Origin of the sequence: Paraburkholderia sp. Tr-20389, from assembly GCF_017104565.1 — a bacterium.
Lineage (GTDB): Bacteria > Pseudomonadota > Gammaproteobacteria > Burkholderiales > Burkholderiaceae > Paraburkholderia.
Genome location: NZ_JAAGPD010000067.1, coordinates 1 through 56,589 on the forward strand (window position 1 = coordinate 1; position 56,589 = coordinate 56,589).

At 64.2% G+C, this 56,589-nt stretch carries 51 protein-coding genes and 1 pseudogene; 37 read left to right on the top strand and 15 right to left on the bottom strand.

The window, feature by feature from the left end; all coding sequences use genetic code 11:
• Positions 1 to 82: 82 nt before the first annotated feature.
• A complete protein-coding gene (locus G3N95_RS37235; RefSeq protein WP_205975079.1) occupies positions 83 to 574 on the bottom strand; it encodes an LEA type 2 family protein in 492 nt (163 codons plus the stop codon).
• A 175-nt stretch (positions 575 to 749) separates the two neighbouring features.
• On the opposite strand from G3N95_RS37235, the gene G3N95_RS37240 reads away from it, so the two are divergent.
• Positions 750 to 1,373 carry a TRIC cation channel family protein gene (locus tag G3N95_RS37240; protein ID WP_205975080.1) on the top strand — a complete coding sequence of 208 codons (624 nt, stop codon included), beginning with the start codon at positions 750 to 752 and terminating at the stop codon, positions 1,371 to 1,373.
• 48 nt (positions 1,374 to 1,421) lie between these two features.
• Here G3N95_RS37240 and G3N95_RS37245 read toward each other — a convergent pair whose 3' ends face one another.
• Positions 1,422 to 1,715: a GYD domain-containing protein gene (locus tag G3N95_RS37245; protein WP_205975081.1), complete on the bottom strand. Its 294-nt coding sequence runs from the start codon at positions 1,713 to 1,715 to the stop codon at positions 1,422 to 1,424.
• A gap of 449 nt (positions 1,716 to 2,164) precedes the next feature.
• Between G3N95_RS37245 and G3N95_RS37250 the strand changes: the two genes are divergently transcribed.
• From G3N95_RS37250 to G3N95_RS37265, 4 genes are all read left to right on the top strand, one after another.
• The gene (locus G3N95_RS37250; RefSeq protein ID WP_205975082.1) at positions 2,165 to 2,638 is read left to right on the top strand and encodes a PaaI family thioesterase; all 474 of its coding nucleotides are present in this window, start codon (positions 2,165 to 2,167) and stop codon (positions 2,636 to 2,638) included.
• A 60-nt stretch (positions 2,639 to 2,698) separates the two neighbouring features.
• Positions 2,699 to 3,697, top strand: coding sequence for an NADP-dependent oxidoreductase (locus G3N95_RS37255; RefSeq protein WP_205975083.1), 999 nt, complete (start codon positions 2,699 to 2,701; stop codon positions 3,695 to 3,697).
• 70 nt (positions 3,698 to 3,767) lie between these two features.
• Positions 3,768 to 4,637, top strand: coding sequence for an SDR family oxidoreductase (locus G3N95_RS37260; protein WP_205975084.1), 870 nt, complete (start codon positions 3,768 to 3,770; stop codon positions 4,635 to 4,637).
• 86 nt (positions 4,638 to 4,723) lie between these two features.
• The gene (locus G3N95_RS37265; protein ID WP_205975123.1) at positions 4,724 to 5,683 is read left to right on the top strand and encodes an alpha/beta hydrolase; all 960 of its coding nucleotides are present in this window, start codon (positions 4,724 to 4,726) and stop codon (positions 5,681 to 5,683) included.
• 12 nt (positions 5,684 to 5,695) lie between these two features.
• On the opposite strand, the gene G3N95_RS37270 is transcribed toward G3N95_RS37265, so the two are convergent.
• Both G3N95_RS37270 and G3N95_RS37275 read right to left on the bottom strand, forming a co-directional pair.
• Positions 5,696 to 6,517, bottom strand: coding sequence for an NRDE family protein (locus G3N95_RS37270; RefSeq protein WP_205975085.1), 822 nt, complete (start codon positions 6,515 to 6,517; stop codon positions 5,696 to 5,698).
• Between the two features lie 103 nt (positions 6,518 to 6,620).
• Positions 6,621 to 7,670 (bottom strand): folate-binding protein YgfZ, encoded by a 1,050-nt coding sequence (locus tag G3N95_RS37275; RefSeq protein WP_205975086.1) that lies wholly within the window; start codon positions 7,668 to 7,670, stop codon positions 6,621 to 6,623.
• A gap of 77 nt (positions 7,671 to 7,747) precedes the next feature.
• On the opposite strand from G3N95_RS37275, the gene mltG reads away from it, so the two are divergent.
• The 9 genes from mltG (at position 7,748) to G3N95_RS37320 (ending at position 16,992) form a co-directional block, all read left to right on the top strand.
• Positions 7,748 to 8,758 (top strand): endolytic transglycosylase MltG, encoded by a 1,011-nt coding sequence (mltG, locus tag G3N95_RS37280; protein ID WP_205975087.1) that lies wholly within the window; start codon positions 7,748 to 7,750, stop codon positions 8,756 to 8,758.
• Entirely contained in the window at positions 8,758 to 9,378 is a 621-nt protein-coding gene (tmk, locus tag G3N95_RS37285) for a dTMP kinase (protein WP_205975124.1), read from the top strand. Before mltG ends, tmk begins: the two co-directional genes overlap by 1 nt.
• 93 nt (positions 9,379 to 9,471) lie before the next feature.
• Entirely contained in the window at positions 9,472 to 10,521 is a 1,050-nt protein-coding gene (locus G3N95_RS37290; RefSeq protein ID WP_205975088.1) for a DNA polymerase III subunit delta', read from the top strand.
• A gap of 72 nt (positions 10,522 to 10,593) precedes the next feature.
• Positions 10,594 to 11,385 carry a TatD family hydrolase gene (locus G3N95_RS37295; protein ID WP_205975089.1) on the top strand — a complete coding sequence of 264 codons (792 nt, stop codon included), beginning with the start codon at positions 10,594 to 10,596 and terminating at the stop codon, positions 11,383 to 11,385.
• A gap of 51 nt (positions 11,386 to 11,436) precedes the next feature.
• Positions 11,437 to 12,210, top strand: a complete 774-nt coding sequence (locus G3N95_RS37300; RefSeq protein ID WP_241019168.1) for an ankyrin repeat domain-containing protein — start codon at positions 11,437 to 11,439, stop codon at positions 12,208 to 12,210.
• 118 nt (positions 12,211 to 12,328) lie between these two features.
• The gene (locus G3N95_RS37305) at positions 12,329 to 12,685 is read left to right on the top strand and encodes a Rap1a/Tai family immunity protein (RefSeq protein ID WP_205975090.1); all 357 of its coding nucleotides are present in this window, start codon (positions 12,329 to 12,331) and stop codon (positions 12,683 to 12,685) included.
• 252 nt (positions 12,686 to 12,937) lie between these two features.
• Complete coding sequence (otsA, locus tag G3N95_RS37310; protein ID WP_205975091.1) at positions 12,938 to 14,377, top strand: alpha,alpha-trehalose-phosphate synthase (UDP-forming); 1,440 nt, start codon at positions 12,938 to 12,940, stop codon at positions 14,375 to 14,377.
• 82 nt (positions 14,378 to 14,459) lie between these two features.
• Entirely contained in the window at positions 14,460 to 15,623 is a 1,164-nt protein-coding gene (locus G3N95_RS37315; RefSeq protein WP_205975092.1) for an AAA family ATPase, read from the top strand.
• A 298-nt stretch (positions 15,624 to 15,921) separates the two neighbouring features.
• Positions 15,922 to 16,992, top strand: coding sequence for a glycosyltransferase family 4 protein (locus G3N95_RS37320; RefSeq protein WP_205975093.1), 1,071 nt, complete (start codon positions 15,922 to 15,924; stop codon positions 16,990 to 16,992).
• Between the two features lie 203 nt (positions 16,993 to 17,195).
• On the opposite strand, the gene G3N95_RS37325 is transcribed toward G3N95_RS37320, so the two are convergent.
• From G3N95_RS37325 to G3N95_RS37335, 3 genes are all read right to left on the bottom strand, one after another.
• A complete protein-coding gene (locus G3N95_RS37325; RefSeq protein WP_205975094.1) occupies positions 17,196 to 17,783 on the bottom strand; it encodes a YSC84-related protein in 588 nt (195 codons plus the stop codon).
• Positions 17,784 to 18,179: 396 nt separating this feature from the next.
• On the bottom strand, positions 18,180 to 18,626 hold the full coding sequence (locus tag G3N95_RS37330) for a hypothetical protein (protein WP_205975095.1): 447 nt from the start codon (positions 18,624 to 18,626) through the stop codon (positions 18,180 to 18,182).
• Positions 18,627 to 18,913: 287 nt separating this feature from the next.
• Complete coding sequence (locus G3N95_RS37335) at positions 18,914 to 19,210, bottom strand: PsiF family protein (protein WP_205975096.1); 297 nt, start codon at positions 19,208 to 19,210, stop codon at positions 18,914 to 18,916.
• Between the two features lie 289 nt (positions 19,211 to 19,499).
• Between G3N95_RS37335 and G3N95_RS37340 the strand changes: the two genes are divergently transcribed.
• From G3N95_RS37340 to G3N95_RS41075, 3 genes and pseudogenes are all read left to right on the top strand, one after another.
• Positions 19,500 to 19,796, top strand: coding sequence for a YciI-like protein (locus G3N95_RS37340; protein WP_205975097.1), 297 nt, complete (start codon positions 19,500 to 19,502; stop codon positions 19,794 to 19,796).
• Positions 19,797 to 20,344: 548 nt separating this feature from the next.
• Positions 20,345 to 20,563 (top strand): annotated as a pseudogene (locus G3N95_RS40790) (transposase); the annotation flags it as partial.
• A 516-nt stretch (positions 20,564 to 21,079) separates the two neighbouring features.
• Complete coding sequence (locus G3N95_RS41075; RefSeq protein WP_346778441.1) at positions 21,080 to 21,550, top strand: DUF6566 family protein; 471 nt, start codon at positions 21,080 to 21,082, stop codon at positions 21,548 to 21,550.
• Positions 21,551 to 21,781: 231 nt separating this feature from the next.
• Here the strand turns inward: G3N95_RS41075 and G3N95_RS37350 are convergent, their stop codons facing one another.
• Positions 21,782 to 23,299, bottom strand: coding sequence for a mannose-1-phosphate guanylyltransferase/mannose-6-phosphate isomerase (locus tag G3N95_RS37350; RefSeq protein ID WP_205975099.1), 1,518 nt, complete (start codon positions 23,297 to 23,299; stop codon positions 21,782 to 21,784).
• Between the two features lie 138 nt (positions 23,300 to 23,437).
• Positions 23,438 to 23,734 carry a hypothetical protein gene (locus tag G3N95_RS37355; protein WP_205975100.1) on the bottom strand — a complete coding sequence of 99 codons (297 nt, stop codon included), beginning with the start codon at positions 23,732 to 23,734 and terminating at the stop codon, positions 23,438 to 23,440.
• A 152-nt stretch (positions 23,735 to 23,886) separates the two neighbouring features.
• Between G3N95_RS37355 and G3N95_RS37360 the strand changes: the two genes are divergently transcribed.
• From G3N95_RS37360 to G3N95_RS37415, 12 genes are all read left to right on the top strand, one after another.
• The gene (locus G3N95_RS37360) at positions 23,887 to 25,284 is read left to right on the top strand and encodes an undecaprenyl-phosphate glucose phosphotransferase (RefSeq protein WP_205975101.1); all 1,398 of its coding nucleotides are present in this window, start codon (positions 23,887 to 23,889) and stop codon (positions 25,282 to 25,284) included.
• 81 nt (positions 25,285 to 25,365) lie between these two features.
• Positions 25,366 to 26,787 carry a UDP-glucose/GDP-mannose dehydrogenase family protein gene (locus G3N95_RS37365; protein ID WP_205975102.1) on the top strand — a complete coding sequence of 474 codons (1,422 nt, stop codon included), beginning with the start codon at positions 25,366 to 25,368 and terminating at the stop codon, positions 26,785 to 26,787.
• Between the two features lie 37 nt (positions 26,788 to 26,824).
• Positions 26,825 to 27,286, top strand: a complete 462-nt coding sequence (locus G3N95_RS37370) for a low molecular weight phosphotyrosine protein phosphatase (RefSeq protein WP_205975103.1) — start codon at positions 26,825 to 26,827, stop codon at positions 27,284 to 27,286.
• Positions 27,280 to 28,461 (top strand): polysaccharide biosynthesis/export family protein, encoded by a 1,182-nt coding sequence (locus G3N95_RS37375; RefSeq protein ID WP_205975104.1) that lies wholly within the window; start codon positions 27,280 to 27,282, stop codon positions 28,459 to 28,461. The genes G3N95_RS37370 and G3N95_RS37375 overlap by 7 nt, the downstream gene beginning before the upstream one ends.
• Positions 28,462 to 28,652: 191 nt before the next feature.
• Positions 28,653 to 30,842, top strand: a complete 2,190-nt coding sequence (locus G3N95_RS37380) for a polysaccharide biosynthesis tyrosine autokinase (protein ID WP_205975126.1) — start codon at positions 28,653 to 28,655, stop codon at positions 30,840 to 30,842.
• Positions 30,843 to 30,909: 67 nt separating this feature from the next.
• Positions 30,910 to 31,860, top strand: a complete 951-nt coding sequence (locus G3N95_RS37385; RefSeq protein WP_205975105.1) for a glycosyltransferase family 2 protein — start codon at positions 30,910 to 30,912, stop codon at positions 31,858 to 31,860.
• The gene (locus G3N95_RS37390; protein WP_205975106.1) at positions 31,857 to 33,017 is read left to right on the top strand and encodes a glycosyltransferase; all 1,161 of its coding nucleotides are present in this window, start codon (positions 31,857 to 31,859) and stop codon (positions 33,015 to 33,017) included. The genes G3N95_RS37385 and G3N95_RS37390 overlap by 4 nt, the downstream gene beginning before the upstream one ends.
• Positions 33,018 to 33,020: 3 nt before the next feature.
• Complete coding sequence (locus G3N95_RS37395; RefSeq protein WP_205975107.1) at positions 33,021 to 34,481, top strand: glucose-6-phosphate isomerase; 1,461 nt, start codon at positions 33,021 to 33,023, stop codon at positions 34,479 to 34,481.
• Entirely contained in the window at positions 34,482 to 35,717 is a 1,236-nt protein-coding gene (locus tag G3N95_RS37400; protein ID WP_205975108.1) for a glycosyltransferase family 4 protein, read from the top strand. It abuts the gene before it with no gap.
• A 50-nt stretch (positions 35,718 to 35,767) separates the two neighbouring features.
• Positions 35,768 to 36,928 (top strand): glycosyltransferase family 4 protein, encoded by a 1,161-nt coding sequence (locus tag G3N95_RS37405; protein WP_205975109.1) that lies wholly within the window; start codon positions 35,768 to 35,770, stop codon positions 36,926 to 36,928.
• A 284-nt stretch (positions 36,929 to 37,212) separates the two neighbouring features.
• Positions 37,213 to 37,506: a helix-turn-helix transcriptional regulator gene (locus tag G3N95_RS37410; protein WP_241019169.1), complete on the top strand. Its 294-nt coding sequence runs from the start codon at positions 37,213 to 37,215 to the stop codon at positions 37,504 to 37,506.
• Positions 37,506 to 38,876, top strand: coding sequence for a HipA domain-containing protein (locus tag G3N95_RS37415; RefSeq protein WP_205975110.1), 1,371 nt, complete (start codon positions 37,506 to 37,508; stop codon positions 38,874 to 38,876). The genes G3N95_RS37410 and G3N95_RS37415 overlap by 1 nt, the downstream gene beginning before the upstream one ends.
• A 53-nt stretch (positions 38,877 to 38,929) precedes the next feature.
• Here G3N95_RS37415 and gmd read toward each other — a convergent pair whose 3' ends face one another.
• Genes gmd through G3N95_RS37430 form a run of 3 tightly spaced genes read right to left on the bottom strand, consistent with a single transcriptional unit; the run spans position 38,930 to position 41,861 of the window.
• Positions 38,930 to 39,973, bottom strand: a complete 1,044-nt coding sequence (gene gmd, locus G3N95_RS37420) for a GDP-mannose 4,6-dehydratase (protein ID WP_205975111.1) — start codon at positions 39,971 to 39,973, stop codon at positions 38,930 to 38,932.
• Positions 39,970 to 40,764 carry an SGNH/GDSL hydrolase family protein gene (locus G3N95_RS37425; RefSeq protein WP_241019170.1) on the bottom strand — a complete coding sequence of 265 codons (795 nt, stop codon included), beginning with the start codon at positions 40,762 to 40,764 and terminating at the stop codon, positions 39,970 to 39,972. The genes gmd and G3N95_RS37425 overlap by 4 nt, the downstream gene beginning before the upstream one ends.
• Complete coding sequence (locus G3N95_RS37430; protein ID WP_205975112.1) at positions 40,761 to 41,861, bottom strand: acyltransferase; 1,101 nt, start codon at positions 41,859 to 41,861, stop codon at positions 40,761 to 40,763. The genes G3N95_RS37425 and G3N95_RS37430 overlap by 4 nt, the downstream gene beginning before the upstream one ends.
• 548 nt (positions 41,862 to 42,409) lie before the next feature.
• Between G3N95_RS37430 and G3N95_RS37435 the strand changes: the two genes are divergently transcribed.
• The 3 genes from G3N95_RS37435 (at position 42,410) to G3N95_RS37445 (ending at position 48,604) form a co-directional block, all read left to right on the top strand.
• A complete protein-coding gene (locus G3N95_RS37435; RefSeq protein WP_241019171.1) occupies positions 42,410 to 44,572 on the top strand; it encodes a hypothetical protein in 2,163 nt (720 codons plus the stop codon).
• A gap of 70 nt (positions 44,573 to 44,642) precedes the next feature.
• Complete coding sequence (locus tag G3N95_RS37440; RefSeq protein WP_205975114.1) at positions 44,643 to 46,121, top strand: oligosaccharide flippase family protein; 1,479 nt, start codon at positions 44,643 to 44,645, stop codon at positions 46,119 to 46,121.
• Complete coding sequence (locus tag G3N95_RS37445; protein ID WP_205975115.1) at positions 46,118 to 48,604, top strand: glycosyltransferase family 4 protein; 2,487 nt, start codon at positions 46,118 to 46,120, stop codon at positions 48,602 to 48,604. Before G3N95_RS37440 ends, G3N95_RS37445 begins: the two co-directional genes overlap by 4 nt.
• Positions 48,605 to 48,695: 91 nt before the next feature.
• Here the strand turns inward: G3N95_RS37445 and G3N95_RS37450 are convergent, their stop codons facing one another.
• Complete coding sequence (locus tag G3N95_RS37450) at positions 48,696 to 49,886, bottom strand: acyltransferase (protein WP_205975116.1); 1,191 nt, start codon at positions 49,884 to 49,886, stop codon at positions 48,696 to 48,698.
• A 246-nt stretch (positions 49,887 to 50,132) separates the two neighbouring features.
• On the opposite strand from G3N95_RS37450, the gene G3N95_RS37455 reads away from it, so the two are divergent.
• A complete protein-coding gene (locus G3N95_RS37455) occupies positions 50,133 to 50,276 on the top strand; it encodes a hypothetical protein (RefSeq protein ID WP_205975117.1) in 144 nt (47 codons plus the stop codon).
• Positions 50,277 to 50,532: 256 nt separating this feature from the next.
• On the top strand, positions 50,533 to 51,426 hold the full coding sequence (gene galU / locus G3N95_RS37460) for a UTP--glucose-1-phosphate uridylyltransferase GalU (RefSeq protein ID WP_041763754.1): 894 nt from the start codon (positions 50,533 to 50,535) through the stop codon (positions 51,424 to 51,426).
• A 76-nt stretch (positions 51,427 to 51,502) separates the two neighbouring features.
• Here galU and G3N95_RS37465 read toward each other — a convergent pair whose 3' ends face one another.
• Complete coding sequence (locus G3N95_RS37465; protein WP_205975118.1) at positions 51,503 to 52,171, bottom strand: phosphoribosyltransferase; 669 nt, start codon at positions 52,169 to 52,171, stop codon at positions 51,503 to 51,505.
• 28 nt (positions 52,172 to 52,199) lie between these two features.
• Positions 52,200 to 52,970 (bottom strand): IclR family transcriptional regulator C-terminal domain-containing protein, encoded by a 771-nt coding sequence (locus G3N95_RS37470; RefSeq protein ID WP_205975119.1) that lies wholly within the window; start codon positions 52,968 to 52,970, stop codon positions 52,200 to 52,202.
• Positions 52,971 to 53,360: 390 nt separating this feature from the next.
• Between G3N95_RS37470 and G3N95_RS37475 the strand changes: the two genes are divergently transcribed.
• From G3N95_RS37475 to G3N95_RS37485, 3 genes are all read left to right on the top strand, one after another.
• Positions 53,361 to 54,206: a 3-keto-5-aminohexanoate cleavage protein gene (locus G3N95_RS37475; protein WP_205975120.1), complete on the top strand. Its 846-nt coding sequence runs from the start codon at positions 53,361 to 53,363 to the stop codon at positions 54,204 to 54,206.
• 37 nt (positions 54,207 to 54,243) lie between these two features.
• The gene (locus G3N95_RS37480) at positions 54,244 to 56,133 is read left to right on the top strand and encodes a sugar phosphate isomerase/epimerase and 4-hydroxyphenylpyruvate domain-containing protein (RefSeq protein ID WP_205975121.1); all 1,890 of its coding nucleotides are present in this window, start codon (positions 54,244 to 54,246) and stop codon (positions 56,131 to 56,133) included.
• 215 nt (positions 56,134 to 56,348) lie between these two features.
• Positions 56,349 to 56,589 (top strand): porin (locus G3N95_RS37485; RefSeq protein ID WP_205975122.1); only part of this gene is annotated, 241 nt, incomplete at its 3' end.

A 56,589-nucleotide genomic window follows, 5' to 3' on the forward strand; every position in this document is an offset into this window, starting at 1 on the left:
TCGGAGCCGCAAGGACAAGGCAACGCGAATCACTGACTGATGGGGTACGCCTCGTCGCGCAACCGGCCGCGCGCGTCAGTCGCTACAGTCCGCCGACGTCGCCCATCGGCAGCGACAGGGTGCCCTGATCGATGAAGCGCGTGCCCCCCGTGATCCCGCCCGCGAGCCGGCCGCGCAGCACATACGGCAGCTGGCCCGATTGCGCGCTGTCGGCGAATGCGAAAGCCTGGCGCACGACCGTGAAGGCGGGGACCGTCAGCGGCACGCCGATCACCGTCTCGCCGAAGCGCGGCACGGTGCCGATCTGGTCGCTGACGCCGGTCGCAAACTGCTTGCCGTTCAAATCGAGTTCGACGGATACGCCGCTGAAGTCGATGGGCGCTTCGTTCGGATTCTGCACGCGCAGCTTCAGATTGAAGCGCATCTCCATGCCTTGACCGGCGAGCGGCTCGATGCCCGCGACGCTCACCCGCAGCGGATCATGACCGAACATCCCCGCGCAGCCGCCCAGCGACGTGAGCGCAACGAGAAGAAAGAACAAGCGGACGATAAGTGAGGCGCGGCTGGCTTTCATGATCGTGTCCCTACGGGAAAAGAAGCGCGATTCGGTTGCGTCGTATGAATTCTAGCGGCGCGGCGCGAAGAAGCGGGCGCTTGCTCGGGCGTGAAAGCGGGGTGCGTCGCTTTGTCCATCTACGCGGCGATGAATGAGACAATCGCGGCGCCCTCGACCGCGCGTAACGCTCCGCATGAAACCCAGAATCGAAACAGTCGTCCTTGCCGCCGATCTCGCCGGCACGTTCATCTTCGCGATCGAGGGCGCCGTCGCCGCGATGCACAGCGGGCTGGACCTGCTCGGCGTGATGGTGATCGCGTTCGTCGCGGCGCTCGGCGGCGGCGTGACGCGTGACCTGCTGATCGGCGCGACGCCGCCCAACGCGATACGCGACTGGCGCTATCCCGCGCTGACCTTCGTCGCCGGGCTGCTGACCTTCATCTTCCATCGCGAGGCGCAAGGCTTTCCCGCGTTCTGGCTGATGGTGCTCGACGCCGCCGGCCTGTCGCTGTTCGCGGTGGCGGGCGTCGAAAAGGCGATGCTGTACCGGATCCGGCCGTTCGTCGCGGCCTTGATGGGCACGGTGACGGGCGTCGGCGGCGGGGTCATCAGGGACGTGCTGCTCACACGCATTCCGTCCGTGCTCGTCAGCGATATCTATGCGACGGCTGCGTTCGCCGGCGCGGTCGTGGTGCTGGTGGGACGCCGCTTCGGCCTGTCCCCGGCGATCGCGGGACTGGCGGGCGGCGTCGCGTGCTTCGTGCTGCGCGTGGTCGCGGCGACGCATGGATGGCATCTGCCGCGCGCGCAGGCCTGAGCGCGGCGCCCGAGAAACCATCGCAGGCTGCGCGCGCAACATTGCCGGCTACTTCAATCCGCCGACGATCCGCTCCATCTCGTCTTCGCCAAAGGCGCGCATCGTCGAGGTCCGCACATTGCCCTGCGCCGCGACCGCGAGGCCGAGACGCGTCGTGGTTTCGTCGTCGGGCGAGTCGATCGAGATCACGAGGTCGTACGCGCCGAGCGTCCAGTTCACCGTGCCGACCGTCACGCCCATTGCCTTGCTGGTTTCGCGAAACGCGCGCGCCCGGTTGACGGTGTCCCTGGCGGTGCGCACGCCCTGATCGGTCCAGTTGACCAGCATGATGTAGGTAGCCATGTTGTCCTCCAGAAGTGAAGTCCAGATGTGCCGCGCGTGAAGCGCCGACTCTCGATCGGGAGACGAACGCATTCACGGCGCGGGCCGTGTTCCGTGCGTGCATAAAGAGGCAAAGAGAAGGAAGACAAGGCGGCCGTGCAGAGGGAGGCAATGCGCTCGATCGGGGAATGGCCGCGGGTTGATGACGCCCGGTTTCGCGTTGCGCATGATGGCGTATGCCGCGCACGGTCGGGCTGATGCCTGAAGGTACTGCGTCAAAAGTATAGGCGACGGTGCGTGCGTTTTCCGGCGCGATCGTCGCGAGAACGTGTGCGTTCATCCTATGCCGTGCAGCCCGGTCCATCCGTTTGCGCAGTGCGCGTATCATCTGGCGATGCGCTTTTTCATGTGTACTCTGCATGCGTTCCGTACGGATCGCGATGCATGATCGACAACGAACCTACCTGCATATGACCGATTCACCTGGCAACAAGCTGAAGATAGAAAGTCCGTTCATCGACCATCTCGGTGTAGAACTGATGTCGGCGGCGGATGGCGCGAGCGAAGTCGTGCTGGTGCTGCGCCCCGAGCATCTGAACACGTGGGCCGTCTCGCACGGCGGCATCACCATGACGCTCGCCGACGCCGCGCTCGCGATGGCCGCGCGCAGTCTCGCCGCCGACGGCGTCGGCGTCGTCACGGTGGAAATGAAAGTGAACTTCATGCAGCCGGGCACGGGGGAATTGCGCGCGACAGCCCGCGTGCTGCACCGCTCGACGACCATGGCCTATTGCGAAGGCGAGATCCGCGACAGCGCAGGCCACTTCGTCGCGAAGGCGCTCGGCACGTTCAAGTACATGCGGCGTCTTGCTGTCGGCCGCGAGGTTCGGCAGCAGCGTCTGCACAGCGATCCGTCGGCGAAACCGGGGCCGAGCGACGCGTAAGCGGCCGCCGTCCCCGCCGTCCCATTCGCGCTATTCCGTATCTTCCGGAGACACACCGTCATGAGCCAACTCAATCGCCAGATCCTGCTTGCATCGCGTCCGCAGGGCGCAGCATCCGTCGACAACTTCAAGCTCGTCGAAACGCCGCTCGCGCCGCTCGCGGATGGCGAGGTGCGGGTGCGCAATCACTACCTGTCGCTGGATCCCTACATGCGCGGCCGCATGAGCGACGCGAAGTCGTACGCGGCGCCGCAGCCGCTGAACGAAGTGATGATCGGCGGCACCGCGGGCGAGGTGGTCGAGTCGAAGAACGCGGCGTTCAAGACTGGCGACAAGGTGGTCGGCATGTTCGGCTGGCAGGAGTTCGGCACGTCCGACGGCAAGGGCCTGCAAAAAGTCGACGACACGCACGTGCCGCTGTCCGCTTATCTCGGTCCTGTCGGCATGCCTGGCGTCACGGCCTGGTACGGTCTGAACAAGATCATCGCGCCGAAGGCGGGCGAGACGGTCGTCGTCAGCGCGGCGAGCGGCGCCGTCGGCAGCGTGGTCGGGCAACTGGCGAAGCAGGCGGGCGCGCGTGCCGTCGGCATCGCGGGCGGCGCTGAGAAATGCCGCTATGTCATCGAGACACTGGGCTTCGATGCATGTGTCGACTACAAGGCAGGCAATCTCTATCAGGATCTCAAGGCGGCAACGCCGGACGGCATCGACGGCTGTTTCGAGAACGTCGGCGGCGAAGGGCTCGATGCAACGCTCGCGCGAATGAACGCGCATGGCCGCATCGCGCTGTGCGGCTTCATCTCCGGTTACGACGGCGCACCCATGCCGCTCAAGCATCCCGCGCTGATGCTTACACAGCGCCTGCTCGTGCAGGGTTTCATCGTCAGCGAGCATATGGACGTGTGGCCTGGCGCGCTCAAGGAACTTGGCACGCTCGTCGCGCAAAAGAAGTTGCACTATCGCGAGACCATTGCGCAAGGTCTGGAGCACGCGCCCGAAGCGTTCCTCGGCATGCTCAAGGGGCGCAATTTCGGCAAGCAGCTGGTCAAGCTGATCTGAACCGACGCGTGGCTGGCCGGCGCAAGCAATAGATCAACAATAGATCAACGTTAGATCAACGAGGAAACGCATGTTCGAATTCGACGGCAAGATCGCCGTGATAACAGGCGCGGCGAGCGGATTCGGCCGTGCATTCGCGGAGAAGGGCGCGTCGCTCGGCATGAGGCTCGTGCTGGCGGATGTCGACGAGGGCGCGCTCGCGCAAACCGTCGATGCGTTGCGCGCAGCGGGTGCAGCCGTGATCGGCGTACGCACGGATGTGTCGGATGGCGCGCAGGTTCAGGCGCTCGCCGACGCGGCGCTCGCAGCCTTCGGCAAGGTTCATCTGCTGTTCAACAATGCGGGCGTGGGCGCCGGCGGCTTCCTGTGGGAAAGCTCGGCGAACGACTGGGCTTGGGTGTTCGGCGTCAACGTGATGGGCGTCGCAAACGGTGTGCGTGTCTTCACGCCCATCATGCTCGGACAGAACGAGCCGGCGCATATCGTCAACACGGCATCGGTGGCGGGACTACTGTCGCCGCCGTCGATGGGCATCTACAACGCGTCGAAGCACGCCGTCGTGTCGCTGACGGAGACGCTGTATCACGATCTGCGCAATGCGGGCGGCGAGGTCGGCTGTTCGCTGCTGTGCCCCGCGTTCGTGCCGACGGGTATCGCGGACGCCGAACGCGCGCGCCCCGACGCGTTGCGCAACAACGCGGACCCCACGCGCTCGCAGCTCGCCGCCGACAAGCAGCTGCAGCGTGCTGTGCGGTCCGGCAAGCTGAGCGCAAGGGACGTCGCGGCGTTGACGTTCGACGCGATCGCCGAACGGCGCTTCTATATCCTTACGCATCCCGCCATTCTCGCGACGGTGCGGTTGCGGCACGAGGACATCGAAGAGCAGCGCAATCCAACGGATCCCTTGTCGCTGAAGCCCGAAGTCAAGGAACCCCGCTAGCACCCAAGCGGGCGCGTGAGCCTGTGTTCGTGGCATCATTTCGCGCTCAATTCAACCGTCAGGCGCCTGCGCGCCATGGTCCGATCATGCCGTTGAACCCGAAGATCGAGCAGGTGCTCGAGATGATTGCGCGCGCAAAGCGTCCCGCGTATCACGATCTGACGCCGCAAGCGGCGCGCGCTTCATATGAAAAGAGCGCGCCGATTCTCGAAGTACCCTCGGCACCGATGTATTCCGTCGAAGATGTGGCCGTGCCGATGCGCGACGGCGCGGCCGTCCGCGTGCGTCTCTATCATCCTGCCGAGCCGCAATGGGCGAATCCGGCGCCCGCGCTCGTCTACTATCACGGCGGCGGATTCACGGTCGGCAGCGTGGACACGCACGACGCGATCTGCCGGATGTTCGCGCGTGACGCGCAGTGCGTCGTGATGTCCGTCGACTACCGTCTCGCGCCGGAACACCGGTTTCCCACTGCCGTCGACGACGCGTTCGACGCACTGAAGTGGCTGCATGAGAACGCCGCGCTGTACGGCATCGACTCCGAGCGGATCGCCGTCGGCGGCGACAGCGCGGGCGGCACGCTCGCCACGGTGTGCGCCGTGCTCGCCCGCGACGCGGGCATTCCGCTCGCGCTGCAACTGCTGATCTATCCGGGCACGACGGGCCATCAGCAGACCGAATCGCACGAACGGCTCTCCGACGGCTATCTGCTGTCCGGCGATACGATTCAATGGTTCTTCGAGCAATACGTGCGCAACGCCGACGACCGTCACGACTGGCGCTTCGCGCCGCTCGACGGCACGCGCGGCGCACCGCATTTTCGCGGCGTCGCGCCCGCATGGATCGCGACGGCCGAATACGATCCACTGACCGACGAAGGTGAAGCGTACGCGCTCAAGCTGCGCGAAGCGGGCAATGCCGTCGCGTTCACCTGCTACGCGGGCATGATCCACGAGTTCTTCAAGATGGGCGGCTATGTGCCCGATGTGGCGCGCGCGCATGCCGAGGCGGCAGCGGCGTTGCGCGATGCGTTCGGCGTCGAGTGAGCCGGCTCGCTGTCAGGCGATATCGAAGGTGAAGCTGCGCTCGTAATCGCCGGGACGCTTGACGCGATGCGAGCCGTTGTCGTCGCTGCGTTCGAGTGCCGACACGCTGAGGCGTTTGTCTTGCACGACGACCTGCAATGCCGTCGTGCCTCGCGTGCCGTATTCGGGCGTATCGATGAAGGCGGCCGACAGCGCGCGTTCGCGTTCGAGCGAAATACCCGTGGCGGGCAGTTCGTCGTCGCGTGCTACACGCGGATCGCGCATCAGGCCGATCAACGTGGCGAGCGGCGGACGGTTGTCGTCGGCAAGCGTCTGCGCGAGCTCGGCGCGCTTGCGCACGAGCTTCGGCCAGGGCGTATCGAGCACCGCATTCGAGATGCCGTGCGTGCCCGGCGCGAGCAGCGTCGGCGCGGCAGGCGAGCGGTTGCAGTACCAGGCCAGCTCGCGCCGCGTCCAGTCGCCGACCAGCAGATTGAAGCCGTTGTACATGTCGCCGTCTTGCGCGACCTGCAGCAGATAGTCGAGCGGCGCGCCGCTTTCGATGCCGTGCTCGCCCGACAGCCAGTTGCTGACCAGCGTGCCGCGCGTCGGCGCATCGGCGCGCATTTCGCTCGGCGCGCGATAGTTGGTGAGCGCGGCGAAACGGCCGTCGCGCGTGATGCCCAGCCACGTGCCGCCGCCGACCAGATCGCGACCCGCGAGCAGATCCGGCGCGTCATCCCACCAATGCATCGGTTCGGCTGTGCGCTTCAGAAATTCGTCGCGATTCGCCGTGAGCGTGAACAGCGGACCATCAGACGCGTCGGGACGCCAGTCGAACACGATCAGACACATCAGAGGAAGTCTCGTTTAGCGGAGCCGCGTGGGATACGGCGAGAATGCGTCGCGCCTGCATCGAAGGCGCTATGTCGAAGGCGCAACGCTGTGGAGCGGAAACTCAGACTTCCGTCGGCAGCGCGTACGGCAAGGGCAGGAAGGTCAACGCGGGACCGTCGGCCGCGCCAAGATGGACGGTGCCGTTTTCGAGCGCGGCCAGCTTGATCTCGACGAGCGCATCGACGCCGCCATCGGGCGCGGCCGCCGTATTGACGAGCATCCCGCACGGCTGGCCCGGATCGTCCGAATGGAACAGCTCCGCGCCCGGCACGACGCTTTCTGTCTCGCCAGCGACATTCGCCAGCGACATGCGCCGCTTGATCGTGCCGCGGTACTGGCTGCGCGCGACCACTTCCTGGCCCGGATAGCAGCCCTTGCGGAAATTGACGCCGCCTAGCACGTCGAAATTGATCATCTGCGGCACGAACTGCTCGACCACGCGTTGCGTGATGCGCGGTTCGCCGGCGCGGATGTCGAGCCAGTCCCACACGGCGGGCGACACGCGGCGCAGCTTCGCTTCGAGCGAGGGCAGACGCGCCTCGACCTCGGCCTTCGGGCCGACCCAGACGTAGCGCAGACGTCCCGCTGCGTCCGGCACGCGCACCAGCGAGCCCGCCGGTCCGTTGACCTTGACGTGCACGCCGTCGGGAATCGCATCGAACACACCCGAGAGCGTCTTGCGCACATCGCCGGCGAGGCCGATGGCGAGCGTGTCGCCCGATGCGTCGCTCAGCTTCGCCTTCGCGCGCAGCACGAACATCGACAGACGTTTCTGCACGGCGGGCTGCACGTCCTTCGACACCAGCATCCGGATCGATTCGCCGTTGCACCACATCAGGAACGACGCCAGCAGGCGGCCCTTCGGCGAGCAGTAGCCGGCGAGGCGGGCCGTTGCCGCGTCGAGGTGCTGTGTATCGTTCGTGAGTTGCGAGTGCAGGAACGACGCGGCATCGTCGCCCGCCGCGTCGATCACGCCGAATTGCGGCAGCGGCATGAACGCGCCGCCCGCCAGCACGGCGTCGAACTCGTCGCGCGCGGGGCGCGGGAACGCAGGAAGCGATACGGAAGCAGGGACAGCAGTGCCGGGAGCAGAAGCAAGCGGTGCGTTCATGGATTCGGGGAACAGTCAATTCTGACTTTGGCGGAGGCAAGCAAGTATTATATTGGCTTCACTCGAACCACGTTTCCATGTCCCTCCTGAAGAAATGTCTCATCGCCTGCGTCCTGCTCGCGATGCTGATCGCCGCCGCGACATACGGCGCATACCGCTGGGCTACGACACCCGTCCAACTCGCCACTCCGCAACTCGACGTCACAATCAAGTCACATAGCAGCCTGCGCAGCGTCACGACGCAGCTCAATCGCGGCGGCGTGCCCGTCGAGCCCGAGCTGTTCGTGCTCATGACCCGCGCGCTCGGCCTGCAGACGGCGCTCAAGTCGGGCAACTACGAATTCAAGCAGGGCGTCACGCCGTACGACGTGCTGCAAAAGATCGCGCGCGGCGACGTGAACGAATACGTGGCGACCATCATCGAAGGCTGGACCTTCAGGCATATGCGCGCCGAACTGGATTCGAACCCGGCGCTGAAGCACGACACCGCGAGCATGGCGGACGCGGATCTCCTGAAGGCGATCGGCGCGCCCGAAACGCCGACGGGCACGGGCGAAGGGCTCTTTTTCCCCGACACCTATCTGTTCGACAAGGACACGAGCGATCTCGACGTCTATCGCCGCGCGTACCGGCTGATGAAGCTGCGCATCGACGAAGCGTGGGCGGCACGCGCGCCGGGCCTGCCGTACAAGACGCCGTACGACGCGCTGACGATGGCGTCGATCGTCGAAAAGGAAACGGGCAAGGCGTCCGACCGTGCGATGGTCGCGGGCGTGTTCGCGAACCGTCTGCGCGTGGGCATGCCGCTGCAGACGGACCCGACCGTGATCTACGGAATGGGCGACGGCTACACGGGGCATCTGCGCAAAAAGGACCTGCAGACGGACACTCCCTACAATACGTATACGCGCATGGGCCTGCCGCCTTCGCCGATCGCGCTGCCCGGCGTCGCGTCGCTGCAGGCCGCGCTCAATCCGGCGCCGACCAGCGCGCTGTATTTCGTGTCGCGCGGCGACGGCAGCAGCATCTTTTCTGACACGCTCGGCGATCACAACAAGGCCGTCGACAAGTACATTCGAGGGCAATGATGGCGCGGGGAAAATTCATCACGTTCGAGGGCATCGACGGTGCGGGCAAGACCACGCATCTCGGCTGGTTTCGCGACCGGCTGGAGCAGAAGCTGGCGTCGGCGGGCCGTGCCGTGGTCATGACGCGCGAGCCGGGCGGCACGAAGCTCGGCGAATCGCTGCGCGACATTCTGCTGCACGAGGCAATGGATCTCGAAACCGAGGCGCTGCTGATGTTCGCTGCGCGCCGCGAGCATCTCGCGCAGGTGATCGAGCCGGCGCTCGCGCGCGGCGACTGGGTGCTGTCCGACCGTTTCACCGACGCGACCTTCGCGTACCAGGGCGGCGGCCGCGGCCTGCCGCGCGACAAGCTGGAGACGCTCGAGCGCTGGGTGCAGGGCGGGTTCCAGCCGGATCTGACCGTGCTGTTCGACGTGCCGCCCGACACGGCCAGCGAACGACGCAGCGCGGCTCGCGCACCGGACCGTTTCGAGAGCGAGTCGGACGCGTTCTTCACGCGCACGCGCACCGAATATCTGCGCCGGGCAGAGGAAGCGCCGTATCGATTCGCTATCATCGACTCGACGCGCAGCATCGTAGACATCCAGAAACAACTTGAAGAACTGATTGCATCTCTTTGATTTTCTGGTGATATAGGCCGGACGCATAACGCTTTGCATGCTCGGCCGATACCTTGAGAATCGTCTTCAAACCATTGAATCAAAAGACAAACGATGATTTATCCGTGGCAAACCGACGACTGGAACCGCCTGCAGCAACTGCGCGCCGCCTGGCCGCATGCGTTGCTGCTCCATGGGCAGGCCGGCATCGGCAAGCTGCGCTTTGCCCAGCATCTGGCGCAAGGCCTGCTGTGCGAATCGGGGCTGCCGAACGGTGAGCCGTGCGGCACGTGCGCGGCGTGCAACTGGTTCACGCAGGGCAATCATCCCGACTACCGGATCGTGCTGCCTGAAGCGCTCGCGGCCGAAGCCGGTTTTTCAAGCGCGGCCGCCGATGAAAAGGCCGACAAGGCCGACGCCGACGACAGCGGCAAGAAAACGCGCACGCCGAGCAAGGAAATCAAGATCGAGCAGGTGCGGGCGCTGCTGGACTTCTGCGGCGTCGGCTCGCATCGTGGCGGCGTACGCGTCGTCGTGCTGTATCCGGCCGAGGCGCTGAACGTCGCAGCGGCCAACGCGCTGCTGAAAACGCTCGAAGAGCCGCCTGCGGGCGTGGTGTTCCTGATGGTATCGGCGCGCATCGACCGTCTGCTGCCGACCATCATCAGCCGCTGCCGCCAATGGCCGATGACGACGCCGTCGCCCGAATCCGCCACTGCATGGCTCGCGCAACAGGGCGTCGACGACGCGCCGGGCCTGCTCGCGGAAGCGGGCGGCGCGCCGCTGGCCGCGCTGGCGCTCGCGAGCGACGAAAACCGCCCGTTGCGCGACTGGACGCTGAAACAGCTGGCCGCCGGCCCGAACTGCGACGCCTTCGCGTGCGGCGAGACGTTGCAAAAGCTGCCCGTGCCGATCGTGCTCGGCTGGCTGCAGCGCTGGATGTACGACCTGCTGGCCCAGTCGACGGTGGGCGCGGCGGGCATGCCGCGTTATTTCCCGGCGGCGTCGGCGGCGCTCGCGCGCTGCGCGTCGCAGGCCGACGCGAACGCTTTCGCACGTTTCATGCGGACGGTCACCCGGCAGCGCGCCGTCGAAAACCATCCGCTCAACGCGCGGCTGGTGTTCGAGGAACTGTTTCTCGGCTACCGCGACCTGTTCGCGTAGTGCGCCGTTTCCGGCGCGGCGCGCAGTCGGCCTCGTCGTCACCGCTATTGGATTTTTAAGCAGGACTTCACCATGTTTGTCGATTCCCACTGCCATATCAACTTCGAAGGACTCGGCGACCGTCTGCCGCAAGTGCTCGACAACATGCGTGCGCACTCGGTGACGCACGCACTGTGCGTGTCCGTCGATTTCGAAACGCTGCCTTCCGTGCTGGAGATCGCGCGTTCGTATGACAACGTGTATGCGTCCGTGGGCGTGCATCCCGATCACGAAGACGCGCGCGAGCCGACGGTCGCCGAGCTGGTCGAACTGGCGCAGCATCCGAAGGTGGTCGCGATCGGCGAAACGGGCCTCGACTACTACCGCCTGGAAGGCCGCTCGATCGACGACATGGAATGGCAGCGCGAGCGCTTTCGCGTGCATATCCGCGCCGCGCACCAGACGGGCAAGCCGCTGATCGTCCATACGCGCGCGTCGTCGGAAGATACGCTGCGGATCATGGCCGAGGAGCGCGCGGGCGAGCCGGGCGGCGTGATGCATTGCTTCACGGAGCCGTGGGCGGTCGCCGAGCAGGCGCTCGCGCAGAATTTCTACATTTCGCTGTCAGGCATCGTCACGTTCAAGAGCGCAACGGACGTGCAGGACGTCGCGCGCCGCGTGCCGCTCGATCGCCTGCTGATCGAAACCGATTCGCCGTACCTCGCGCCCGTGCCGTATCGCGGCAAGCCGAATGAACCTGCGTACGTGAGTTATGTCGGACGCTTCATCGCGCAGCAGCGCGAGATGCCCGACGAAGCGCTCGCCGCCGCGACGACCGAGAACTTTTTCCGGCTGTTCAAGATTCCGGCGCCGACTGGCGCCTGAACGATAAATTAATTAGTATCAATAGGATAGGAAAGTTTCCTAAAGTAAGATATGAAAAAACACACGATCGAACGTCAGCACGGCGCCGCCTTCCGTCCGGGCTTTGCCCGCGCTGTCGACCTGCGTCGAAGCCTGGCTCGGCTGACGTTGGCGGCAGGCGTCGCGTTCGCGACGCTCGGCGCGTTGCCCGCGCAGGCTGCGCCCGCCGACACGATGATCAAGGCCGTCAAGTTCGACGACGTGAAGGAAGTGAAGAAGCAACTGGCGAACGGCATGGACCCGAACATGGCCGACAACCAGGGCATACCGCTGCTCGTGATCGCCGCCCGCGAAAAGTCCGACAAGGTGGTGGCGGCGCTGATCGAGAATCCGAAAACGGATGTCGAGATTCTCGACAAGGCAGGCGAAAACGCGATGATGATGGCCGCGCTGGTCGGCGATATCGACATCGTGAAGCTGCTGATCGCAAAAGACGCCGAGGTCAACAAGAAGGGCTGGGCGCCGCTGCACTACGCGGCCGCGAACGGTCATGACGATATTGTCAAGCTGTTGCTCGATCACGACGCCTACATCGACACGGGTTCGCCGAACGGCACGACCCCGTTGATGATGGCGGCCCGCGGCGGTCACGTGTCGACCGTCAAGCTGCTGCTCGACAGCGGCGCGGACCTGAACGTCAAGAACCAGCTCGGCCTGACCGCGCTCGATTTCGCGAAACAGTACAAAGAGCCGGACGTCGTCGAAGGGCTGACGGCGCGGCTCCAGCAGATGCAGCAACAGGCGCCGGCCGGTGCGCCAGCAACGCCGCAAAACAGTGCAAAATAGCAGTCTGGGCGCGGGTCACCACGCGCCCGAATCGAAGCGGGAACGAGTGGACAATCCGGGCGGCAACGATCGCCCGACGCCACTCATCGTTCCGGGCTCACACCAGGAAGGAAAAAACATGCTGCGGGTTTTGATTTGCGCCGGCGCGCTCGCTGTGCCGTTGACGGCAGCCGCGTTCACGGGGGGCGACCTCAACAAGCTGTGCACGAAGACGGACGTTGCGTCGCGTAGCGCGTGTGCGGCCTATATCGAAGGCGCCGCGGACGGCATCTTCAACACGATCGACGCGATCGGCGGGACCACGGGCCCGCGCGTCGGCCAGTATTTCTGCCTGCCGCCCGAGGCGCGCTCGCAGCAACTGACGGACGCGGTGCGCAAGTACATCGCCGACAATCCGAACGTGGCGGGCTATAACGCGAGTACTGCCGTGTCGCTGGGGCTCGGCAAGGCGTTCCCCTGCAAGACGGGCAGCTGAGCGGCACACGGTGCCATCGCGCCGTACTGTCGTTTTAGCCCGTTCGGGGTTCATTTCGACGCGCGCCGTGTGTTCAGCACGGCGCGCGTTTTGTGCTTTCAGCCCGCTTTGGAGCGTGTCGTTTTGCCTATGCCGTCCGGATGTGCACAAATGTGCAACTGATCGGGCGCAACCGCAGTCGAACCAGCACTGAATAAACGCGCACCGGCCGCAACGGACCGGCCGCGCCAACCAGAGCGGAGGGACAGCAACATGGGCCGACTGATCGTCGTGTCGAATCGCGTGGCAACGCCGACGGAAACCAAAGGCTCCGCGGGCGGGCTGGCCGTCGGCGTGTTCGGCGCGCTGAAGGATGCGGGCGGCGTGTGGTTCGGATGGAGCGGCGACGTCGTCAGCGAAACGGTCGCGAACGCCGGGCCCACGCTCGAATCGGACGGCGGCGTGACGTTCGCCACGACGGGCCTGACACGCAAGGACTACGACCAGTACTACCGCGGCTTTTCGAACGCGACGCTGTGGCCCGTCTTCCACTATCGCAACGATCTCGCGCGCTACGAGCGCGAAGAATACGCAGGCTACCGGCGGGTCAACGCATGGCTCGCGCACAAGCTCATCAAGCTGCTGGAGCCCGACGACATCATCTGGGTCCACGACTATCACCTGATTCCCTTCGCGGAAGCATTGCGCGCCGAGGGCGTCAAGAACCGCATCGGGTTCTTCCTGCACATTCCGTTTCCGTCGCCGCAGATCCTGCTGAACATTCCGCCGCACGAAGAACTCGTGAAGTCGCTGTGTTGCTACGATCTGCTGGGTTTCCAGACCGAAAACGACGAACTCGCGTTTCATGACTATCTGCGCCGGCACGCGCGCGGCACCGTGTCGGGCGACGGCCACGCGGAAGCGTTCGGTCGGCAGATGCGCACGGGCGTCTATCGGATCGGCGTGTTTCCCGACGATATCGCCGATCAGGCGAAGCGCTACGAGAGCCGTCAGCATGTGCTCGACCTGAAGCAGAGCCTGGAAGGGCGCAAGCTGATCATGAGCGTCGACCGTCTCGACTATTCGAAGGGGCTGGTCGAACGTTTCCGCGCGTTCGAGGCGCTGCTCGAACGGTCGCCAGAATGGCGCGGCAACGTCACGCTGGTGCAGATCGCCCCGCCAACGCGCTCGGACGTCACGACGTACCAGGACATCCGTCAGCAACTCGAATACGAAGCCGGGCGTATCAACGGAAAATACTCAGGCCTGGATTACACGCCCATTCGCTATCTGAACCAGCAATACGACCGCTGGAAACTGATGTCGCTGTTCCGCGAATCGCAGGTCGGGTTCGTCACACCGTTGCACGACGGCATGAATCTCGTCGCGAAGGAGTACGTCGCCGCGCAGAATCCGGACGATCCGGGTGTGCTGGTGCTGTCGATGTTCGCGGGCGCGGCGGCCGAGCTGGAAGGAGCGTTGATCGTGAATCCTCACGATTCGATCGGCATGTGCGAAGCGTTGCAGCGTGCGCTCGCGATGCCGCTCGACGAACGCAAGCGGCGTCACGATCTCGACATGCGGGCGCTGCGCAAGAACGACCTCGGCGTGTGGCGCGACTCGTTCCTGCGCGATCTGCGCAGCGTACCGCTTTTCGAGTCGCGGTCCGATGCTTCCGAGACCTCTGACGTCTCAGCCAAAAAGAATAAGTGAAGGGCGTGATACAGCACCCGCATTCGTTCGATATCCATAACGATCGCGTATTGCCTTATCCGTGCGGCCATTCGGAGCCCGGATGCTGACGACGCTCGCCGTTGCCAACTATCGCTCGTTGCGCGATCTGATCGTGCCGCTCGCGCGTCTGAACGTGATCACGGGGGCGAACGGCAGCGGCAAATCGAGCGTGTATCGCGCGTTGCGCCTGCTCGCGGTGACGGCACGTGGCGGCGTGATTCCGTCGCTCGCGCGCGAAGGCGGTCTCCAGTCGACGCTGTGGGCGGGCCCCGAGCGCTTCTCACGCGCGATGCTGGCGGGCGACGCGCCCGTGCAGGGCACGCGTCGCACGGAGCCCGTCAATCTGCGGCTCGGCTTTGCGGGCGACGAGTTCGGCTATGCGATCGATCTGGGTCTGCCCATTCCGGGCGAGACGCAGTTCGGCCTCGATCCCGTCATCAAACGCGAATGCATCTGGAGCGGACCCGTGCTGCGTCCGTCGGCGCTGCTCGTCGACCGGCATGGCCCGTCGATCCGCACGCGTGGCGACGACGGCGAATGGCAGACTATTCCGCATAGCGTCGCGAGTTTCGACAGCATGATGACGGAGTTTTCCGACCCGCGCAGCGCACCGGAAATGATCGCCGTGCGCGAGCAGATTCGTTCCTGGCGCTTCTACGATCATTTCAGAACGGACACTGAGTCCCCCGTTCGCCTGCCGCAAATCGGCACGCATACACCCGTGCTCGCCGACGACGGCGCGGATCTCGCCGCCGCGTTGCAGACGGTCCGTGAAATCGGCGACGCGGCCGCGCTCGATGCCGCCATCGACGATGCGTTTCCAGGCTCGCGCGTTTCGATCACGAATGTCGAAGGGCGCTTCGAAGTCACGATGCAGCAGCAGGGCCTGCTGCGCGCGTTGAAGGGCGCCGAATTGTCGGACGGTACGCTGCGCTACCTGTTGCTCGTGGCAGCGCTGCTCACGCCGCGTCCGCCCGCGCTGCTCGTGCTGAACGAGCCGGAGACGAGTCTGCATCCCGATCTGCTGCCCGCGCTCGCGCGCCTGATCGCGAAGGCGTCGCTGCGCTCGCAGGTGATCGTCGTGTCGCATGCGGCGCGGCTGATTGCAGCACTGGAACGCGAGGAGGGCAGCGAATCCGTGGTGCTCGAGAAGCAACTGGGCGCGACGCGCATCGCGGATGCCGACTCGCGCGATTTGCCCGCATGGAAATGGCCTGCTCGCTGAGCGCCATGTCTTGCCGCAAGTGCGCCCCGAAACGAGTGTTTCCCGACTGTAACAGCGTAATTCAATTGAAATACCTGCGGCTTTCCCGCCGATGGCGGGCAATAATCGGCATTTAGGACACGAGAGGCCCCGAGCCGGGCGCGCGCCCGCGATGCGGCATGCGGATAAACCCGATACATCGCGTGAAAGCGCATGAAATCGCCGCGCCGCGTTTGATCGGCTGCCTGCCTGCTGTCATACTCGTTCGCCACTGCTACTGCTCGCTGCAGCCGCTCTCACGCGGCGCCTGGAGACACAGATGAGAATTGCGCAGATCGCCCCCTTGACCGAATCGGTGCCGCCCAAGCTGTACGGCGGGACTGAGCGGGTCGTGTCGTACATCACCGAGGCGCTCGTCGACCTGGGTCACGAGGTGACGCTGTTCGCGAGCGGCGACTCCGTCACCAGCGCGAAGCTCGAACCCGTGTGGCCGCGCGCGCTGCGGCTCGATCCCGGCATTCGCGACCGCATCGCGCCGCACATGCTGCTGATGGAACTGGTGCGCCGTCAGGCCCACGATTTCGATGTGCTCCATTTTCACATGGACTACTACTCGTTTTCGGTCTTCAAGCGCCAGGACACGCCGTTCGTCACGACCTTGCACGGGCGTCTCGATCTACCCGAACAGCAGCCGGTGTTCGACACCTTCAACACCGCGCCCGTCATTTCGATTTCTAATTCGCAGCGTCATCCGCTGCCGCAGGCGCGCTGGCTGAGCACCGTCTATCACGGCCTGCCGGAAGCGCTGTATACGCCGCAGCCCGTCGAGCAGAAGTACCTCGCGTTTCTGGGACGCATCTCGCCGGAAAAGCGCGTCGATACGGCGATTCGCATCGCGGGCCGTTGTGGCCTGCCCATCCGCATCGCCGCGAAGGTCGATGCCGCCGACGCCGAATACTTCGAACGCGATATCAAGCCGTTGCTCGACCTGCCGTATGTCGAGTTCATCGGCGAGATCGCGGATCATCAGAAGGCGGAGTTTCTGTCGGGCGCGCATGCGCTGCTGTTTCCCATCGACTGGCCCGAGCCCTTCGGGCTCGTGATGATCGAAGCGATGGCATGCGGCACGCCCGTCATCGCGTTCAATCGGGGCGCAGTGCCCGAAGTGGTCGATGACGGCGTCTCGGGCTTCATCGTCGAGGACGAGATCGGTGCGGTCGCCGCCGTCAACCGTCTGCACAAACTGCCGCGCGCGAACGTGCGCAAGCGCTTCGAAGAGCGCTTCACGTCGCACCGCATGGCGCGACAGTATGTGGAGGCATATCAGTCGGTGATACGCGCGCAGAAACGCTCGCGTTTCAAGGTGATCGACGCGTCGTCGACCACCTGATCCGGTCGACATCACGCACGCATAAAGAAAGGGCGACGCAACCGACGGTTGCGTCGCCCTTTGTCATCATGTTCGTCGCCGGCGAAAGCGCGTGGCGCGCTCTTCGCTGGCGACCTGCCGGAACTGCGTGGCGGACTGGCATCCGCGTCCCGTAGCGCAGCGCCGCCGCGGCCCGCTCATCACGCGTGTGGGCCGCGTTGCCGTCAGATCTTGAGCTTCGATACCTTCGTGCCCGCCAGCGACACATCGGCCATCAGGCCGGCGTTCGTCAGGATGAATGCCTCGACGGGGGCGGTCGCCGTCGTCGTATCGACGACGCCGTTCGCGCCCAGCTTGACGAGCGCAACGGATGCATCGGCGCCGGCCGACCAGCCGTCCGAATTGCGGAATTTGTCGAGCGCGTCCTGGGTCATGAAGCAGAAGATGATGGCCTTCGACTGCGCGCCCGCCTGCAGGCCGAACGAGCCCGAGATCGTGCTGTAGTAGCCGACGGAAGCGCCGCCCACGCGCAATGCGCCTTCGCCGTACTGGCCGCCGACGACGAAGCCGACCTGCAGCACGGACGGGAATACGAGAATGCCGCGCGACTTGGCGACCAGCTCGCGCGAACCTTTAACGGTGGTATAGAGACGGGACATCGTGCCGTCGACGCTGGCATCGATCGACTGCCGTTTCGACATGTCCGTAGCGGCAGATTCCCCGCTGCTCTTGGTGGTGGTGCAGCCGGCCAGTGCAAGGGTTCCGAAAGCAAGCGCGGCGGTACTCTTCAACATGAAGTTTCGTCTTTGCATCGTTTTTCTCCATCGTGGTTCCGGGGTGCAGCCTCAGTTCACGCGGGTTGCCTGTTGAGTTATATCACACGAACCCGCACTGCAAGGGTTCTGGGGACACCGCGCAAACCCTTGTGCGACAAGCACTCCAGCGATCGTCAGCGATTCGTTGGGTAATTCTGGCCGGTCGGCCGCGTAGACGGGAAGGCTGTCCGAAAGCCATGCGGACCGCGTTCGTGGAGATCGGAAGGGTCGTCTGCACTGTGCTCGCCGAGCCGCGCGATGCGCCGGAAAACGAGGTCATATTTACCGGGTTTGTGTCCTGGCAGAATCGACTGTAAGCGAACGGAAAGTGTTGCAGGAAAGCCGCAGCACCGATGTGACGCCCCGCGTCTTTTCCGAACGACACGGGTTCGATCAGTGATTCGCCGGACTCTTGTTGACGGGCGGCCGCCGCAACGCGCGCCGCACGACGCCGATGACGAAGCCGATCGCGAAGATCGTCGCGGCGGGCACGACCCAGTAGCCGACGAACGCATGCCACAGATAGCTCGCCAGCGTGCTCTTGCGTACCGCGTATTCGTTGAGCGCGTCCTGCTGGCGCGGCGCATTGGCGGCCAGCACATCGGCGGGGCAGCCGGCCGCGCGCGCATCGTCGGGTGTGCCGTGGCAGCGCGCGGCGGCGCCCGCGGCGCGTTGCGCGTCGGTGAGCTGCCAGGTCGTGAGCGCGGTGTTCAGGTCGACCCGGTTATAGGCCATTTCCTCCTGAATCTCGCGCACGGCGACGATCGCCACGGGCACCGCCCAGAAGACGATCACCACCAGCCAGCGACGCAACCAGCGATTCTTGTGTCTCCCAACCATCCTTGCCTCCGTGCGATGCGCTTGCGGCATCAACGACAAGCTGGCGGCCCGTGGGACTTGTTCTGTGTGGGGTATGGGCCGTCTGTGCCGCCATCATAGAAGAAAACGGCGCGGGAAGGGCGGCGCTTGCCCACGCGAATGCACAGCTTGTGTGCGCCATGGCGCAGGCGCGTCGCATCGTGCGAAGCCAAAAAGAAAAAAGCGGCGCCCGTGATGGACGCCGCTTGCCTGTCTCGCATCGAACGGTGTCGCGCACTTCACGCGACGCCGTGCAGATGGGAATGTCCTCAGCCCTTGTTGCTCAGGCACGTCTTCATGAATGCCTTGCGATCGTCGCCTTTCTTGTCGCCGGCCTGCGTGTTGCATACCTTCATCTTGTCCTGCTGCGACATCGGTGCGGACGCAGCCATCGCCGACGAAGCCGACAGGCAGTCCTTCATGAACGCCTTGCGGTCGTCGCCTTTCTTGTCTCCGGCCTGCTTGTTGCACACGGTCATCTTCGACTGCTGGCTGTTCTCTGCAAAAGCGGGCGACGCGAGCAGACCTGTCAGGGCGAGAGCGGCGAGTGCGGCTTGGATCTTCATGGGACACTCCATCACGGTTTGTGAATGTTGTTGATTGTCGTGAGACGGGCATCGAGCCGGGCGGATCGCCTGCGCTGTGATCGGCCGTCACCATTGCGATGCATGGTGCCTGTGAAAACGATCGGGCAGGGTAAAAGGTTGACGCATGCGACGCTCGGACTGCACAGGTGTTTCCCTAAGACCGCTTCTACCTCGAATGCGCGAACCGGTATGCTTGTCTCATTCGATTGCGTCACTCGCCCGTGTCACTCAGTCATCACCTCAGTCATCACGATTCAGGAGTTTTCGAATGCACTATCTGCTGATCTACGATGTGTCGCCGGATTATCTCGAGCGTCGCCCGGAGTTTCGCGCCGCGCATCTGAAGCATGCGTGGGCCGCCGCCGATCGCGGTGAACTGCATCTCGCGGGCGCGCTTGCCGATCCCGTCGATACAGCCGTGCTGCTGTTCGAAGGCGATTCGCCCGCTGCGGCCGAGTCGTTTGCGAAAACCGATCCGTATGTGCTGAACGGACTCGTCACGCAATGGCGCGTGCGGCCGTGGACCACCGTCGTCGGCGAGCGCGCCGCGACGCCCGTGCGCTAATCCCTGCACTCGTCAATTCGCGCCATCGCGCCACTCGCGCAGCGGCAAGTATGCGTCACAAATAGAAACGCTTCTGCGCTCCGGCACTTTATGCCGCACACATCGAATCGAATGTAACCGGGGCAATCGTGTTGCGCGCGATCCACGCGAACACATCACTGTCATCGCGGCGGCGCGAGCATGGACACGCTGCATCGCGCTGTTCGCGCAGTCTCCGCCGCGCTGCAACCGACGTCAGTTCTGTGACAGCCAGGAACTAAACGATGCAGCAAAAAGGACAAGATTGTTTCTATCCGTAACACTTGTCTCAGTCATATTCAGACAAACCCTGGCGATGGTATGCTTCGTGCACAAATTCTCCCATGCACGAGTGAGACCACGTTTTGTGCGTCGTCCCGGTGAAATGCCGCACTAACGAAGTGCGCTTTCTTAATACCGGCGCAAGAACGTACAAGCATATTGTGCAACCGAGGACTCGACACGAACCGCCAAAATGAAGTTCGTGAGAGCCCAAAGCCGCAGCCAGGCCGTGCTGCGTGGAGAACAACATGTTTTTCGATGAGCTAAGCAATGACGAATGGGCGCAGGTATCCGCGCTCGTTTCCGACGAGCCAGCCGTCCGCCTGAACCGACGCGGACGGCCCCGCGCCGAACCCCGTATCGTGGCCAATGCCGTTCTGTGGATCCTGACTACTGGCGAGCCGTGGTCGAAGCTTCCCGGTCGCTATCCGTCAGGCCCTACCTGCCGGCGCCGCTTCGAGGAGTGGCAAGCCAACGGCACGCTGGCCGAAGTGATCCGTCTGTTGACGCAGAGTGGGCGCGCGTTCGCCTATATCCCTGAGCCGACGCCGCCCGCCGCGCCGAAGCCGGCGCCCGTGGTCGAAGCACCGAAGCCGCGCGATGAATTCGCGCGCGGCGTGTTCTGGAAGAGTCCGGAAACGTGGCAATCGTCCGCTCAGGAGTTGAGTGTGACGAGTGGCGCGCCGTCCGGCTGGCGTGCGCTCGCGCCGATGGCCGACATCACGCGGCAGCTTGCCGGTTCGGCTGCTGTCGAGACGGGTTTCGTCGACGCATCCCGCACGAATGCCGCCGGTGTGCCCGATGCCGCCGCTGTCCTCGATGTCGCGCGTCGTATCGAGCTGCAAACCAGCGTGCAGGCGGACATGCAGGCGTTCGCGCCCGACACCGCGATCGTGCCGAGCGAACTGCTCGACGAGCAGGCGTATGCCGACGATGCATCGGCAGACAATGCGCTCGCGAGCAGCGAGCACACGCCGCTGTGGATGAGTCTCACGGCACCGCGCGGCCTGCAGGTTGCCGACCGGCAGGGCTATGTGATCTATGTAGCGGCGGAGCAGGTGCCCAACGACAAGTACCGCGCATGGGCCGAGATCATGAAGGACGGCAAGCGTGTCGAGCGCTCGGGCCTGATCGGTCCGCGTTTCTCGGATGCCGACGCGGCGCACCGTTTCGCGCTCGACTGGGCGCGTCAATGGATCGACCGCGAATGCCGCACGCTTGAGGCGGGTGCAGGCCTGCACCCGCCGAAGGTCGCCGTGCGTCCCGTCACGCGGGCGATGCCGGAACTCACGCCGACGCCCGCGCTCGCCGCGGCGAACGTGACGCCCGCCGCATCGGGCAATCCGCATCTGAATGCGCGCCTGATGCCGCTGCGCCGCTATCCGTCCGACACCGTCAAGGACAAGACGGGCGAACGCTTTCCGTTGATATCGACGCTTTCCCACGCGGGATGATGACGATGGCGTGAACACGCCATCGTTTGACGCTGCGCTGGAACCGGTTGCTGAAGTTGGCTCGCGCGGTTGGCTTGCGCGTCGTTGATGAGCCGCGCTGTTCCGCCACTCAGTAAGCCACTCAACATCCGTTCAATTTCGAAGTGCCCGCATCACGCGCTTCGCTTGCGCATTCAGTCTCACGACATGAAGAAGCGGTGACGGGCTGCAAACCCGTCACCGCGCCGTGCGTCATTGGCGTCCGTACGTGTCGTCGAAGCGCACGATGTCGTCTTCGCCGAGATACGAGCCCGATTGCACCTCGATGATCTCGAGCGGCATCTTGCCGGGATTTTCGAGCCGGTGCTTGATGCCGAGCGGGATGTACGCCGACTCGTTTTCGGACACGATAAAGCGCTCTTCGCCGCGCGTGACGAGCGCCGTGCCGCGCACGACGATCCAGTGTTCCGCGCGATGGTGATGCATCTGCAGCGACAACTGCGCGCCCGGCTTCACGACGATACGCTTCACCTGGAAGCGTTCGCCCATGTCGACGGAATCATAGTGACCCCACGGCCGGTGCACCTTGCGATGGTTCACGGCTTCCGTGCCTTGCTTCTCGCGGATCCGGCCGACCACTTTCTTCACGTCCTGCACGCGGCTCTTGTCGGCGACGAGAATCGCGTCATCGGTTTCGACGACGACGAGATCCTGCGTGCCCACGCAAGCGATCAGCCGTCCTTCCGAATGCGCGAACGTCGATCCCGCGCCTTCGAACATCACATTGCCGCGGCCGACGTTCTGGTCGCCGTCTTTCGGCAGGATGTCCCAGATCGCGTCCCACGAACCGACATCGGACCACCCGGCATCGAGCGGCACGACGACGCCCGAGCACATCGACGTGTCGTTGCCGAGCTTCTCCATCACCGCGTAGTCGATCGAATTCGACGGACAGGCGCCGAACGCGTCGCGCTGCACGCGAAAGAATTCGCCGTCGGTCGCGCCTTGCGCATGCGCGGCTTCGCAGGCTTCGGCAATCGCGGGCTGGAAGTGGCGCACGGCCTTGAGCCACGTCGACGCGCGCAGAATGAAGATGCCGCTGTTCCACCAGTACTCTTTCGACTCGACATAGTGCTGCGCGAGTTCGAAGTGCGGCTTCTCGACGAAGCGATCCAGCTGATGCGCGCCGATAGCGCCTTCGTCCGCGGGCAGCCGTGCGCCGATGCGAATGTAGCCATAACCCGTTTCCGCGCGCGACGGCACGATGCCCATCGTCACGATGTGGCCGTTCGCCGCGTGCCGTACGCCGGCGGCAACGGCGGCGTGAAAACCTTCGCTATCCGTGACGGCGTGATCGGCGGGCATCACGACCATGATGCCGTCCTCGTCCTGCGCGAGCACCGAGAGCGCTGCGATCGTCAGTGCCGGTGCCGTGTCGCGTGCGTACGGTTCGAGAATCAGACGGCTCTGCACGCCGCTTACGCGCAGCTGCTCGGCTGTCGTGAAGCGATGCTCTTCGTTGCAGACGACCACGAGCTGTTCGGCGACGGGATGGCCGGCATCGAGTCCATCGAGGCGGCGGGTCGTCGATTGCAGCAGCGAGTCTTCGCCGAGCAGACCGATCAGCTGCTTCGGATGCTGTTCGCGCGACATCGGCCACAGGCGCGTGCCTGAGCCGCCGGCAAGGATCACGGGATGAACCTTGAGCTTGACGTTGAGGCGGGATGGATTCGCCTGTCGATTCTCGACGGCTGACGCCGTAGCAGTCATGGTGATAACTCCTCGAAGCGGGATGAATGGCTCCGTTTTTATCACGTCGTAATGCGTCAATAAATCGACATTGAATTTCTATTGAATAATTACGATGGAAAATAGCAGTCCGGCATTGACCAATATTTTCGCAATGCTTTAATAATTAAAAATAAATGGAATAAAAATTGACATGACACACTCGCGCGACGCGCTATCGAAGCGATAACGGGCGCATGCGTCGGCGCATCTGGCACTGCAAACGGGAGATTGCGCCGCAAGGAAGGGCGAGACGGCGCGAAATGCGGTGCCATTCCGCAAAACCCGGCAAAACTTACCGAATAAAAGCAGAAAAAATACAGCAATTTCTGCCGATACATTTTGAGATTTTTTGCAGCCTTGTCGGCGGAATTTTAATACCGCTTTATTGAGGCTTGTAGAAGGGTATTCACTCATCGGCGTGTTTCGATCCGATAAGCAATTAACGGCGTATGGAATTCGCCGACCCAATGCGCCGATTGCATTCGAATACGAATGCGGCGGCATCCAGTCTCAAACGGACGCGAATAGAACTTGATTGAACTGACAGACAAGGCGAGGTGCAGCAGATGCTGAGCGTTCTATCGAGAATCATCGACATCGGCATGGTCGCGCTCGGCGCGCTGATTGCGGCCGCTGTGCATGCGGAGGGCTTCGTGTGGCTCGACGACATGCAAAGCGTGTCGCTCGCGTTCGACTGCCTGCTCGTGATCCTGTTCTTTCCGGCGCTCGGCGTCTATCAGTCGTGGCGCGGCAAGCCGCTGTACGACCTGCTGTGGCGCGTGACGATGGGCTGGATCATGGTCGAGGTGACGGGCATCCTGATGAGCTTCAGCCTGCACCGCGCGGACCTGCTGTCGCGCCTGTGGCTCGCGTATTGGGCGGTTGCCACCGTCGTGCTGCTGATCGTCACGAAGGCGGGCGTGCATGCCGTGCTGCGCGGCCTGCGCCGCGAGGGCTACAACCAGAAGAAGGTGGCCATCGTCGGCGGCGCGCCGTACGGCAAGTTCCTGATCGAGCAGATGCGCGGCCGCCCGGAAGCGGGCTTCAGTCCCGTACTCGTCTATGACGAAGACGATTCCCGCAGCCACTACGAAGACACCGACGGACCGGAAGCGATCGAAGGCGTGCCCGTGCAGCGCGACTACGCGGCGATGATCGACGAGATGCGCCGCCGCTCGGTGCGCGAGTTGTGGATGGCGCTGCCGATGTCGAAAGAGAAGATCATTCATCGCTTCGTCATGGAGTTCCGCAACGACTTCGTGAACATCCGCTTCATTCCGGATGTGCGCAGCCTGACGCTCTTCAGCCAGCCGATGGTCGATCTGCTCGGCGTGCCCGCGATCAACCTCGCCGCGTCGCCCATTACCGATCTGCGCGTGCTGCCCAAGCGCGTGTTCGACCGCCTGTTCGCGCTCGCCGCGCTGACGATGCTCGCGCCCGTGATGCTCGCGATCGCAGCGGCCGTGAAGCTGTCTTCGCCGGGACCCGTGTTCTTCCGCCAGCGACGCAAGGGCATCGACGGACGCGAGTTCGAGATCTTCAAGTTCCGCTCGATGAAGGTCCACAAGGAAGAGGCGGGCCGCATCACCCAGGCTACGCGCCGCGATCCGCGCATCACGCCCGTCGGCGCCTTCCTGCGCCGCACGAGCCTCGACGAACTGCCGCAGTTCATCAACGTGCTGCGCGGCGAAATGTCGGTGGTCGGACCGCGCCCGCATGCGCTCGAACACGACGACATCTACAAGGATCTGGTGAAGGGCTATATGCACCGCTACCGGATCAAGCCCGGCATCACCGGCTGGGCGCAGATCAACGGCTATCGCGGCGAAACCGACCGCATCGAAAAGATGATGGGCCGCGTGAAGCTCGATCTGTACTACATGCAGCACTGGAGCTTCTGGCTCGACCTGAAGATCGTCGGCCTGACGTTCTGGAAGGGCTTCGTGGGCAGCAACGCGTACTGAACGCCGCGCGCCACGCACGACACAGCGGGAACGCCGGCCGTTCCGCATTCACTGAACCATTCAATCTCCGAGGTGTAATTCATGAACCTGACGATCGTTGGAACCGGATACGTAGGCCTCGTGACGGGCGCCTGTCTGGCGGACATCGGGCACGACGTATTCTGCCTCGACGTCGATCAGCGCAAGATCGACGTGCTGAACAACGGCGGCGTGCCGATCCACGAGCCGGGTCTGCTGGAAATCATCGCGCGCAACCGCAAGGCGGGACGCCTGAAGTTTTCGACCGATATCGAGGCGGCCGTCGCGCACGGCGACATCCAGTTCATCGCCGTCGGCACGCCGCCCGACGAGGACGGCTCGGCCGACCTGCAATACGTGCTGGCCGCCGCGCGCAACATCGGCCGTCACATGAAGGGCTTCAAGGTGATCGTCGACAAGTCGACCGTGCCTGTCGGCACCGCGCGCCGCGTCGCGCAGGCCGTGCAGGACGAACTCGATCAGCGCGGCCTGCAGCAGATGTTCTCGGTCGTGTCGAATCCCGAGTTCCTGAAAGAGGGCGCCGCCGTCGAAGACTTCACGCGCCCGGACCGCATCATCCTCGGCTGTGACGACGACGTGCCCGGCGAAAAGGCGCGCGAGCTGATGAAGCGTCTCTATGCGCCGTTCAACCGCAATCGCGAGCGCACGCTGTACATGGACGTGCGCTCCGCCGAATTCACGAAGTACGCGGCCAACGCGATGCTCGCCACGCGCATCTCGTTCATGAACGATCTCGCGAATCTCGCGGACCGCGTCGGCGCCGATATCGAAGCGGTACGCCGCGGCATGGGCTCGGACCCGCGCATCGGCTACGACTTCCTGTATGCGGGCTGCGGCTATGGCGGCTCGTGCTTCCCGAAGGACGTGCAGGCACTGATCCGCACGGGCAGCGAGATGGGCCACAGCCTGCGTATTCTCGAAGCCGTCGAGGCCGTCAACGAGACGCAGAAGAAGATCGTCGCGCAGAAGATCGTCGCGCACATGGGCGAGGACCTGTCGGACCGCACGTTCGCTGTATGGGGCCTCGCGTTCAAGCCGAACACCGACGACATGCGCGAAGCGCCGAGCCGTGCGCTGATCGCCGAACTGCTTTCGCGCGGCGCGAAGGTCGTGGCCTATGACCCCGTCGCGATCGACGAATCGAAGCGCGTGTTCGCACTCGACCTGCAAGGCAAGCCGCAGCAACTGGCGCGTCTGACGTTCGCCGACGAAGAGATGCAGGCGGCCACCGGCGCCGACGCGCTCGTGATCCTCACCGAATGGAAGGTCTTCAAGAGCCCGGACTTCGACAGCCTCAAGGCGCAATTGAAGACGCCGCTGATCTTCGACGGCCGCAACCTGTACGAGCCGGAGGCGATGCGCGAACTCGGCATCGAGTATCACGCGATCGGCCGTCAGGCCGCGCAGCCGCAACGCACGTCGCACGACGCCGCTGCGTCGCGGGCGACGGCCGCCGCGCTGTAACGCTGCAAGACCTCATCGACCTGTACGGAGGCCGCCCATGTTCGCGAACGTGCTGATCGTCTGTCATGCCAACGTGTGCCGCTCGCCCGCCGCCGAGTGGCTGTTCCGCTCGCGGCAGCACGGACGCGGCGCGCAGTCCATCGCGTTTCGCTCGGCGGGTCTGCGCGCGATCGACGGACATGGCATGGACCCCGTGATGCGGCGTCTGCTCGAAGAACGCGGCGTCGATGGCGGCACGGCCGGCACGCATCGCTCGCGGCGGCTCGACCGCCGCAGCGTGCGCGATGCCGACCTGATCCTCGTCACCGAACAGCGGCAAGTGAAAGACGTGGAAGACCTCGAACCCACTTCGCGCGGCAAGGTGTATGCGCTCGGCAAGTGGGAAGCGTGCGGCAGCGCCGACGTCGTCGATCCGCACGGACGCGACGAAGCCGTGTATCGCGACAGCCTCGCGCACATCGAACACCTCGTCATGGGATGGCTGAACAAAATATGCTGAAACGACACATCACGATATCTCTTGTGCTGACGACTTTTCTGTCGGCATGCGCCACCGCGCCGGGGAATTACCTCGACACGTCGCGCCTGAAGGAAGACCAGCAGAACAAGCCTGCTGAGACGTACCCGGTCACGCTGATCGATGCCTCGGTGATCCAGAAGCAGCAGGCGCAAACGGCGGACGCGATCGCGCATCAGGTGCTGCCGCCGCCGGGTCCGTTCGCCGATCCGACGCAGTACGTCTATCGCATCGCGCCGCAGGACATTCTCGGCATCACCGTGTGGGACCACCCGGAACTGACGACGCCGAACGGCAGCACGCTGTCGGCGGGCGGCAACACCACGCAGTCGATCGGCGGCGCGTTGCAACAGCCGTACACCCAGGCGCTGCCGGGCCAGGCCGATCCCTACGGGCAGACGGTCGCGCCCGACGGCACGATCTATTTCCCGTTCGTCGGCCGGATCCGCGCATCGGGCCGCACGACCGCGCAGATCCGCGACGAGCTGGGCAAGAAGCTCGTGCCGTACATCCGCGATCCGCAGGTCGACGTGCGCGTGCTGTCGTACCGCAGCCAGAAGGTGCAGGTGACGGGCGACGTGAAGACGCCGGGCCCGCTCGCGCTCTCCGATGTGCCGCTCACGCTGGTCGACGCGATCACCCGCTCGGGCGGCTCGACCGACAACGCCGATCTGCAGCGCGTGCGTCTCACGCGCAAGGGCAAGCTCTACGTGCTCGACGCGAACCGCATGCTCGACAAGGGCGACGCCACGCAGAACGTGATGCTCGAACCGGGCGACATCGTCAACGTGCCGGACCGCAGCGACACGCGCATCTTCGTGATGGGCGAAGTGAAGACGCCGATCCCCGTGCCGATGAACAAGGGCGAGCTGACCATCGCCGATGCGCTCACGCAGGCGGGCGGCATTCTCGACACCGACGCGAACCCGCGCCAGATCTACGTGATGCGCGGCATGAAGGACAAGCCGACCACACCCGACGTGTATCGCCTCGACATGACGCAGCCCGACGCAATCATGCTGTCGTCGCAGTTCGAGCTGCAGCCGATGGACGTGGTGTACGTGGGCACGGCCGCCTCGACGACCTTCAACCGCGTGCTGCAGCAGGTGCTGCCGACGGTGCAGACGCTGTTCTATCTGAAGCAGCTGACGCGCTGATGTCTTCATCGACGTCTGCATCGGCATCCCGTTGCAGACGCGTTGCCTGAACCGCTGCCCGCATGCCGGCGCTTCGCATCCCGAACCAGACGGATGCAACGCGCCGGATGCAGGCGGCGACCCGACCCGGGTCAACCCTGAGCACTCAAGCGAGTATCCAAGTGAGCACTCAAGCCAATCCCCAGCTGGCCATGCAGGCCAGAACCGAAGAAGAGGACGTGGTCCTCGGCCAACTGCTGCAGGTGATCATCGACGACATCTGGTGGCTGATCGGCATCGCCGCGACCATCGTCGCGATGGCCGGCTTTTACTGCTATGTCGCGAAGCCCGTGTATTCGGCCGATGCGCACGTGCGCGTGGAGGCGTCGGACAACACGTCGCAGGCGCTCACCCAGACGCAAACGGGCGCGACGATCACGGGGCAGAACACGATCCCCACCGACGCCGAGATCGAAATGATCAAGAGCCGGGGCGTCGTCGCACCCGTGGTTCAGCAGATGAAGCTGAACTTCTCGGTGACGCCGAAGACGCTCCCCATTCTCGGCAGCCTCGCCGCGCGCCTCGCGACGCCGGGCCAGCCTGCCAAACCGTGGCTCGGCCTCGGCTCGTATGCGTGGGGCGGCGAAGTCGCCGACGTCGATTCGATCGACGTGACGCCCACGCTCGAAGGACAGAAGCTGATCCTCACCGCGATGGACAACGGCCGCTATACGCTGATGACGCCCGACGGCCAGTTGCTGTTGCGCGGCCAGGCCGGCGAGCCCGCGCAGGGCGGCGGCGTCACGCTGTTCGTCAAGCAGTTGGTGGCGCGCCCGGGCACGCAGTTCACCGTGATGCGCGCGAACGATCTGGACGCGATCGCCGCGTTCCAGTCCGCGATCAACGTGCAGGAGCAGGGCAAGCAGACGGGCGTGATCTCGATCTCGCTGGAAGACCAGAGCCCCGAGCACGCGGCTGCCGTCGCCAATGCGCTCGCGCAGTCGTATCTGCTCGAACACATTCGCACCAAGCAGGCCGACGCGAGCCGCATGCTCGACTTCCTGAAGAGCGAAGAGCCGCGCCTGAAGTCCGATCTCGAACGCGCGGAAGCGGCGCTCACGGCGTATCAGAGCAAGAGCGGCTCGATCAACGCGAGCGACGAAGCGAAGGTCTACCTGGAAGGCAGCGTGCAGTACGAGCAGCAGATCTCCGCCTTGCGTCTGCAGATTTCGCAGCTCGAACAGCGCTACGGCGACGATCACCCGATGATCAAGGCCGCGCAGGAACAGATGACCGAACTGCAGGCGCAGCGCAGCAAATACGCGGACCGTTTCCGCGATCTGCCCGCGACGGAAGTGAAGGCCGTGCAACTGCAGCGCGACGCGAAGGTCGCGGAAGACATCTACGTGCTGCTGCTCAACCGCGTGCAGGAACTGTCGGTGCAGAAGGCGGGCACGGGCGGCAACGTGCATATCGTCGACGCGGCGCTGCGTCCCGGTTCGCCCATCAAGCCGAAGAAGATGCTGATCCTGTCGGCGGCGACGATACTCGGGCTGATCGTCGGCACGGGCTTCGTGTTCATGCGCCGCAATATGTTCAAGGGCATCGACGATCCGGAAACGGTCGAGCGCACGTTCCATCTGCCCGTGTACGGTCTCGTGCCGCTGTCGGCGGAACAGGCGCTGCTCGAAAACGCCGCGGTGCGCGGCGGCACGCGCCAGCGTGCGGTGCTCGCGAACGCCAAGCCGAAGGACGTGTGCATCGAAAGCCTGCGCAGCCTGCGCACATCGATGCAGTTCACGCTGCAGGACGCGCGCAATCGCATCGTGATGTTCACGGGCCCGCTGCCGGGCGTCGGCAAGAGCTTCCTGACGATCAACCTCGGCGTGCTGCTCGCGCATTCGGGCAAGCGCGTGCTGATGATCGACGGCGACATGCGGCGCGGCGCGCTCGAAAAGCATCTCGGCGGCTCGCCGGACAACGGTCTGTCGGAACTGCTGAGCGGGCAGATTTCGCTGGAAGACGCGGTGCGCGCAACGGAGATCGACAACCTGTCGTTCATCTCGTGCGGCCGCCGCCCGCCGAATCCGTCGGAGCTGCTGATGTCGCCGCGTCTCCCGCTGTACCTCGAAGGGCTGGGCAAGCGCTACGACGTGATCCTGATCGATACGCCGCCCGTGCTGGCCGTGACCGACGCGTCGATCATCGGCGGCTATGCGGGCTCGACCTTCTTCGTCGTGCGCTCGGGCATGCACAGCGAAGGCGAGATCGCCGATGCATTGAAGCGTCTGCATTCGGCGGGCGTGCACGTGCAGGGCGCGATCTTCAACGCGATGCCGCCGCGCGCGCGCGGCAACTACGACCGCAGCTACGCGGCCGTGCAGGAATACCTGAGCACCTGATGCGCGCAGCGCGCCTTGCCGGTGCGGCAGGGCGCATGCGCCGTCGACAAGCCACGGAGAGTACAGGATGAAGATAACGGTACTGGTGCCGACGTATCGCCGGCCGAAAGACCTCGCGCGCTGCCTCGCGGCCTTGCAGAAACAGGAGCGCGTACCCGACGAAGTCGTGGTGGTCGCGCGTCCCGACGACGAAGCGACGCACGCGTGCCTCGCCGATCCCCTCGTGGTCGGCGCATTGCCGCTGAACATCGCGCCCGTCGAGTTGCCGGGCCAGGTGGCCGCGCTCAACTGCGGCCTCGATGCCGCGACGGGCGACGTGATCGCGATCACCGACGACGACGCCGCGCCGCACGCCGACTGGGTGCGCCGCATCGGCGCGGCCTTCGAAGGCGACGCACGGCTGGGCGCACTGGGCGGACGCGACTGGGTTCATCAGAAGGGCGGCGTGCTCGACGGTTCGCGCTTCCTGGTCGGCAAGATGATGCGCTCGGGCAAGATCATCGGCAATCATCATCTGGGCGTGGGCGAAGCGCGCGAAGTCGATCTGCTCAAAGGCGCCAACATGAGCTACCGGCGCGACGCGATCCGCTCGATCCGTTTCGATGGCCGCCTGCGTGGCGCGGGCGCGCAGGTGCACAACGACATGGCGTTCAGCATGAGCGTGAAGAACGCGGGCTGGAAGCTGGTCTACGATCCGCGCGTCGCCGTCGATCATTTCCCCGCCGAGCGTTTCGACGACGACCGACGCGACGCGCAGTCGATGACGGCCGTGCGCAACGCCGCGTACAACCTGCATCTGATCCTGCGCGAGCAGTTGCCGCCCGCGCAGCGCGAAGTCGCATGGTGGTGGTATGCGCTCGTCGGCACGCGCGTGTATCCGGGCGCTGTGCACGCCGCGCTCGCGCTGACCTCGAAAGGCGCGCGCACCAAGCTCGCGCGCTGGCACGCCGTGCGCACGGGCGCGCGTGAAGCGCGCCGCGCGTATGCCGCGCATCGCGGCGCGGGGGTGCACGCATGACGACGAAGGTCCACGTGCATCTGTTTTACGGCGCCGATCCGCGCTTCTATCGCAAGGGCGAGGACATCGGCTGCCTGTACGGCTATCACCATGCCGAGTCGGACGAATTCAAGCTCAGCTATTCGCAGGACGTGCCGGAAAGCAAGCCGGTGCGCCTCGTGCGCCGCGCGCTGAAGACGATGCTCGGCTTCGATCTGATCCACACGCTGCGCAACCGCGACGAGATGCTGCGCTCCGACGTGATCTGGACGCACACCGAACACGAATGGCTGTCCGCCGCGCTGATGCTGCTGATGAACGGCAAGCGCCATGACGAAACCCGGCGGCCGCTGCTGGTCGCGCAAAGCGTGTGGCTGATCGACAAGTGGCAGGAGTATGGCGTGTTGCGTCGCTGGTTCTATCGCAAGCTGATCGGCCGTGCCGATCTGCTGACGACGCTCGCGCGCGACAACGCCGAACTGTGCCGCGACTACTTCGATCGCGACGCCACGCAATTGTTCTACGGACTGAACACGCGCGACTTCCCGGTGCAGCAGCCCAAACAATGGCAGCCCGGCACGCCGTTGCGCATCGCGGCCATCGGCAACGATCGCGACCGCGACTGGGAAACGCTGATCAAGGCGGTCGGCAACGATCCGCGCTTTGCGGTGCGGCTCGCGACGCGGCGGCGCATTCCGCGTTCGCTGCATTCGCTGAACGTGCAGGTCGCGCCCGCTGCGGGACTCAAGAAGCAGCGCGAGTTGTACGACTGGGCCGACGTGATCGTCGTGCCGCTGCGGCCGAACACGCATGCGTCGGGTATCACGGTAATGCTCGAGGCGGCCGCCGTCGGCAAGCCGATGGTCGTGACGAACGTGGGCGGGCTGCAGGATTATTTTTCGGCTCGCGCGGCGGCGTACGTGCCGCCGTTCGATGCCGACGCGCTGCGCACTGCGCTGCTGGGCCTGATGACGTCGCCGGGCGACGCGCTGCAACAGGCGCAGGCGGCCGCGACGGAACTCCTGACACGCGATCACACGACGCAGCACTACGCGCAACAGCACGTGAAGATCACGCGCGATCTGCTGCGCCGGCGCGGTCAGACGGTGCCGCACGGCAAGCGCGAACGCGAGCATCAGGCGGACGCCGTGCCGTCGCAGAGCCGGGGAGGGATGTAAGCGATGTCGTCGATTGCACGAGCGGGCATGGAGGACGCGGCGCGCGCGGTCAGGCGCGAGCGTCGCGACTGGCTGCCGCCTGCGTTGCTGTGGCTCGTCACGGCGATGCTGATCGTCGCGCACCAGGGCACGGTGCTCACGCTCGCGTTCCCGGTGCTGTCGATCGCCGTTGGTTTCTGGCTGTACTTCAAGGCGCCCGCGAAGTACGTCGGCTACATGTGGTGGCTGTGGTTCCTGAGCCCCGAAGTGCGGCGGCTCGCCGACTGGTCGAAAGGCGCGTTCACGCCGACCAGCCTGATCCAGGTCGCACCGCTCGCCGTCACGATGATCAGCGGACTCTCGCTGATCCGCTTCTACCCCGTGCTCGCGCAACGACGCGGCTTGCCCGTGCTGCTGGTGCTCGGCGGGCTCGCGTATGCGTTCATGATCGGCGTGGTGTCGGCCGGGCCGCTCGCGGCGCTGTACGACCTCGCCAACTGGGTCTATCCAATCCTGATCGGCTTTCACATCATGGCGCACTCGCGCCAGTACCCGGAATTCCGCGAGACCATCGTCAACACGTTCATCTGGGGCATGCTGCTGATGGGCGGCTACGGTCTCGTGCAGTTTTTCATCATGCCGCAGTGGGACGCGCTGTGGATGCTCGGCTCGCAGATGAACTCGCAGGGCGACCCCGTGCCGTTCGGCGTGCGCGTGTTCAGCACGATGAATTCGTCGGGCCCGTTCGCGCTCGCGATGATGGGCGCGATGGTCTACGTGATGGCCGCGAACCATCGCGTGCGCTGGGTGGCGGGCGCGTTCGGCTTCCTGTCGTTCTGCCTGTCGCTGGTGCGCTCGACGTGGGGCGGCTGGGTGATCGCGATGCTGATCCAGCTCGTGAAGTCGGACAACAAGGTGCGTATCCGCATCGTCGCGAGCGCGGTGCTGCTGACGGGCCTGTGTGTGCCGCTGCTCGCCGTCGGTCCCGTCGCCGAGCGGATGCAGGCGCGCCTCGACACGATCGTCAATCTGCACGACGACCAGAGCTACGCCGCGCGCAACGAGTTCTACGCGACCTTCGCGAAGACCGCGTTCACCGACGTCACGGGCGAAGGGCTGGGCGCGACGGGCACCTCGACCAAGCTCTCGAACGACGGCGGCCAGCTCGGCCAGTACGGCAACTTCGACAGCGGCGTGATGAACATTCCGTTCGTGCTCGGCTGGCCGGGGACGCTGCTGTACATGTCGGGCGTGATCTGGCTGCTGATGCGCGCGCTGCGCGCGTCGTTCAGGCTGCGCGACGACAAGTTCGCGTCGGCGTCGCTGTCGCTCGCGCTCGCGATCTTCGCGATGCTGGTGTTCACCAATTCGCTCGTCGGCACGGGCGGCCTGCTGCTGTTCATGGGCGTGTTTTCGATTCTTTCCGCGGCGCATTATCAGAAGCTGAACCGGCGCCGCCCATCATTCTTTCAGGGAGGCCACTGAGTGAGAGTCGCCATCGTCACGCACGTGGTGCGTCATAACGACGGGCAGGGCCGCGTCAATCACGAGATCGCGCGCGCGGCGCTCGACGAGAACATCGAGATCACGCTGGTTGCCTCGCATGTCGCGCCCGAGTTGCTGCAGCATCCCCTCGTGAAGTGGGTGCCCGTGAAGATCGGCCGCTTCTGGCCGACCAATCTGCTGCGCCAGCAGGTGTTCGCGCTCAAGAGCGCGTGGTGGCTGCGCATGCATCGACGCGAATACGACGTCCTGCACGTGAACGGCTTCATCACGTGGATGCCCGCTGACGTCAACACCGCGCACTTCGTGCATACCGGCTGGTTCAAGAGCAAGTACTACCCGTTCGGCCTCGGCAAGGGGCTGTGGTCCGCGTATCAGTTCGTCTATACGCGCGCCAATGCCGTGCTCGAAGGCTGGGCCTACCGGCGCTCGCGCGTGATCACGGCGGTGTCGCAGAAGGTCGCGGCGGAAATCGCCGCGATCGGGCTCACGCCGCGCAACCGGCTCGACGTGATCTACAACGGCGTCGATACGCAGGGCTTCGCCGCTGCCGAAGGCGACCGCTCGCGCTTCAAGCTGCCCGAGGACAAGTTCCTGCTGCTGTTCGTCGGCGATCTGCGCACGCCGCGCAAGAACCTCGGCACGGTGCTGAAGGCGCTCACGCATCTGCCCGAGCGCGTGCATCTCGCGGTGGCGGGTTATCTGCCCGGCAGTCCGTACCCCGAGGAAGCGAAGGCGCTCGGCATCGCGCACCGCGTGCATTTTCTGGGGCTCGTGAAAGAGATGCCCGTGCTGATGCATTCCGTCGATGCCTACGTGTTTCCGTCGCGCTACGAGGCGATGAGCCTGTCGCTGCTCGAAGCGATGGCGGCGGGCCTGCCCGTCGTGACCGCACATACGGCGGGCGGGGCGGAGATCATCACGCCCGAGTGCGGCATCGTGCTCGACGATCCTGACGATCCCACAGCGCTCGCCCAGGCCGTCGGCAAGCTCGCGTCGAACGACGACGAACGTCTCGCGATGGGCCGCGCGGCCAACGAACTCGCGACGGGCTTCGGCTGGGCGCGCATGGCGCAGCAGTACATCGCGCTGTATCGACAGATCGCGGGGCGGCGCGAAGACCGCCGCCGCGCGACAACCCTCAACCGCAACGACGCCGACGCCGAAGCGCTGCCGGCGAACGTGCTCGCAGGACCGCAAGGCGCGGACCGCGCCTGATGCGCATGACGCGCTCGCGCACATCGACAACGACAAGGAAGGCACACACCATGACCACTCGTTCCATCAAATCGCTGCAAATCGGCATGCACTGGTTTCCCGAGCGCGCGGGCGGTCTCGACCGCATGTACTACTCGCTGATCGGCGCGCTGCCCGGCGCGGGCGTCGAAGTGCGCGGCGTCGTCGCGGGCTCTGAGCGCGTCGCGCAGGACACCAACGGCGCGATCAACGGCTTCGGCTCGGCGGCGCAATCGCTGCCGCTGCGCCTGATGGCCGCGCGCCGCGCGCTGCGCCGCGAGATCCGCGAGCAGCGCCCGGACGTGATCTCGTCGCACTTCGCGCTGTACACGTTTCCGGGCCTCGACGTGACGCGCGGCATTCCGCAGGTTTCGCATTTCCAGGGACCGTGGGCCGACGAGAGCCACGTCGAAGGCGCCGATTCGCTCGGCCAGCGCGCGAAGCGCTATCTAGAGCAGGCGGTGTATGCGCGCTCGTCGCGACTGATCGTGCTGTCCGATGCGTTCGGCCGGATTCTCACGTCGCGTTACGGCATTCCCGCCGACCGCGTGCGCGTCGTTCCCGGCTGCGTGAACGTCGACCAGTTCAATCTGCCTCTCACGCAAAACGAAGCGCGCCTGCGCCTGCAACTGCCGCTCGGCAGGCCGATCGTGCTGGCCGTGCGGCGTCTGGTGCGGCGCATGGGTCTCGAAGATCTGATCGACGCAGTGAAGATTGTCAAGCGCCGCCAGCCGGACGTGCTGCTGCTGATCGCCGGCAAGGGCCGCTTGCAGCAAGAGTTGCAGCAACGTATCGACGATGCGGACCTGGGCGACAACGTGAAGCTGCTGGGCTTCGTGCCCGACGAGCATCTGGCGTCGCTGTATCGCGCGGCCGATATCAGCGTCGTGCCGACGGTGGCGCTCGAAGGCTTTGGCCTGATCACCGTCGAATCGCTGGCTTCGGGCACACCCGTGCTGGTGACGCCCGTGGGCGGTCTGCCCGAAGCGGTGGCGGGGCTGTCGCAGGATCTCGTGCTGCCGTCGACGGGCGCGGACGCGATCGCCGATGGACTCGCCAAGGCGTTCGACGGCTCGATCAGGCTGCCGGATGCGGATGCGTGCCGCGCGTACGCTCGCGCGAACTTCGACAACCCCGTGATCGCGAAGCGGGTCGCGGCCGTGTACAACGAGGCGATCCAGGCGGCGGCATAGCGCGCAAGCCGCTTCGATGACCAGGTGAAACAACGGAAAGGGACGGCTACGCCGTCCTTCTTCTTTTTCTACGGTGGTTCGCCCTGGGACGTCGCAAGAAGGCGTCACATCTCTATAATTCCTATATTTCAGGAATTATCAATCTGAAACAAGAGCAACAAGGATAATTCCTGAATTATAGGAATTATTGACATTCGTTGCGACCTGGCCCAATAATTCCGATATTCTCGCCATTATCCATCTGCCGACTCGGCAGGCAGATTTATTCCTGGAATTGCGGAACTATGGCTCGCACCTTACCCCGACCGACGACGGTCACTCCATTGGCCCGGGACATGGCCGCGCTGGGCCGTCTAGTGCGCAACCGGCGCGCGCAAAGCGCGCTGCGCATCGACGACGCGGCCGACATGCTCGGCGTCTCCAAAGACGTGCTGTCGCGCCTCGAAAACGGCCGCTCCGTGAGTCTCGACAAGGTGTTCAAGGTGCTGGACGGTCTCGGCCTGAACCTGCTGGTCTTCACGAACCAGCAGACCAGCGCGGTGCTCGATGCCGTCGAACCGACGCCGGAGCAGCCCTGATGCCGCATACCCTTCATGTCACGACGCACGAAGGCGCCGTTGGCCGGCTGGACTTCGACGCGAGACAAAGTCTTTATCGTTTCGCGTACGACGGAACCTGGACGGCGCGCCGGAATGCGTTTCCGTTGTCACCGCATATTCCGCTGTCGGGAGAAGAGCCGGCTGGCGGCGCCGTGCATCGCTTCATCGCGAATCTACTGCCGGAGGGGCGGGCGCTCGACGTCGCGTCCGTCGTCTATCAGGTGTCGAAGGACAACACCTATGGCCTGATTCGCATGCTCGGCAAGGAGCCCGTCGGCGCATTGAGCTTTCTGGCGACGGACGAAGCGGGCCAGCCCGTCGAGGTCGAGCACGTCAGGCCCAATGACCCGCCGCCTGCACGCAGAGAAATCTCACTCGACGAACTGAGCCAACGCATCCGCGAGCGCGACGCGATTCCGTTCCCTGTGTGGGACGGCAAGGTGCGTCTATCGGTGGCGGGCTATCAGGACAAGCTGCAGGTGCTGCTGGAGGGCGAACGCATCGCGCTCGCCGACGGGCCGTTGAGTTCGACACACATCCTCAAGCCGGAATCGCGCAGTCCCGTGACGCCGTGCATGGTCGCCAACGAGCATTACTGCATGACGCTCGCATCGCGCATGGGCTTGCAGGCGGCACCCGTCGCGATCCGGCGCATTCCCGAACCGATCCTGCTGATCCAGCGGTTCGATCGCAGTGTCGTGCTCGATGCGTCAGACGGCCAGTCGGTCGAAGCCGTGCAACGCCGCCATGTGATCGACGGCTGCCAGGCGCTGGACTTGCCCGTGTCGTTCAAATACGAGCGGAATTTCGGCAATACGCTGGACGTGCGCAATATCCGCGAGGGCGTCAGCTTCGAGAAGCTGTTTTCGCTCCAGCGGCATCTGGACAACCCGGCTGCGGCGCGCACCTTCATGATCCGCTGGGCGCTGTTTCAACTGCTGATCGGCAACAGCGACGCGCACGGCAAGAACCTGTCGTTCTTCGTGCATGGCGGCGGCCTCGATCCCGCGCCGATGTACGACCTCGTTTCCGTCAATGCATACGGAGAGCAGGTCGAGCAGGACATGGCGATGGGTTACGGCGATGCGTTCCGCCTCGAAGAGATCACGCCGTTTGCGCTCGCGGATTTCGCGCAGCGTACGGGTACGGCGCCGCGCTTCCTGGCGCGGGAGATGACGCGCCTGGCGCAGGCCGCGAAGGCGCTCGCGCCTGGGCTGGCAAGCTCGGACCTCTACATCGGCGACGAGCGTGCGCTGGTGCAGACCGTATCGGCGTTCATCGGCGCGCAGGCCGATCGTCTGCTGCAGTTCGCGCCGATGGTGCCGCAGATCGACCGCAAGCTGCTCTAGCGGTCCGGCAAAAACAAAGGGCGCTTCACACGCCCTTGTTCATCAAACGGAGATCAGCACGACACGCCGTTCTGGTTTCGTGCGATATCCGCCTCGACCATCATCCGGCACAGTTGTTCGAGCGACGTCTCCGGACGCCAGCCCAGCTTTTCACGCGCCTTGTCCGCGCAACCGATCAGCAGATCGACTTCCGCGGGGCGATAGAAGCGCGGATTCACGCGAATCAGCGTCTTGCCCGTCGAGATATCGAGGCCGACCTCGCGCTCGTCGCGTCCCGACCATTCGAGTTGATAACCCGCCGCCGCAAACGCCATCTTCACGAAGTCGCGCACGGTCTCCGTGCGGTTCGTCGCGAGCACGTAGGTGTCGGGTTCATCCGCTTGCAGCATGCGCCACATGCCTTCCACGTACTCGAGCGCGAAGCCCCAGTCGCGCTTCGCATCGAGATTGCCGAGTTCGAGCACGTCGGCCTTGCCGAGCTTGATCTTCGCGACCGTGTCGGTGATCTTGCGCGTGACGAACTCGCGGCCGCGCAGCGGCGACTCGTGATTGAACAGAATGCCGCTCGTCGCGAACATGCCGTACGACTCGCGATAGTTGATCGTCGACCAGTGCGCGAACAGCTTCGCAACGCCGTACGGGCTGCGCGGATAGAACGGCGTGTCCTCGGATTGCGGCACGGCCTGCACCTTGCCGAACATCTCCGACGTGGACGCCTGGTAGAAACGCATCTGCGGATTCACCGTGCGGATGCCTTCGAGCAGGTTCAGCACGCCCACGCCCGTGACTTGCGCGGTCGTCGAAGGCTGGTCGAACGACACGCCGACGAAGCTTTGCGCGGCGAGATTGTAGAGTTCGTCGGCCTGCACGGTATCGAGCAGGCGCAGCGTCGAACCGGCATCCGTCAGATCGTGTTCGACGAGTTGCAGATTGGGGTTGTCCATCACGCCCAGTTCTTCCATGCGCCAGAAGTTGACGGAGCTGGTGCGGCGATACGTGCCCGTGACCTGATAGCCCTTGCTGAGCAGCAGCTTCGTCAGATAGGCGCCGTCCTGGCCGGATACGCCCGTGATGATGGCTTTGCGTTGTGTGGTCATGAGTTGCCTCTCGTCGGGTTGTCTGAAGTTGAATGAGGAGGGGAAGGGATGCGGGGCGTCTCGCGTTGCGATAGCGCGGGCAGGCCGAACAGGCGCCGCACGAGCGGATCGATCACCTGAAAATCCTGCTGCGCCTTCACGCGATACAGCTCGGGCTTCGGATGCGCGCCGTCCGACATGTGCGCTTTCCAGTCGGCCATCGCGGAGATGTCCGCGTAGTGGTCGACGAGGGGCACCTGCTGTTCTGCCGCGACGCGCCGCGTCATCGCGGCCATGTCGGCGAGACGCGCATTCAGGCGTCCATCGGGCATCGGGTTCGACGTCTGCAGTACGGGCAGCTTGCCGAGCGACTGCGCCGTCTTCACGAGATCCGTTTCAGCCTGATAGAACTGCTCGGGCGTCTGGTTGTGCATCACTTCGTTGATGCCGTAGTTGATCGTGACGATCTGCGCATTCGATGCCGTGAGGCGCTCTTGCCACGGACCTTTGCGGCCCGGACCCGTGCCGTCGCGCAGTTGCGTCGCCATCGTGCCGCCGACGCCGTCGTTGACGACGGAGACACGCTCGCCATACTTCGCGCGCAACTGCTCCTGCAGATACGTGACCGCGTTATCGGCGCGCGGCCCGCAATGTCCGTCGCTGCACGAGATGCCGAGCGTCGTCGAGTCGCCGTACGCTTCGATCAGCACTTGCGGTTGCGCAGGCGCTTGCATGCGTTCATCGGCATTCGCGAGCGTGGCTGCGAAAGCGAGCGCGCAGAGCGCGGCGCGGTGCATCGGCGTGGGCTTCAAGCGCTCGTCCTCGATGTTTCGCGGGCTGCATGTAACAGCGCCTCGCGTTCTTCGTCACCCTGCCGGCGGCGCGGCGACGCGCTGCCGTGAATCAGGCGCCGCTCGAAGCCGAACCACGATGCGCTCGCATACGCCAGCGTGATCGCCAGTGCGAGTGCGGCCGTCACGTAGCGGTTGGTGTGCAGCGGCCAGAGCACGTAGAGAACGGTCAGGTGAATCAGATAGATCGTGTAGCTGATCGTGCCGATATAGACGAGCACCGGGTTGCAGAGCACGCGCTTGACGATGCCCTTGCTCTGCAGTGCGATCACGACGATCGACGTGCACAGCACGAGCGACACGCTATACAGGGCCGCATTCGACAGCGGCGTATTGGCCGCGCGAAAACGCGGGTAGTGCAGATGCAGCCACGCGAGCACGGCCAGCGCAGCGCAGATGCCGAGCGCCGCCGGCACCTTGAACGGCTCCAGCGCGTTCGCATCGCGCCGCACGGCGACGGCGAGCAGCGCGCCAGCCGCGAGCAGATCCATGCGGAACGGCGTCAGGTAATAGATCGGCCAGAACGAATCGAACCACGGTGTCGCGACAGCGCGCAGCACGGGCACGAGCACGATCAGCGCGGCCGCGACGTAACCGACCACCCGCTCGGGCACGAGCAGGATCACGAACGGCCAGAAAATATAGAACTGCTCTTCGACCGCGAGCGACCACAGCACATTCAGGCTGTCGTGACCGCTTTGGCCGAGCGCATCGGCGATATTCGTCGCGAAGAACGCGTACCACGGCCAGTGCTGCGCCCAGCCCAGACCGAACAGCAGCGACGACACCAGCATCAGCAGCAGATACGGCGGCAGGATGCGCCGCACGCGGCGTGCGTAGAAGTAACTGAAATACGACTGCTGCCGCGCCTTGCGATCGAGCAGGATGCCCGTGATCAGGAAACCGCTCAGTACGAAGAACAGGTCGACGCCCATCCACAGCGGCGCCTTCAGCGCGTGCTGTGCGAAGACGGCGAGCACGGCGATCGCGCGCAGGCCGTCCAGCTGGACGATGCGTCGGTGATGAGAAGACGTGGCGGGCAGGGTGCTGGCTGTCATGAGCGTCCGTGTATGCGCCTGATGCGGCATTCGAGGGGCCATGCACGGTGTCGCGAGGCGATCACCATGAAGACGGCAAAAACGGGTTTTATTCTAGGTAAAGAAAAACGCTAAAAAACTGGAATGAAATAAACGAATTGATTCGAATAATAAAAAGCGCATTTTTATATCCGAATACGGCTGGTTACACCTCGATACAGCTTTCCGAAGAAATGCAGCAAGAACTACCGGATTGCACGGCGCATCGGTAATTCATGGCGGATTTCGCGTGCAAAATTGCCAGAAAAACATGCAAGCCGATTTTTTTCAATTTTCTTTTTGCATGTTTCAACGAGCGAATAATTTTGAATTATTTGCGATTTACCTGATGAATTCTTTGCAATTACCGTAAAGCGCTGATTGGCGCATTGCGTTTTAAACCCATTGCGCACGCAGCGCACTTTCCCTGCGCATTTCCGCATTGCATCCGGCGCTGCATGCCGATCGCGTGCCTTTATTTCGCCTCGACTGGAGAATCTGCGTTGCCTCGACTCACGCTTGCCCGCGCGATGTGCGCGTTTGCCTTGCTCGCCACGCTGCATGCGTTCGCGGAACCCGCGCTGAACGTGCAGACGTCGTGGATCGGCAATACGTTCGGTTTCGGCGACGGCAGCTGGACACAGATCAACATCACCGCGCTCGCCGTCGCGCCGGACGGCAAGGTCTATACGAACGCGCCGTGGGACGAAAGCGGTGCGGAGGCGAGCGTTTATCAGAACGGCAAGATGCTCGGCTTCGCGGGCGGCACGCATGGCTGGGGCAATAGCGGCGGCAACGCGATCGCTGTCAACGGACGCTACGCGTATGTGGCCGTCGGTGTCGGCAACGAGAAAGGACATCTGGTCGGCGCGGGCGTGTGGCCGGACAAGGGCCGCCAGTGGTACGGCATCTCGCGGCGCGAGATCGGCGATACGAAACGCGTCGCGGCCTTCCAGCCCGCTGTGAACAGCCTCGATCCGCATGCGAAGGCGGCCGCCGCTTTCGAGCTAGTCAACGATGTGCCGACTGGCGCGCGCGGCGACATCAACGGTCTCGCCGCCAGCGACACGACGCTGTATGCGTCCAATACGTCGCAGAACCGCATCGAGGTGTACGACGCCGAATCGATGCAGCGCAAGTCGCAGTGGAGCGTGTCCGCACCGGGCCGCATCGCGCGCGCGGGCGACGCTACGTTGTGGGTGCTGACGGACACCTTGAGCGAGCGGCCGCAGGTCGCGCATTTCACTGCCGAGGGCCAGCGCCTGAAAGACGCATTGCCGCTGCCCGCCGATACCGTTGCCGTCGATCTCGCCGTCGACAGCCAGGGCCGCGTGCTGATCGCCGATAACGGTCCGCGCCAGCAGGTGCTGTTCTTCGGCAAGCGTGACGGCGCGTATGCGCTGACGTCGACGCTCGGCGAGCGCGGCGGGATCTTCTCGGGCGTCGCCGGAAAGCCGGGCCCGCAGCGCTTCAACGGACTGACGGGCGTGGGTGTCGATGCGCGCGGCAACATCTATGTGTCGACCAACGGCGTCGGTCCGCGCTTCGAACCGACGGGCGCCGGCCTCGGCGCGACGCTCGAAAGCTATGCGCCCGACGGCAGGCGGCTGTGGCAGGTCGAGGGGCTGCTGTTCGTCGACGGCGCGTGGATGGACCCGGCGCGGCCCGACAGCGTCTATACGGGCAACAAGCGCTTCGAACTCGATCTGTCGAAGCCTGCCGGCCAGCAATGGAAATACGCAGGCTTTCTGAGCAACCGCTTCAGGTATCCCGACGATCCCGTCTTCAACACCGACCAGTGGCCGGGGCTGCCCATCGCGCGCCAGCTCAAGGGCCGAACGTTCCTGTTCCTCACGGACATGTATGCCGACCACCTGAAGATCTATCGCTTCGATGGCGGCCGCGACGGCGAGACGGCGACGCCTTCGGGCTTCATCGCGGGCCGCGAGCGCGCGGTGCTGAAAGTGCCGAACGCGCCCAAAGGCGGCGACTGGATCTGGCGCGACGCGAACGGCAACGGCCGCTTCGACGCTGACGAATTCACACCGAACACGACGGGCACGCACCTCGCGGGCGGCTGGGGCTGGTGGGTCGACACTCGCGGCGACATCTGGCGCGCCCGCGATTCGAAGGGCATCAACCGCTTCCGCTTCGGCGGCCTCGATGCGAAGGGCAACCCGGTCTATTCGTACGCGGACATGACGGCGTACCCGGTGCCGCCGCCGTTCAGCGAAGTCAAACGCGCGATCTACGACCCGCAAACCGATTCGATGTACGTGACGGGCTACACGCCCGAAGCGCCGTTCGATCGCGGCTTCTGGAAGGAAGTGGGCCGCGTGCTGGTGCGCTACGACAAATGGTCGAGCGGCAATCCCGTGGCGCGCTACACGCTGCCGCTGCCGTGGGACACCAGGGCGAAGCCCGTATCGACGCTGATCGGCCTGACCGTCGAGGGCAAGTACGTGTTCGCCGTCGAGCCCGTCGGCACCGTACACGTCTACGACAAGGAAACCGGTACACCCGTCGGCACGATGCAGCCGGGCCCGGAAGTGGGCCGCGCATCGGGCTGGGTCGACGTGCCCAACGGCATCAGCGCCTATCGACGCAACGACGGCGAGTACCTCGTGTTCGTCGAGGAAGACGCACGCGGCAAGGTGCTGATGTACCGCTGGAAACCCAACGCCAATTCATAAGCACGACGCTTCTCCACCCACACGCTACCTCCACACAGGCGCAACGCATGACTGACTCAAAAGGACTCCGATGGACAAGGGCATCCTCAAAAACGTAGTGATCAACCTGATCGGACTGGTGTTGCCGACGTTTGTGTCGCTCGTCACGGTGCCGTCGTACATCAGGCTGCTGGGCGTCGAGCGCTACGGCGTGATCAGTCTCGTCTGGACGCTGATCGGCTACTTCAGCATTCTCGATCTCGGCATGAGCATGGCCGCGCAGAACCATATCTCGAAGGCGCGCGCGTCGAACGATGCCAACGCCTGCGAGCAGGTGTTCTGGAGCGCGACGTGGCTGAATCTGACGACGGGCATCATCGGCGGCCTCGTCATCTACTTCGGCGCCGCACTGTATACCGCGTACTTCTCGAAGGTATCGCCCGAACTGCAGCACGAGGTGTATATGGCGCTGCCGTGGCTCGCGGTGGCGATCCCGCTGGCGAACGTCTCGTGGGTGTTCGCGGGCGCGATCAACGGCGCCGAACGCTTCGGCATCTACAACACGAACCAGACGCTCGGCACGTTCCTGTTCCAGCTGTTGCCGCTCGCGGCCGCATGGATGATGGGGCCGACGCTGCAGAACGTGCTCGCGGCCGCCGTCGTTGCGCGTCTGCTCGCGGCGCTTCTGCTCGGGCGCTCCGCCTTGAGCGTGCTCGGCATCCGTCAGATCCGCGCGCCGCAATTCGCGGTCGCGAAGGGGCTGTTCAATTTCGGCGGCTGGATGCTGATCGCAAGCATCACGGGCATGGTCGCCGAATCGCTCGACCGCGTGATGCTCGGCACGAGTCTCGGCGCACGCTTCGTCACGTACTACACCGTGCCGCAGAACCTCGTCACGCGTCTGAACATCGTGCCGACGGCAATGCTGCGCACGCTGTTTCCGCGTCTGTCCGCGGTCGGCCGCGACGATGCCGACGCGATCATGCGGCAGTCGCTCGAGTTTCTGAACGGCGTGTTCACGCCCGTCGCGCTCGTCGCGATCATCGTGCTCGAACCGTTCCTGCATGCATGGGTGGGCAGCGAAGTGGCCGACGCGGCGGGACCCGTCGGCCGCATCCTGATCATCTCCGTGTGGCTCGTCGGCCAGGCGAACCTCGCACGCATCCTCATTCAATCGCAGCTGAATCCTGCCTCCGCCGCGCGTCTCGGCCTGTTCGAGTTGCCGTTCTTCGCGGGCGCGCTGTGGTTCGGCATTGTGCATTTCGGCCTGACCGGCGCGGCCGTCGTCGTCGCCGCGCGCGGGCTGTTCGACTACGTCGTGCTGTTGCGCCTGTCCGCGATTCACGCGCGTCCGATCGTGCTCGACATGGGCGCGCACCTCGCTTTTCTGGTGGGCACGTTGTGGCTCGCCACCTTGCTGTCCAGCCTGCCGATGGCCATTGCCGCGGGCGCGCTCGTCGTGGGCGCGAACGTCGCGTGGTCGCTCACGATGACCCCCGCATTGCGCGATCTAGCGCGTTCGCTGCTTGCGCGCCTGAAGTTGCGACTCAATCCGAGGAATAGTGCATGAATCAGGATATCGTTGAAGAAGACCTGCTGCGTCCCACGCCCGTGACGCGCGATGCAGGCCACGATCTCATCACGGCCACGCCCGTCTCGAAGCCGCCCGCGCAACGGCGCGGCGCACGCAGCACCGGCCCCGTGCGCGTTGCCGTCATTCACGACTGGCTCGTCACTTACGCGGGTGCCGAGCGCGTGCTCGAACAGATCGTCGCGTGCTTTCCGGACGCCGACCTGTTCAGCCTCGTCGACTTTCTCGACGACCGCTCGTTCCTGCGCGGCAAGCCCGTGACGACGTCGTTCATCCAGAAGCTGCCGATGGCGCGCACGAAGTACCGCACGTATCTGCCGCTGATGCCGCTCGCAATCGAACAGCTCGACGTGTCCGCCTACGACGTCGTGATTTCGAGCAGCCATGCGGTTGCGAAGGGCGTGCTCACGGGACCGGACCAGGTGCATATCAGCTATGTGCATTCGCCCATCCGCTACGCGTGGGATCTGCAGCATCAGTATCTGCAGCAGTCGAAGCTCACGAGCGGACCGAAGTCCGCGTTCGCGCGTCTGATCCTGCATTACATGCGCAACTGGGATATCCGCACGTCGAATTCCGTCGATGCGTTCGTCGCGAACTCGGAGTTCATTTCGCGGCGCATCCGCAAGGTCTACCAGCGCGAATCCGAAGTGATCTTTCCGCCCGTGGACGTCGAGGCGTTCTCGCTCTGCGAAGCCAAGGAAGATTTCTACCTGACGGCCTCGCGCATGGTGCCGTACAAGAAGATCGATCTGATCGTCGAGGCGTTCGCGCGCATGCCCGAGCGCAAGCTCGTCGTGATCGGCGACGGTCCCGACATGCAGAAGGTACGCGAGAAGGCGACGCCTAACGTGCAGATCATGGGTTATCAGAAGTTCGACGTGCTGCGCGATCACATGCGCCGTGCGAAGGCGTTCGTGTTCGCGGCGGAAGAGGACTTCGGCATTTCGGTGGTGGAAGCGCAGGCCTGCGGCACGCCCGTCATTGCGTATGGCAAGGGCGGGGCGCTCGAAACCGTGCGCGATCAGTACGAATCGCATCCCACAGGCATCTTCTTCGGCGAGCAGACCACCGACTCGATCATCGACGCCGTCGAGCATTTCGCCGGCGATCCGGCTCGCTTCAAACCCGCCGACTGCCGCGCAAATGCCGAGCGTTTCTCGATCCGCCATTTCCGCGAGCGCTTCTTCGGCTTCGTGCGCGAATCGGTGCCCGCGTTGCGCGGCGCGACGCTGCCGTCCGACGATGCGCCTGTCCGTCAAGGCGAGACGAAGCAGGCATCGAGCGCGCTGCGCGTGCTCGCGATCGATCAGAGCGGTGTGCTGGGCGGCGCCGAACTGTCGCTGCTGGAAATCGTGAAGGCGCTCAAGGCGCGCGTGCAGGTCGTGCTGTTCGACGATGGGCCGTTTCGCGTGGCGCTGAAACGCGAAGGCGTCGCGGTCGACGTGCTCGATCCCGGCGCGACGCGCGACATCCGCAAGCAGGGCGGCACGCCGCCGCTGGCGAAAGCGGTGAAGGGCGTGGCTTCGCTGGTGCGCGCGACGGTCGCGCGTGCCCGACAGAGCGATGTGATCTACGCGAACACGCAGCGCGCGATGGTGATCGGCGCGCTCGCGGGCCGCCTCGCGCGACGCCCGGTGGTCTGGCATCTGCGCGATATCGTGAGCCCCGAGCACTTTGGCAGCAAGCAACTCGCGATCATCAAGTGGTGCGCGAAACTGGGCCTCGCGCACGTGATCGCCAATTCGGCTGCATCGGCGCGCGCGTTCGCGGACCTCACGCAGTTCGGCGACAAGCGCATCGACGTCGTGTTCAACGGCATTTCCAGCGTACCGTTCAACGCGTTGCGCGACGTGCCGCAAAGCGTGCTGCGCGCGCGGCTGAACCTGCCGCAGGATGCGTTCCTCGTCGGCTCGTTCAGCCGGCTCGCGCAATGGAAAGGGCAGCATGTGCTGCTGGAAGCGATGGTGCTCAACCCGCACATGCATGCCGTGCTGGTGGGTGCACCGCTCTTCGGCGAAGACGCGTATGAGGCGAAGCTGCAGGCATTCGTCGTCGCGCACGGACTCGAGGATCGCGTTCATTTCCTCGGGTTCCAGGACGACGTGGCCGCCTGCATGTGCGCCGTCGATGTCGTCGCGCATACGTCGATCACGCCGGAGCCGTTCGGCCGTGTGATCGTCGAAGGGATGCTCGCGCAGCGGCCCGTGGTGGCGTCGCGCGCGGGCGGCGTGACGGAGATCATCGACGACGGCGTGAACGGTGTGATGTGCACGCCGGGCGATGCGCATGCACTGGCCGATACGCTCGCCGAGTTGCGCTCGGATCAGGCGTTGCGTGACCGGCTCGTTGCGCGCGGCTATCAGACGGCCGTGCGCAAGTTTGGCACGCAGGCGTATGTGGAGGGCGTCGAGCGGATTCTGGCGAACGTGGCGGGGGCGCACGCGAAACTCGCAAGCTGACCCGAAAGAAGAAAGGCCGGCGCGATCTGTATCGCGCCGGCCTTTCTATTTGCTGCAACCGCCTGAATCTGCTTTAAGCCTGATTTATCCGTTAGCGCAACTGTTTCGCGCTTGCAGGTTTAAGACTTGCCGACCACTTCATCGCAGGCAATTCGACGCAGCGATAGACGACCCACGCAACGGCAAGCGCGACGAGCATGAAGCCGAAGGTCGGAAAGATCGACATCTGCAGCGCCGAGCGATACAGCAGCGTCGAAAGCAATACGAAGATGGGCAGATGGATCGAATACAGCGAGAAGCTGAAATCGCCGAAGCGCGACAGCAGCCGGATCGTGGGCGTGTCGTTATGACGGCGGCTCTTGAGCGCCTCGTTCAGATAGCACGCGAAACCGAGCGCCCACAGCTGAAATGCGTAGTACTGGCCGAAGTGAAACGCGACACAGCCCAGCGCCGTCAGCAATGCAGCCGCGCCGACCATCCGCCACGACATGCGGCTGTCCCGCGCGTCGTGTTTGACCCGCTTCACCTGCGCTTCGGCGATCCATGCGCCGAGCGTCCACGACAGCCAGAACGACGTGAAGAACTGCAGTTCATGACGTTCGAACACGAAGAAGGACGCGAGATTGACGAGCGCAACGAGACCCAGCACGACAGGCATGCCGAGCCGCCGGCGCAACGCGAACAGCAGCGGATAGACGGCATAGAACTGCACTTCGAGCGAAAGCGTCCACAGTGCGCCATTGGAGCCATACGTCTTGCCGGCTACGCCTTGCAGCGAGAACAGGTTGACGAGAAACGCCCTCGGGCCGATGTCGAGAATCTTGTGATTGACGGGCGGAAATTGCAGGCTCGTCCAGTCGAGCGCGAGCGTGAGCAGCAGGGCGGCGAACAGCACCGGATAGATGCGCGTCAAGCGGCGCGCCCAGAAGTTCATCGCGTCGAGCCGATAGTCGGGATTCGCCGCGAGCCGCTGGGCCGCGCTGCGATGAATGCAATAGCCGCTGATGACGAAAAAAATCGGCACGCCCGCGGAGCCCCATGCAATCGGCAAGGTCAGGTACGAGACGATCGTGTTCAGATCGAGCGACCTGCCCGCGACGTGATGAAAGCTCTGCATGCCGACCCATTCGACCTGGCGGCAATGAAAATACGCCACCAGCAGCGCGGCGAACCCGCGCATCGCGTCGATGACGTGTTCCTTGTCGGCAACTTTTGTTTCGCTGCGCGTCGCCCGTGCAAAGGACAGGGACGAGCCGGTGGCGTCCAGTGCTGTATCGCTCATGCGCGGTCCTTGATCGTTGATGAATGAATGGGCGCGCGGCCTTCCAGGAGGCTGCGCGCCCGCCTGCGTATCGTAGGCGAATGGGCGCGCCAAAAATCGGCAAGAAATGATTGAAATTATTTGAATCGCCGTATTGCAGTTTTATTTCTTGATCCGCTAATAAATTCGAGTGCATATACGCTTGAATTATTTGGCATTTTTTTCATGTTACGTTGATGCGGGGAAAACTTTGACAGGGGTGGAGTGATGAACCTGCATTTGATCGCCGGCGTCGCCGTGCTGCTGCTGCTCGTTGCCGTGTCCGCATATCGCGAGGCGCTGCGCAACGAGCCGATCGGCCGTATCCGCATGAATCCGGAAAAGATGCCGCAGTTCGAAGAACACGAATAAGCGGCACACGCAGTGCCGTATCAAGCAAGATTTACGCAGTGGATGCATGCGCGCGCCCAAAGTATGCCGTCATTGTTTCTGCATGCATTCCGGATATCGGAACAGATGACCGTCAATCGAACAATTTGTATTAATTTCGATGACGCACTGCGCAAAATTTCGAATGATTTTGCGTTAGGCTTTTGCAGCACGACAATGCGCCGCCTTTCAAACGGCGATTGCATACATTCAATCCAACCGAGTGGAAATGCATACCATGCTGAAAGTCACCAAAGCCGTCTTTCCTGTCGCGGGCCTCGGCACACGTTTTCTGCCTGCCACGAAGGCGAGCCCGAAGGAAATGCTGCCCATCGTCGACAAGCCGCTGATCCAGTACGCAGTCGAAGAAGCCATTGCAGCAGGCATCACCGAAATGATCTTCGTCACGGGCCGCAGCAAGCGCGCCATCGAAGATCACTTCGACAAGTCCTATGAGATCGAAGCCGAACTCGAGGCACGCGGCAAGGAACAGTTGCTCGATCTCGTGCGCAGCATCAAGCCGTCGAATGTCGACTGTTTCTATGTGCGCCAGGCCGAAGCACTGGGTCTCGGTCACGCCGTGCTGTGCGCGGAGAAACTGGTCGGCGGCAGCCCGTTCGCCGTGATTCTCGCCGACGACCTGCTGCACAGCGAAAAGCCCGTGATGAAGCAACTCGTCGACACCTTCAACCACTATCACAGCTCGGTGGTCGGTGTCGAAACGATCGCGCGTGAAGCGAGCCGTTCGTATGGCGTGGTCGACGGCAAGGAGTGGGAAGAGGACGTGATCAAGCTGTCGGGCATCGTCGAGAAGCCGGCACCCGACAAGGCGCCGTCGAACCTCGGCGTGGTCGGCCGCTACGTGCTGATGCCGACCATCTTCAAGCACATCCGCGCGCTGAAACCGGGCGCGGGCGGCGAACTGCAACTGACGGACGCACTGCAATCGCTGCTGACGGAAGAGCAGGTACTCGCGTATCGCTACTTCGGCACGCGTTTCGATTGCGGCAGCAAGCTGGGCTATCTGAAGGCCACGGTCGAATTCGCGCTGCGTCACCCGGAAGTCCGTGCCGACTTCGAAGACTTCCTGCAAAGCTATCTGCCGCTGCATCTGACGGCAGCCGCCGCCTGAAAGCACGGCCAGCGGCAGCGACGGCGCCTCTATGCGCCGTCGCGCTGCAGGTCGGTGGGCACGAGCGCGCGTGTCATCAAAACCAGGCGGGCCCGCTGGCCGACGATGCGCGTGCGAGTATTGTGCGCACATCGTCGTCGGTGGTTTCGCTGAAGTCGGAATAGAACTGGCTGACGCTGAAGAAGTTGTCGGGCGTCACCACGCAGACGAACTCATCGATCTCGCTGCCGATGCGCGCCTGCGCATCGGCGGGCGCAACGGGCAGCGCGGCGACGATCTTCGCGGGTGTGCGTGCGCGCAATGCGCGCGCCGCCACGGTCATCGAGGCACCCGTCGCGAGTCCATCGTCGACGACGATCGCGATGCGGTTCGCCACGTCGACACTGGCGCGCTGCGGATCGCGAAACAGCGCCTCGCGTCGCGCGAGCTGGGCCTTTTCATCCGCGAGCACGCGCTCGAATTCGGGCCGGGAGACCTCCGTCTCGCGCAGCAGTTCTTCATCCACATACAACGCGTCGCCCGACGCGATCGCACCCATCGCCAGTTCGCATTGCCACGGCACGCCGAGCTTGCGCACGACCAGTACATCCAGCGGCGCGCCGAGTGCGCATGCGACTTCATACGCGACGGGCACGCCGCCGCGCGGCAAGCCGAGCACGACGACATCGTCACGTCGCGCGTAATGCTTCAGATGATCGGCGAGCGCGCGGCCCGCGTCGACGCGATCCGCAAACGGGCGGTGCATGATTCGCTCCCACGTCGCTATCCCTTCACTATAGGACGTTGAGCATCGAAAGTGCCGACTCCTGCAGCGGCCGCAATACGCGCGTGAGCGCCGCTTCCGTCGTCTCCTTGCCCATCGGCATGTTGGTGCTGAGCGCGGCGACCACTTCGCCATGACGGTTCTTCATCGGCACGGCGACACCGCGCACGCCGATATCGAGTTGCTGCTCGATCACCGCGAAACCGTCGGCCTGCGCGCGGCGGATCTTTTCGAGCAGGCCCGTTCTGTTGGTCAGCGTATGGGGCGTGAACGGTGCGAGCGACGTATCGTTGAGCCACGTTTGCATCGCGTCCTGATCGCGGTGGTACGCGAGCAGCACGACGCCGGGCGAGGTGAGCGGGGCAGGCACGCGCGCGCCGAGCACGAAGCCCGTCGTCATCACGCGCGAGGTGCCGTTACGCGCGATGAACACCAGCTCCCAGTCGTCGAGCACGCTCACATAGACGGATTCGCCGATCGTCGCGCTCAATTGCTGCAGATAGGGCTGCACGGTCTTCGGCAGACGCGCCGAATCGAAATACGACCAGCCGACCCGCAGCACGCGTGGCGTGAGACCGTAGAGCTTGCCGTCGCCGTGCACATAGCCGAGATGTTCGAGCGTCAGCAGATAGCGACGCGCGGCCGTGCGCGTCATGCCCGTGAGCTGGGCGGCCTGGCTTGGCGTGAGGCGCGCGTGTTCACTGTCGAACGACTCGAGGATCGCGAGACCCTTTTCGAGGCCCGCGATCCAGTCGCGTTTGTCCAATGGCGGTCGGTTCATGGCAATCACCCTTTGATCTGCGCGGCTAACGTATCGGTACGCGCGATTATCGCTCACACGGGGCGATCGTGTGCCGGCGACTTTCGCGTCGCCGGTTGCGTGGAACGGCGGCGAAGCCACATCGCCCCGCGCCCCGAAAAACCCCGCGAATCCTTGCGCGCACTGTATGCACGCCGCTACACCAAGCCTGGTGCAAACCCGCGAAGCGCGCGTTAATCGCACAACCAAGTGCGATTAACGCACGTTTTCGCGTCTGGGAGCATTGCCCGTCCAGGCACGCTTGCCTATTCTTGAGCCACCTCAACGGCTCGCGGCCATGCTTGCGCCGAGTCGACGGGAATAGCGAATGCGTCGCCCTGCAACATGGGGTTCATCGAAGAAGGTTCTGCCATGAGTCACGCCACGAATCAGCCTTGCATCATCTCCGTCGCGATCACGGGCTCCGTGCCGCGCAAGAAGGACAATCCGGCCGTGCCGATCTCGGTGCCCGAGCAGGTCGAGAGCACGCATGAAGCGTACGAAGCGGGCGCGACGCTCGTGCATTTGCACGTGCGTGACGAAGAGGAGCGCTCGAGTTCCGACCGCAACAGCTTCGCGGTTTTGCAGGAAGGCATCCGCAAGCATTGCCCGGACATCATCATCCAGTTCTCGACGGGCGGTCGCGGCCGTTCGTTCGAACAGCGCGGCGCGATGCTCGATCTGCGTCCCGACATGGCGTCGCTCGCGACGGGCTCGGTGAACTTCCCGACCACCGTCTACGAGAACCCGCCCGATTTCGTGCGCATGCTCGCGCAGACGATGCTCGATCATGACGTGAAGCCCGAAATCGAAATCTTCGATCTCGCGATGCTGTACAGCACCGTCGATCTCGTTCAGCAGGGCCTGCTGAAAGACCCCGTGCACGTGCAGTTCGTGATGGGCGTGAAGAACGCGTTGCCCGCGCGCCGCGAGATTCTCGAATTCGAAGTCGAGCAACTGAAAAAGCTGCTGCCGACTGCAACGTGGACGGCGGCGGGTATCGGCCGTCACCAGCTCGAAGTGAATCACTGGACCCTCGAAATGGGCGGCCATTGCCGCACGGGTCTCGAAGACAACGTGCGCTGGGACAAGGACACGCTCGCGAAAAGCAATGCGCAGCTCGTGCAGCGCGTCGCGGATCTGTGCGGCCAGTACGGCCGGCCCGTGGCAACCGCGAAACAGGCTCGCGAGATGTTGGCGCTCAAGCCCGCGGCCTGAACGCCCAGTCATTCCGCTTTCTCATTAAAGCCATACCATGCTCCGCTCCATTGCCACTGTGTCGGTTAGCGGCACGCTCGTCGAGAAGCTCGCTGCCATTCGCGCGGCGGGCTTCGATGGCGTCGAGATCTTCGAAAACGACCTGCTGTATTTCGACGGTTCGCCCGCCGATATCCGCAAGCGTTGCGCCGATCTCGGCCTGCAGATCATGCTGTTCCAGCCGTTCCGCGATTTCGAGGGCGTCTCGAAGGAACGGCTCGCGCAGAATCTCAACCGCGCACAACGCAAGTTCGAACTGATGCACGAACTCGGCACCGATCTGGTGCTCGTGTGCAGCAACGTCAATGCGAACGTGATTGCGGACGATGGGTTGATCGTCGATCAGCTCGGCGAGCTTGCATTGCTCGCCGAACGCGAAGGCGTGCGGGTCGGCTTCGAAGCACTCGCGTGGGGCAAGTATGTGAATTCGTATCGCCACGCGTGGCGGCTCGTCGATGCCGTCGATCATCCGAGCCTGGGGCTGATACTGGACAGCTTCCATACCCTGTCGATCGACGATCCCATCGATCCCATCGCCGATATTCCGGGCGATCGCATTGCGTTCGTGCAGATCGCCGATGCGCCGCTGCAAAAGATGGACGTGCTCGAATGGAGCCGTCATTACCGGTGTTTTCCGGGGCAGGGCGACCTCGATGTCGCTGGCTTCGCGGACCGCGTACTCGCGACGGGCTATCAGGGCCCGTTTTCGCTGGAGATCTTCAACGACGGCTTCCGTGCCGCGCCGACGGCGGCGACGGCGGCGGACGGCTATCGCTCGCTGTTGTATCTGGAAGAGCAGGCCGCGCATCAACACACGCGGGGACAGGCGGGCCAGCCGCTGTTCACGCCGCCTCCGCCGCCCGCGCATTCGGGCTTTCAGTTCATCGAGTTCGCCGTCGATTCGACGAGCGCACCGCGTCTTGCGCAGCGCTTTGCCGAAGCGGGATTTCATGCGGCGGGCAAGCATCGCTCGAAGGACGTGACGCTGTATCAGCAGGGCGACGCGTCGATCGTGCTGAACGCGGAGACGGATTCGTTCGCGAGCGAGTTCTTTCATCGGCACGGTTTGTCGCTGTGCGCGTCGGCGTTTCAGGTCGACGATGCCGCGCGTGTTTTCGAGCGCGCGACGTCGTTCGGCTATGCACCGTTTTCGGGCCGCGTCGGTCCGAACGAGCGCGTCGTGCCCGGTGTGCGTGCACCGGACGGCAGCCTGCATTACTTCGTCGATGCGCGCCCCGACGAGCCGACGCTCTATGAAGCCGACTTCGTGCTCGACGCGCAAGCCAACGGGCAGCCAGCCGGGCAGGGCGAGCTGACGCGTATCGATCACGTCTGCCTCGATCTGCCCGCCGATACGCTCGACACCTGGGTACTTTATTTCAAGGCTGTGTTCGGCTTCGAAGCCGAGTCGGCCTGGTTGCTTCCCGATCCTTACGGACTGGTGCGCAGCCGCGCGGTGCGCAGTGCTGATGGATCGGTGCGGATCGTTCTCAATGCGTCTGTGGACGGTCGCACGTCGACGGCGCAATCGCTGCATACGTATCGCGGTTCAGGTCTGAATCACGTGGCATTTGTCACCGACGACATCTTCGCAGCCGTCGAACAGTTGCGCGCACGCGACGTTCGGCTATTACGAATACCGTTGAACTATTACGATGACCTTGAAGCGCGATACGATTTCGCCGACGACACGATCGCCAAGATGAAAGACGCTCACGTGCTCTATGACCGGGATGCACAGGGCGGCGAATTCTTCCATGTGTACACCGAGCAGATGGACGGACGCTTTTTCCTGGAGGTCGTGCAGCGCAAGGGTGGCTACGACGGATACGGCGCAGTGAATGCACCGGTCAGGCTCGCCGCGCAAGCGCAGCGCAAGAACGGCTAGAACGCAAGAATAGAGATCGCGCGGGGCGTATCAAGTGGTTTCCCGTAGCGATCCGCGCAATACCAGGGCGTACCCAGGTTTTCCCCGCATTACTTCAGCTTGTTCGCAATACGCACTACCCACGCAGCACTGGCGGCGACGGTCTTTCTTTGTCCGTTCGCCGGCAAAGCGATGCTTTGCATCGTCATAACACTCAAACAGAAAGGGATCAGGAGATGAACAGACGTTACCCCGAAGTCAAGCTCGCGCTGGCTTGCGCAGCTGTGCTGGCCGCGATGCCTGCTTTCGCGCAAAACAGCGTGACGCTGTACGGCATCGTCGATAACGGTATCGGTTATCAGTCGAGTTCGACGACGCTCGGTTCGACCGCAGGCGGTCATTCGGCCGTCAAGATGGTCACGGGCGTGTGGGCAGGCAGCCGTTTCGGCCTGAAGGGCGCGGAAGATCTCGGCGGCG

Bases quoted from the DNA above. Each gene is read 5' to 3' on its own strand.
- G3N95_RS37290 (WP_205975088.1), top strand. From the start codon at position 9,472: ATGATTTATCCGTGGCAAACCGACGACTGGAACCGCCTGCAGCAACTG.
- G3N95_RS37465 (WP_205975118.1), bottom strand. From the start codon at position 52,171: ATGCACCGCCCGTTTGCGGATCGCGTCGACGCGGGCCGCGCGCTCGCC.
- G3N95_RS37385 (WP_205975105.1), top strand. From the start codon at position 30,910: ATGAAGATAACGGTACTGGTGCCGACGTATCGCCGGCCGAAAGACCTC.
- G3N95_RS37260 (WP_205975084.1), top strand. From the start codon at position 3,768: ATGTTCGAATTCGACGGCAAGATCGCCGTGATAACAGGCGCGGCGAGC.
- G3N95_RS37250 (WP_205975082.1), top strand. From the start codon at position 2,165: ATGACCGATTCACCTGGCAACAAGCTGAAGATAGAAAGTCCGTTCATC.
- G3N95_RS37325 (WP_205975094.1), bottom strand. From the start codon at position 17,783: ATGCAAAGACGAAACTTCATGTTGAAGAGTACCGCCGCGCTTGCTTTC.
- galU (WP_041763754.1), top strand. From the start codon at position 50,533: ATGCTGAAAGTCACCAAAGCCGTCTTTCCTGTCGCGGGCCTCGGCACA.
- G3N95_RS37315 (WP_205975092.1), top strand. From the start codon at position 14,460: ATGCTGACGACGCTCGCCGTTGCCAACTATCGCTCGTTGCGCGATCTG.
- G3N95_RS37270 (WP_205975085.1), bottom strand. From the start codon at position 6,517: ATGTGTCTGATCGTGTTCGACTGGCGTCCCGACGCGTCTGATGGTCCG.
- G3N95_RS37450 (WP_205975116.1), bottom strand. From the start codon at position 49,886: ATGAGCGATACAGCACTGGACGCCACCGGCTCGTCCCTGTCCTTTGCA.
- G3N95_RS37445 (WP_205975115.1), top strand. From the start codon at position 46,118: ATGAATCAGGATATCGTTGAAGAAGACCTGCTGCGTCCCACGCCCGTG.
- G3N95_RS41075 (WP_346778441.1), top strand. From the start codon at position 21,080: ATGAGTCTCACGGCACCGCGCGGCCTGCAGGTTGCCGACCGGCAGGGC.
- G3N95_RS37355 (WP_205975100.1), bottom strand. From the start codon at position 23,734: ATGAGTGAATACCCTTCTACAAGCCTCAATAAAGCGGTATTAAAATTC.
- G3N95_RS37265 (WP_205975123.1), top strand. From the start codon at position 4,724: ATGCCGTTGAACCCGAAGATCGAGCAGGTGCTCGAGATGATTGCGCGC.
- otsA (WP_205975091.1), top strand. From the start codon at position 12,938: ATGGGCCGACTGATCGTCGTGTCGAATCGCGTGGCAACGCCGACGGAA.
- G3N95_RS37235 (WP_205975079.1), bottom strand. From the start codon at position 574: ATGAAAGCCAGCCGCGCCTCACTTATCGTCCGCTTGTTCTTTCTTCTC.
- G3N95_RS37430 (WP_205975112.1), bottom strand. From the start codon at position 41,861: ATGACAGCCAGCACCCTGCCCGCCACGTCTTCTCATCACCGACGCATC.
- G3N95_RS37405 (WP_205975109.1), top strand. From the start codon at position 35,768: ATGACCACTCGTTCCATCAAATCGCTGCAAATCGGCATGCACTGGTTT.
- G3N95_RS37435 (WP_241019171.1), top strand. From the start codon at position 42,410: ATGTGCGCGTTTGCCTTGCTCGCCACGCTGCATGCGTTCGCGGAACCC.
- G3N95_RS37395 (WP_205975107.1), top strand. From the start codon at position 33,021: ATGTCGTCGATTGCACGAGCGGGCATGGAGGACGCGGCGCGCGCGGTC.
- G3N95_RS37470 (WP_205975119.1), bottom strand. From the start codon at position 52,970: ATGAACCGACCGCCATTGGACAAACGCGACTGGATCGCGGGCCTCGAA.
- G3N95_RS37455 (WP_205975117.1), top strand. From the start codon at position 50,133: ATGAACCTGCATTTGATCGCCGGCGTCGCCGTGCTGCTGCTGCTCGTT.
- G3N95_RS37415 (WP_205975110.1), top strand. From the start codon at position 37,506: ATGCCGCATACCCTTCATGTCACGACGCACGAAGGCGCCGTTGGCCGG.
- G3N95_RS37305 (WP_205975090.1), top strand. From the start codon at position 12,329: ATGCTGCGGGTTTTGATTTGCGCCGGCGCGCTCGCTGTGCCGTTGACG.
- G3N95_RS37245 (WP_205975081.1), bottom strand. From the start codon at position 1,715: ATGGCTACCTACATCATGCTGGTCAACTGGACCGATCAGGGCGTGCGC.
- gmd (WP_205975111.1), bottom strand. From the start codon at position 39,973: ATGACCACACAACGCAAAGCCATCATCACGGGCGTATCCGGCCAGGAC.
- mltG (WP_205975087.1), top strand. From the start codon at position 7,748: ATGTCCCTCCTGAAGAAATGTCTCATCGCCTGCGTCCTGCTCGCGATG.
- G3N95_RS37350 (WP_205975099.1), bottom strand. From the start codon at position 23,299: ATGACTGCTACGGCGTCAGCCGTCGAGAATCGACAGGCGAATCCATCC.
- tmk (WP_205975124.1), top strand. From the start codon at position 8,758: ATGGCGCGGGGAAAATTCATCACGTTCGAGGGCATCGACGGTGCGGGC.
- G3N95_RS37320 (WP_205975093.1), top strand. From the start codon at position 15,922: ATGAGAATTGCGCAGATCGCCCCCTTGACCGAATCGGTGCCGCCCAAG.
- G3N95_RS37300 (WP_241019168.1), top strand. From the start codon at position 11,437: ATGAAAAAACACACGATCGAACGTCAGCACGGCGCCGCCTTCCGTCCG.
- G3N95_RS37255 (WP_205975083.1), top strand. From the start codon at position 2,699: ATGAGCCAACTCAATCGCCAGATCCTGCTTGCATCGCGTCCGCAGGGC.
- G3N95_RS37335 (WP_205975096.1), bottom strand. From the start codon at position 19,210: ATGAAGATCCAAGCCGCACTCGCCGCTCTCGCCCTGACAGGTCTGCTC.
- G3N95_RS37365 (WP_205975102.1), top strand. From the start codon at position 25,366: ATGAACCTGACGATCGTTGGAACCGGATACGTAGGCCTCGTGACGGGC.
- G3N95_RS37240 (WP_205975080.1), top strand. From the start codon at position 750: ATGAAACCCAGAATCGAAACAGTCGTCCTTGCCGCCGATCTCGCCGGC.
- G3N95_RS37440 (WP_205975114.1), top strand. From the start codon at position 44,643: ATGGACAAGGGCATCCTCAAAAACGTAGTGATCAACCTGATCGGACTG.
- G3N95_RS37480 (WP_205975121.1), top strand. From the start codon at position 54,244: ATGCTCCGCTCCATTGCCACTGTGTCGGTTAGCGGCACGCTCGTCGAG.
- G3N95_RS37380 (WP_205975126.1), top strand. From the start codon at position 28,653: ATGCAGGCCAGAACCGAAGAAGAGGACGTGGTCCTCGGCCAACTGCTG.
- G3N95_RS37340 (WP_205975097.1), top strand. From the start codon at position 19,500: ATGCACTATCTGCTGATCTACGATGTGTCGCCGGATTATCTCGAGCGT.
- G3N95_RS37390 (WP_205975106.1), top strand. From the start codon at position 31,857: ATGACGACGAAGGTCCACGTGCATCTGTTTTACGGCGCCGATCCGCGC.
- G3N95_RS37295 (WP_205975089.1), top strand. From the start codon at position 10,594: ATGTTTGTCGATTCCCACTGCCATATCAACTTCGAAGGACTCGGCGAC.
- G3N95_RS37370 (WP_205975103.1), top strand. From the start codon at position 26,825: ATGTTCGCGAACGTGCTGATCGTCTGTCATGCCAACGTGTGCCGCTCG.
- G3N95_RS37410 (WP_241019169.1), top strand. From the start codon at position 37,213: ATGGCTCGCACCTTACCCCGACCGACGACGGTCACTCCATTGGCCCGG.
- G3N95_RS37330 (WP_205975095.1), bottom strand. From the start codon at position 18,626: ATGGTTGGGAGACACAAGAATCGCTGGTTGCGTCGCTGGCTGGTGGTG.
- G3N95_RS37475 (WP_205975120.1), top strand. From the start codon at position 53,361: ATGAGTCACGCCACGAATCAGCCTTGCATCATCTCCGTCGCGATCACG.
- G3N95_RS37275 (WP_205975086.1), bottom strand. From the start codon at position 7,670: ATGAACGCACCGCTTGCTTCTGCTCCCGGCACTGCTGTCCCTGCTTCC.
- G3N95_RS37375 (WP_205975104.1), top strand. From the start codon at position 27,280: ATGCTGAAACGACACATCACGATATCTCTTGTGCTGACGACTTTTCTG.
- G3N95_RS37360 (WP_205975101.1), top strand. From the start codon at position 23,887: ATGCTGAGCGTTCTATCGAGAATCATCGACATCGGCATGGTCGCGCTC.